The sequence below is a fragment of the Azospirillum aestuarii genome (assembly GCF_016632405.1).
Lineage (GTDB): Bacteria > Pseudomonadota > Alphaproteobacteria > Azospirillales > Azospirillaceae > Azospirillum > Azospirillum aestuarii.
Genome location: NZ_JAEPIV010000002.1, coordinates 279850 through 336258 on the forward strand (window position 1 = coordinate 279850; position 56409 = coordinate 336258).

Below are 56409 nucleotides of genomic sequence, written 5' to 3' on the forward strand. Positions count from 1 at the left end.
GCCGACAGCAGATCCTCGACCGAGGCCAGGGCGACGTCGATGTTGTCGACCAGCCCGCGGTTCGGCTCCGGCTGCTCCAGGTCGCCCAACGCCGAGACGAACAGCCGCGCCGCGTTCAGCGGCTGCAGCAGGTCGTGGCTGGCCGCCGCCAGAAACCGCGTCTTGGACAGGTTGGCCTGCTCCGCCTCCGCCTTGGCCAGCCGCAGGGCCTCCTCCGCCGCGATGCGCTCGGCGATCTCCTGCTGGAGCTGGCCGTTGAGCCGGGTCAGCTCGGCGGTGCGCTCGACGACGCGGCGCTCCAGGCTGTCCTTGGCGTCGGCCAGGGCCTCCGCCGCCATGCGCCGCTCGGTGATGTCGTGGATCAGGCCGAAATAGCCCAGAACCTCCGGCTTTCCGCCGCCCCGCCGCTCGCCGAAATGCGGGATGTAGGTGGCGACGGCGTAGCGCGGCGACCCGTTCTCGCCGGGCAGTTCCAGGTCGAAGGTGACCTCCTCTCCGGCCAGCGCGCGCAGCACGTAGGAACGCCGCACCTCGTAATAGAGGTCGCCCAGCGCCGCCCACATCGGCTGGCCCTCGATCTCCTCGCGCTTGCGGTTGAACCAGCCCTCGTAGGCCTTGTTGACGAAGCGGAAGCGCTGCTCGGCGTCGACGTAGGCGATCAGCGCCGGTACCGCGTCGGTGACCAGCCGGATGCGCTCCTCGCTATCGCGCAGCGCCTGCTCGGCCCGCTTGCGCTCGGTGATGTCGGTGAAGGTCAGGACGAAGCCGCCGCCCGGCATGGGATTGCGGCTGATCTCCAGAACCGTGTCGTCCAGCCAGGGCTGCTCGACGAGGCAGCTCGGCATCATCAGCGCCTTCAGCGACAGGCCACGGTCGCCGAGTGCGGCGTGGTGCAGCACGAAGTCGGCGAAGCCCGCGCCGCGCTCCGCCACGTTGGCGGGCAGGCGCAGCAGGCCGGTGAAGCGCTCGTTCCAGGCGACCAGCCGCTGGTCGCGGTCATACACCCCGACCCCCTGGGCGATGTTGTCCAGCGTCGCCTGCAGGAGCGCCGACTTCTCGGCCAGCTCGCGCTCGCGGCGGCGGGTCTCATGCTCCTTGATGTCGGTGATGTCGGTGTAGACGCCGACCACCCCGCCGTCGCGGGTCCGCCGCTCGTTGACCTGGACCCAGCGCCCGTCCGCCAGCCGGTAGACGTAGGGCCCCTTCAGCGCGCGGTGCTGGGCCAGCCGCTCCGACAGCCAGCGGTCGGGCCGCGGGTAGGCGTCGGCGATGGTGCGCGAGGAGGCCGCCAGCTCGGCGATCTCCTGGAAGCGGATGCCCGGCAGGATGCGGTCGCGGATTTCCGGCCACAGGGCGAGATACTTGCTGTTGCACAGGACCAGCCGGTCGTCGCTGTCGAAGATGGCGAAGCCCTCGTTGACCGACTCGATGGCCTCCGACAGGCGGCTGCGCATGGTGTCGGCCAGCTCCTTGGCGCGGGCCAGCGCGCGGTGGCTGTCCTCCAGCTCGCGCAGGGCGCGCTCCAGTTCCAGCGTGCGTTCACGCACCTTCTGCTCCAGGACGATGGCGGTCTGGAACAGGGAGAAGGCGCCCCCCTGCACGTCCATCGACCGTTCCACCCGGTCCATCAGCACTTGGTTGATGCGGCGGAGCTTGGCGTTCTCGCGCTCCAGCGCCTCCAGCCGGCCGCGCTCGTCCGGTGAGGACGGAAGTGGGAGTGGCGATGGGTCGGCGGGTGGGCGGGACGGTTCCCGCCAGTCGAAGATGAGCGTCATCGCGCACCTATCGCGACACCGGTGAAGGTCTGGTTGACGTGCATGGCGTTGTACTGCTCGCCGTAGGCGCAGAAGCCGATGACGTTGTGCCGCGCCAGCGCCGCCGACATGACGTGCTTGAGCTGCCGCTGCTCCAGCTCCAGCCGGCGCAGGATGCAGTCGCAGCCGAGCACGAGGTCCGGCGGCCCGCCGACCTCCGCGGCCAGCTTGCGCATCATCTCCTCCAGGTTCTCCACCGGATCGACGCCACGGGCGACGGTCAGCACGATGCCCTCGTCGATGGCGCAGTAGAAGGTCAGGCTCTCGTCGTCGTTGACCTTCTGGATGGAGCGGACATGGTACTCGCCCCCCACCCGCACGACGACGGGATAGGCGGCGAAGATCAGAGGGGTCAGCGGTTCCCCCTCCAGCCCGACCATGCGGGCGTATTCGCGGCCCGCCGGCTCGGCGTTGATCTCGGTGACGATGCGGCGCTGCGGGTCGGCGCCGGTCACCACCATCTTGGCGTCGGAGGCCACGAAATGCTCGGTCCGGAAGACGACGAAGCGCCGCGCGGTGGTGACCAGCATCAGCACGGCGGCGTTGGTGTGGAACCGCCCCTCGTGCAGGACGAAGGTGCGCTCGAAGCGCAACTCGTCCCCGGCGGAACCGCCGAACAGCGGGATGTCCATCAGCACGCTGTGCAGCGCGCTGACCACCATCTCCTCCGCCCGCGACATGCCGTCGATCATCAGGAAGGCAAAGCTGCCATGGTCGGGAAAGGCGTCGGCACGGGCGGCCAGGGCGACGTCGCGCTGCTCCATCAGGCTGCGCAGGACACGCGGCGCCTCGGCGATGGAAAAGCGGTCGAGGTCGTCGATGCGCTGGGTGGCGATGGTGAAGTCGGCGCGCGGAAAGCCGATCCCGACCAGCGACCCGGCGGCGTAGCCGAAGGGCGTGATCTCCCCCGCCGTGGTGCAGCCGACCACCGGCACCGGCCCGAACAGCTCGGCCAGCGCCGCCGCCAGCTCCGCCTGGTCATAGTGGGCGGAGCAGAAGACCAACACCATCTCCAACTCCGCCGCGGCGGCGGGGTCCGGTCCGCACAACCCGTCAAAGAGTTCCCGCGCGGCGGCTCGGGCGTCCTCCGCCATGGAGACGGCCCGCGGCAGGGACGGGCTGGACGCGGGAGGGCCGGGCAAAGAGGCGCTGGGCGAAGCATCGGAGAGGAGAGCGTCCGAGGCCGGTTGGCTGGTCACAATGCGGGTCCCGAAAAGCAACGGCATGGCATCCATCACCCCAAGCCGCCCCCCTATGCGCGGAACGCGGGTCGGGGACCGTGGGCGGATGACCTATAGGTTACTTCAGCGCCGCCCGCCGGGCAAAGCCGGCGCGGGGGTGCGGGCATGCGACCATGGTCTAAGGTCCGGGGTCTATGGTCCGGCGCGGGACTGTTTCCCACGCCACGAAAAAGGCGCCTTCCGCCGTCGCGGAAGGCGCCTGAGTTCGGTTCCATATGCACCGCCACGCGGGGGAGCCGGTCTGAACACGGATCAGACCGCCCGGCGGCCGTGCCGACTGGGAAAGTCCCAAAGTCGAATCCTGCATACCGCATTCCACAGAACGTCGCTATGTCTTTTTCGTCATATCGCGTGGATCGGAACGCAGCGCCTCCACCTCGCCATCGGAGAACAGGCGGGAGCGGGTGAGGAAGCGCACGCCCTCCGGCGCCTCCAGCGAGAAGCTGGCGCCGCGGCCCGGCACCACGTCGATGATGAGTTGGGTGTGCGACCAGTATTCGAACTGCGCCGCCCCCATGTAGAAGGGACAGCCGCCGATCTCCCCCAGCCGGACGTCCTGCCCGCCGGGGCGGAACTCCCCGTCCATGAAGCACATCGGCGCGCTGCCGTCGCAGCAACCGCCGGACTGGTGGAAGAACAGCGGCCCGTAGAGCCCGCGCAGCTTTTCGATCAGTTCCAGGGCCGCCGGTGTGGCGACGACTCGTTCGACCATGGGCGGATGCTCCCAGAAGGAATTCAGCCGGACAAGAAAAGGGCCGGAGGCCGAATGGCCGCCGGCCCAAGGTCGTCAGGGAGGAGACAGGGAGGTTAGAAGAAGCCCAGGGCCTTCGGGCTGTAGCTGACCAGCAGGTTCTTGGTCTGCTGGTAATGGTCGAGCATCATCTTGTGGTTTTCGCGGCCGATGCCCGACTGCTTGTAGCCGCCGAAAGCCGCGTGGGCCGGATAGAGGTGGTAGCAGTTGGTCCACACGCGGCCCGCCTGGATGGCGCGGCCCATGCGGAAGGCGCGGTTGCCGTCGCGGCTCCACACGCCGGCGCCAAGGCCGTAGAGCGAGTCGTTGGCGATGGCGAGGGCCTCTTCCTCGGTCTTGAAGGGGGTCACGGACACCACCGGCCCGAAGATCTCCTCCTGGAAGATGCGCATCTTGTTGTGGCCTTCGAAGACCGTCGGCTGGACGTAGTAGCCGCTCTCCAGTTCGCCGCCCAGATGGGCGCGCTCGCCGCCGATCAGCACCTTGGCGCCCTCGGCCTTGCCGATGTCGATGTAGGAGAGGATCTTCTCAAGCTGGTCGATGGAGGCCTGGGCGCCGATCATCGTGGCGGGGTCGAGCGGGCTGCCCTGCTTGACCGCCGCGACGCGGGCCAGGGCCTTCTCCATGAACTTGTCGTAGATGCTCTCCTGCACCAGGACGCGCGAGGGGCAGGTGCAGACCTCGCCCTGGTTCAGCGCGAACATGGCGAAGCCTTCCAGCGCCTTGTCCAGGAAGTCGTCGTCCTCGGCCATCACGTCCTTGAAGAAGATGTTCGGCGACTTGCCGCCCAGCTCCAGCGTGACCGGGATGATGTTCTCCGTGGCGTACTGCATGATCAGGCGGCCGGTCGTCGTCTCGCCGGTGAAGGCGATCTTGGCGATGCGCGGGCTCTGGGCCAGCGGCTTGCCGGCCTCGACGCCGAAGCCGTTGACGACGTTGATGACGCCGTCCGGCAGCAGGTCGGCGATGATCTCCATCATCACCATGATGGCCATCGGGGTCTGCTCGGCGGGCTTCAGCACGACGCAGTTGCCGGCGGCCAGCGCCGGGGCCAGCTTCCACACCGCCATCAGCAGCGGGAAGTTCCACGGGATGATCTGGCCGACGACGCCCAGCGGCTCATGGAAATGATAGGCGTAGGTGGTGTTGTCGATCTCCGCGATGGAGCCTTCCTGGGCGCGGATGCAGCCCGCGAAGTAGCGGAAATGGTCGATGGCGAGCGGCAGGTCGGCGTGGGTCGTCTCGCGGATCGGCTTGCCGTTGTCCAGCGTCTCGGCCAGCGCCAGCACGTCCAGACGCTCTTCCAGCCGGTCGGCGATCTTGTTGAGGACGCGCGCGCGCTCCGCCGGGGAGGTGCGGCCCCAGGCGTCCTTGGCCTTGTGGGCGGCATCCAGCGCCTTCTCGATGTCTTCCGCGGTGGAGCGGGCGACCTCGCACAGCGGCTTGCCGGTGATCGGGGTCAGGTTGGTGAAATACTGGCCCTTCGTCGGCGCCACCCACTGGCCGCCAATGAAGTTGTCGTAGCGCGGCCGGATGGCGACCTGCTTGCTGAGCGTTTCCAGGGCCTGATGGATCACGGCGGTTTCCTCCCGAAGCGGATTGCCCGAACTGAATGTCATGGAATGACGTTTGGCGGGTTGTGCGCCCTGTGTCCGTTCGTCCGATGATCGGTATCCGTCACAGCGCCCCGCCGTTATCGCGGTTTCGGGGAAGGCCGGTAAATTCGACTTTGGTTGCAGACGCGCAGGCCCCCAGATTCGGGACCGGCCATTGGACGGCAGATGATACCTTGGGCGGAGACCCTTCCGTTTCCCGGCGAGACCCCAGGACATGACGACCGACATCCGGCTGCGCTTCCTCCACCCCTCCGGCGCCATCGGCCCCGGAAAGGTGTCCCTGCTGGAGGAGATCGACCGCACCGGCTCGATCTCCGCGGCGGCGCGGGCGCTCGGCATGTCCTTCCGCCGCGCGTGGTTCCTGGTGGAAACCATGAATTCCGCCTTCCGCGAGCCGGTGGTGCGGACCAACGTCGGCGGGCGGGAGGGCGGCGGGACCGGCCTGACCGCCTTCGGCCAGGAGGTGATCGCCCGCTACCGCCGCATGGAGGAGGAGGCCCGCCGCGCCGCCGCGCCACACCTCGCCTGGCTGGACGAGGCGCTGAAGCCGGAGGAGCCGTCTGAAAAAGGCGCGGAATCCAATGGTCCAAAGTCCAATGGCCCGGACTCCGACGATCCGTAAAGTCTCCCTCGACGCCGCGACCTTCCGCCGCGGCGAAACGAAGGAGGCTTCCGACCCATGCGCACCGCCGCCCGCACAGCCGCCCCTGTAGCCCTGGCTACCCTGATCCTTCTCGCCGCGGCGCCGCTTCCGGCCCTGGCCGACGGCGATCCGGCGAACGGCGAGAAGCTGTTCCGCCAGTGCAAGGCCTGCCACACGGTGGAGGCGGGCAAGAACCGCGTCGGCCCCACGCTGCACGCGCTGTTCGGACGCAAGGCCGGCACGGTGGAGAGCTTCGCCAACTACTCCGAGGGGCTGAAGGCGTCGGGCATCCAGTGGGACGCGGCGACGCTCGACCCCTATCTCGCCAACCCCAAGGCGGTCATTGCCGACAGCCGCATGGCCTTCGCCGGGGTGGCGAAGCCGGAGGACCGGGCCGACCTGATCGCCTATCTGGAAGCCGCGTCGAAGTGAGCGTCAGCGGGACGGGAACCGGGACGGCGCTGGCCTGTTGCCCGGTTTCCATTCCCGCAGCCGGAGAACGGCCATGACCGACGACCACACCGGGCAGAAGAACGCCGAGCCCAAGGACATCCGCAAGACCGACATCGAACCTCTCTGCGACGAGCAGAGCGGCGGCGGCGGGTCCAACCCGGACACCCGCTACCGCGGCATGCCCGGCGGCCATCCCGGCGGTTCCCGCGACGGCGACTGCGATCCGGTGTCGCGCGCCGACCCCGAGAAGGCGGAGCCGGACACCGCCGAATCCGGAAACAAGACCGCGGCCCGCTAGGCCGATGGCTTAGCCTTTCCGGGGCCGCCCCGAATTGGTCGTAGCCGCTGGCCCGGTCCCCCGCTAAAACAGGGGCTCCCTCACCGGCACAACACGGGCTGCGACCGGCATGCTGAAGCGCCTTTACGACTGGACGATGGCCAAGGCGGCCTCGAAGAACGCCACCACCTGGCTGGCGGGGGTTTCCTTCGCGGAAAGCTCCTTCTTCCCGATCCCGCCGGACATCCTGATGGTGCCGATGGTGCTCGCCAACCGGCAGGCGGCGTGGCGGATCGCGACGATCTGCACGCTGGCCTCGGTGGTGGGCGGCATCGCCGGCTACATGATCGGCTACTTCCTGTACGAGGCCATCGGCAAGGCGGTCATCGATTTCTACCACCTGGAAGCCCAGTTCGAGACGCTGCGCCATACCTTCGTCGAATACGGCGCGGAGATTCTCATCATCAAGGGCATGACGCCCATCCCCTACAAGCTGCTGACCATCACCGCGGGTGTCGCGAAGCTGAACATCTGGGTGTTCATCGGCGCCTCGATCCTGTCGCGGGCCATCCGCTTCTATATGGTCGCCGCCCTGCTCTACTGGTTCGGGGAGCCGGTGCGCGCCTTCATCGAGAAGCGGCTGACGCTGGTCACCACCGCCTTCGCCGTCGCGCTGATCGGCGGCTTCCTGGCGATCAAGCTGATCTGATCCACCCCAACTCCACCCCAACTCCACCATGGCACCGCGACGCCGGACCGTCCTTTCCTGTTGATGCCGCAGTGAGGCATTGACGGGAGAGAACGGATGGACAGCGTGCGCGGGGCCGTGGTGGTCATCACCGGCGCGTCGAGCGGGATCGGGCGGGCCACCGCCCTGACCTTCGCGCGGGAGGGCGCCCGGCTGGTGCTGGCCGCCCGGCGGGAGGCCCTGCTCGGCGAGGTCGCCGAGGAATGCCGGGAATTGGGCGGCGAGGCCGAGGTGGTGCCCACCGACGTCACCGACGCGGAGGCGGTTCGGCGGCTGGCCAACCGGGCGGTGCAGATGTTCGGCGGCATCGACGTCTGGGTGAGCAACGCCGGGGTCGGGGCCGTCGGACGGTTCGAGGACACGCCGCTGGAAGCGCACCGCCGCGTCGTCGAGACCAACCTCTTCGGTCCGCTGCACGGCGCCCACGCCGTCCTTCCGCTGTTCCGCCGGCAGGGGCATGGGGTGCTCATCAACACGGTGTCGGTCGGGGCCTGGGCGCCCGCCCCCTACGCCGCCGCCTATGCCGCCAGCAAGTTCGGGCTGGAAGGGCTATTGGAGAGCCTGCGGGCGGAGCTGGTCGACGCGCCGGGCATCCATGTCTGCGGCGTCTATCCCTTCTTCACCGACACGCCGGGCATGTCCCACGGCGCCAACTACACCGGCCATCAGCTGGACGCGGAGAGCCCCTTCTACGACGACCCGCAGGACGTGGCGGACACCGTGCTGGCCGTGGCCCTGCGCCCCCGCGCCCAGGCGATGGTCGGGGCGATGACCCCGCTGACCCGGCTGGGGCACGCGGTGGCGCCGCGCCTGATGGAGAAGATCGCCGGCCACGGCGCCCACCGCCATTTCAGCCGGACCCCGCCCGCCCCGACCAGCGACGGCAACCTGTTCCGCCCGGTGGAGCGCGGCCGCGGCGTCACCGGCGGCTTCCGCACCCCGCCGCCCGGCTGGGTGTCGCCGCTGCTCGTCGCCGGGGTCGCGGCCGCTGCGGCGGCGGCCTATGCCGGCTACGCGCGGAGCAAGAACGGAAACCACTGAGGGCTTTGAGTTCGGGAACGGGTTGGTCCAGAATGCCGGCCCGTTCCCCGAAGCCCCCGAGTCCATCATGCCGAAGCCGACGACCCCGCGCGGCCGTCCGCCCGTCCCGTCCGCTGCCCGCCCGTCCCCTGCCCGCCCCTCCCGTCCGGGTCCGGCCCGCGCCGGAAAGGACATCCGCCGGGAGGAGGTGCGGGAGGAGCCGGGCAAGCTGTTCCGCGTCGCCGGCCTCTCCGCCGTCTCCGCCCTGTTCGCCCATGACGCGGCGCGGGTGGAGCGGCTGTTCTTCGAGGAGCGGCTGAAGGCGAAGACCGGCGACTTCTGCAAGGCGATGGCGGCGGCGCGCAAGCCCTACCGCATGGTGGAGGCCGACGAGCTGGCCAAGGTCGCCGGGACGGTTCTGCACGGCGGGGTGGTCGCGCTGATCGCGCCGCGCCCGGTGCCCGCCTTCGACATCGAGGCGGCAAAGCGCTGGGCGGTGGACGGGCAGCCGCTGCTGATCCTCGACGGGGTCGGCAACCCGCACAATCTGGGCGCCATCCTGCGCACCGCCGCCTTCTTCGGCCTGCGGCGCGTCGTGGTGTCCGACCATCCCGGACAGGCCCTGCCGTCGGAATCCGCCTACCGCGTCGCCGAGGGCGGGTTCGAATGGGTGGAGCTGTACCGGGCGTCCAACCTGCCGACGGTCCTGAAGCGGTTGCGCGACTCCCACCGGGTGGCCGGAACCGCGCTGGGCCGGGGCCGTACGGTGGTCACCGACCCGGCGGCCCTCGCCACGGGGGAGCGGCCCGCCGCCGTCGTGCTGGGCAACGAGGAGGACGGGCTTCCCCCCGCCACCCTCGCCGCCTGCGAGGACATCCTGACCCTGCCCGGCACCGGCCGCATCCAGTCGCTGAACGTCGCGGCGACCGCAGCCATCCTCATCCACGCCCTGGCGAAGCCGGGTTGAGAGCCGGACCGAAAGCCGGACCTCAGCCGCCCAGGGCGATGATCAGCACCAGCGCCACCACGATGACCGAGACGACGGGCAGCATGTCCACCCCGCCGCGATCCCAGGTCGGCGCCCGGCGGGAGCCGTGATGCGTGCCATGGGCGTGGCCCAGCCCCTCGTCGGCCCAACCATGTTCGGACGGGCGGGCGCCGGGGGCGGAGACGGCGGGAGCCGCCGGGGTGGCGATGCCGACCACCCCGGCCCCGCGCCGGTAATCGCCGCCGCCACGCGGGCGCTTCAGCCGTTCGTCGGTCAGCTCCACGTCGATGCCCGCGGCCTCCAGCCGCTCCACCACCACGGCGACTTCCTCCGGGGTCATCGTCTCCACCGGCATGTCCTGGCCGAGCTGCTCGATGCCGAGCCGGTTGCCGTGCTGGCGCCCCTTGTCGATCAGGCGCTGGAGGGTGGCGTCGTCGATCGTCATGATTCTCTCCCGCGGTTCCACCTTGGACTGAACATTCCGAAGGGTAAACACGCGGGGCCGCCGAAGGCTCCCGCGCAAAGGCGCCGACTTGCCTCCGGGGCGGGGCGACCCGACATAATCCCCAAATCCTACGCCATCGGAGAGGCCGAGATGCTCGGAATGTTCATGCGCAAGCCCCTGGCGCTGCCCAGCGCGGAGGAGGCCCTGCCCGGACGCGACACGCCGGTTCCCGTGCCGCCGCGCCACCATGTCAACGGCAACCCGCTGACCCCGCCCTATCCGGAGGGGCTGGAGGTCGCCGACTTCGGGCTCGGCTGCTTCTGGGGGGCGGAGCGCAAATTCTGGAAGGTGCCGGGCGTCTGGACGACCATGGTCGGCTATCAGGGCGGCCACACGCCCAACCCGACCTATGAGGAGGTCTGCTCCGGCCGCACCGGCCACACCGAGGCGGTGCGCGTCGTCTACGACCCGGCCAAGGTCGGGTTCGAGGAGTTGCTGCGCGTCTTCTGGGAGGCGCACGACCCGACGCAGGGCATGCGCCAGGGCAACGACGTCGGCACCCAGTACCGCTCGGCCATCTACACCCATACGGAGGCCCAGCGCGCCGCCGCCGAGGCCAGCCGCGAGTCCTATCAGGCCCGTCTGCAGCAGGCCGGTTTCGGCCCGGTGACGACGGAGCTACGCGAGGCCCCGCCCTTCTACTACGCCGAGGACTATCACCAGCAGTATCTGTCCAAGAATCCCGCGGGCTATTGCGGGCTGGGCGGAACCGGGGTGACCTGCGCGGCGTGACGCGCTCTTGCGGCGTGGGGACCGAACGACAGAGACAGGTTCCCGCGCCGCCACTGCGGCATCCGGGCGACAGGGTTAAGCCGGCTTGAACGGGGCGGTCCCTTGCGGTTGCGCCTGCCCGTCCCTTCCGGGTATGGTTCCGGCGGTCCATGAAAGCTCCAGGGGGTAGCCCCGCGGGGCGCCGCCCGAGAATTCCGCGCCCAATCCATGATCAAGGAAAGAACCGAGCTGGCGACGCCGCACCTGAGCGGCCTGCTTGACTTCTGGCTCACCAAGTGCATCGGCGGGAAGCCGCCGGTGTCCAGCAGCATCGCCCCGGCCGACCTGCGGCCGTGGAAGGATAATATTGTGATTTTCGAGGTCATCGGCGACGACGACTTCGTTTATTCCTATTACGGCCAGTCGCTCGCCGCGGCCTTCGGGCATTCGCGCCTGGGCGCCACGCTGGACGATCTGCCGGAGGAGCAGCGGGCGATCCTGCGCCCCGAATACGCCTCGCTGCTGCGCGAGCGGCTGCCGGTCGCCCGCGTCTACACCGCCGATTTCAGCGGCGTCATGCGGACCTGGGAGCGGCTGGCCCTGCCGATGTCCAGCGATGGCGAGACCATCGACAAGATCCTCGTCGCCGCCTACGAACTGCCGCCGGACGAACCGCCCTGCGCCGTGCTCACCCCCGACACGGCGGAGGATGATGCGGAGTTCGAGATCGACATTCCGGACGTTCTTGTCAACGACGGGCCTGCCGATGATGGGCCGGAGGCGGACGACACGGTGGACAGCGAATCCGAGTCGCTTGCGGACGAGGGCGCCGACATCGACGACGATCCCGACGGGACCGCGGACACCGAGACCGACGACGCCCCCGACGACGCCGAAAACGGCGAGTCCCTCTCCACCGAACAGAAACCGGGAGCCCCGGCATGACGCCGCGCACGCCCCACCTGACCGCGCCCGTGACCCAGTCGGGAGTCGTCACCGCCGACGAGTTCAATCTGTGGTGCGCGCTGAACGGCCGCCCCTTCAACCTGATCCCCAACGCGCGCCCGGACGGGCGGCTGCTGTGGGACGTGGAGGTGCTTCCCGGAACCCCGCGCGCCGGCACGGTCTATTCGACCAACCTCGGCGACGAGGCGCTGGCGGTGGTCGCCGGCTTCGCCTTCCTGTCCGGCGTCGAGTGGGCCTATGAGGCGCGCCCCGCGGAATCCGCCGTCCCGCCCCCGGCGTCGGATGCGGCCGTGGACGCGCCTGCTGACGTGGAAGACGTCCTCATTCCCGACGCCGAGGACCTGCCCGAGGAAGCGGAGTCGGAAGAAGCCGAGGACGACACCTTGGCCTATGAGGACGATGCGGAGGACATCGACGACACCGACACCCTCGACGATGGCGGCGACGATGACGGCAACGACGGCGACGAATCCGACGAGGATGCGCTGCCCATCGGCGAGGGCGATCACTACGCCCTGCCCGGCACCGCGCTTCTCCAGAATCCGCCGCCGCGCCCGCCGCAGCAGCATGACGAGACCGTCCTGGCCCGCAACGCGCGGATGCTGGAGACGGTGCTGCGGAACTTCCGCGTCCGCGGCGAGATCATGGACGTGCGCCCCGGCCCCGTCGTGACGCTCTACGAGTTCGAGCCGGCGCCGGGCACCAAGTCGGCCACGGTCATCAACCTGACCGACGACATCGCCCGCTCGATGAGCGTGGTCACCGCCCGCATCGCCATCGTGCCGGGCCGCAGCGTGATCGGCGTGGAGCTGCCGAACCCGGTGCGCGAGATGGTCTATCTGCGCGAGATGTTCGACCATGCGGCCTTCGCCGAGTCCCAGGCCCATCTCGCCATCGCGCTCGGCAAGGACATCAGCGGGGAGCCGGTGGTCGCCGACCTCGCCCGCATGCCGCACCTGCTGGTCGCCGGCACCACCGGCTCGGGCAAGTCGGTCGCCATCAACACGATGATCCTGTCGCTGCTCTATCGGCTGCCGCCCGACCGCTGCCGCTTCATCATGGTGGACCCGAAGATGCTGGAGCTGTCGGTTTATGACGGCATCCCGCATCTGCTGACCCCGGTGGTGACCGACCCGAAGAAGGCTGTAATCGCGCTCCGCTGGGCCGTGCGCGAGATGGAGAGCCGCTACGAGGCGATGTCCAAGCTCGGCGTGCGCAACATCGAGGGCTACAACGCCCGCATCGCCGAGATGATCGCCAACGGCGAGCCGATGCCCCGCCGCACCGTCCCCGGCGAGGCCGAGGCCGTCTTCGACCTGACCCCGCAGGAGCCGACGCCGCTCCCCTACATCGTCGTCATCGTGGACGAGATGGCCGACCTGATGCTGGTGGCGGGCAAGGAGATCGAGGCGGCGATCCAGCGCCTCGCCCAGATGGCCCGCGCCGCCGGCATCCACCTGATCATGGCGACGCAGCGCCCGTCGGTGGACGTCATCACCGGCACCATCAAGGCCAACTTCCCGACCCGCATCAGCTTCCAGGTCACCAGCAAGATCGACAGCCGCACCATCCTGGGCGAGGCCGGGGCGGAGCAGTTGCTCGGCCAGGGCGACATGCTCTACATGGCCGGCGGCGGTCGCATCACCCGTGTCCACGGCCCCTTCGTCTCCGATTCGGAGGTCGAGGAGATCGTGCAGTGCATCAAGTCGCAGGGCGCGCCCAACTACGTCACCGCCATCACCGAGGAAGAGGAGGATGCGGTCGCCGACGAGGACGACGAGGGCGGCGGCACCAACTCCGGCGACGATCTCTACATGCAGGCCGTCAACCTCGTGGTGCGCGAGGGCAAGGTGTCGGTCAGCTTCATCCAGCGCCAGCTCCAGATCGGCTACAACCGCGCCGCCCGTCTGGTCGAGCGGATGGAGACGGAGCGCGTGGTCGGCCAGGCCAACCACCAGGGCAAGCGCGAGGTGCTGCTGTCCCCCGCCGGCCTGTCGGCCAAGCGCGCCGGGGTCTGAACGCAGGAGATGGGGCGATGAAAGCGCATTTCGAACGGTTCGCGCGTTACAACCGCTGGGCCAACCGCCGCCTCTACGCGGCGGCGGCCGAGTTGTCCGACGCCCAGTACCGCGAGGACCGCAGCGCCTTCTTCCGCTCAGTAAGGGGAACGTTGAACCACATCCTGGTGGCCGACCGGGTGTGGCTGCGCCGCATCGAGGGGGACGGGCCGACGCCCTTCGCCCTGGACGAGATCCTGTATGACGGCTTCGACGAGCTGCGCGCCGCCCGCGAGGCGGAGGACGAGCGCCTCATCCGCGTCGTGGCGGAGCAGGAGGAGGCGCGCTTCGCTACGGACCTCCACTACCGCTCGCTGGCCGGGCAGGCCTTCACCATGCCCTTTTCCGCGGTGCTGGCCCATGTCTTCAACCACCAGACCCACCACCGCGGGCAGGCGCACACGCTGCTGACCCAGTTCGGGCTGGCCGCGCCCAGCATCGACTTCGCCTATTTCCTGTTGGACAAGTAGGCGCGCCGGCCTCTCACATCCGCCCCTCACATGCGCGACGGCGACAGGCGGAACTCCACCACGCGGCTGGTGTGGGCGAGCTTGTCGATCAGTTCCATCGGGTCCGGCGTGCCATTGGCCTGGAGCGTGAGTTGATATTCCAGGTGGCCGCTGCCGTTGCGCAGGTGGAAGGCCCAGGACACGATCTCGTAGCCGTGCTCCAGCGCCTTGGCGCGGATCGTCTCCGCCGGGGGCGCGTGGTCCCGCTCGAACACCAGCATCACCTGGACCACCGTGTGGTGGGGCAGCGCCGTCTCCAGCCGGCGGAAGACGCTCATCACCAGGATGACCAGGAAGGCCGCGCCGATGGCCGCGGCGTAGAAGCCGAGCCCGATGGTCACCCCCACCGCCGCCGCCGTCCAGATCGACGCCGCGGTGGACAGGCCGCGGATGGAAAAGCCTTCCCGCATGATGACCCCGGCGCCGAGAAAGCCGATGCCGGTCACGATGCCCTGGATGACCCGCGTCGGGTCGCCGCCCGTGCCGCTGCCGATTCCGCCGTACCACTGGCCCGGATAGGCGTTGACCACGGTCAGCGCCGTCGAGGCGAGGCAGACCAGCGCATAGGTGCGCATCCCCGCCGCCCGCCCGTGAAAGGAGCGCTCGTATCCCATCAGGATGCCGAGCCCCAGCGCCCCGACCAGATGCAGCAGGATGACGCCGTTGACGGCCAGTTCGGCCGGCGACCAGTAGGCGGACAGGTTCAGCATGATGCCCCCTCCCCGGGACGACCGGTCCCGGGATGCCCAGTGTAGCGCCGATTTGTTGGCGAAGGGTCACCCTACCCCAGTCCGCCCAGCGTCCAGCGGGCGAGCAGGGCCACCAGCATGCCCTCCGCGGTCGCCAGCATCAGCCGCAGCATCAGGCTCACAAGGTCGGTGAAACGGTCGCGGCGGGGAAACACCTCGGCCAGCATGCCGGCGACGGCGCGGCGCAGGTTCAGGCTGACGAGCCCGATCACCAGCGCCACGACGGCGGTGCCGACCACATAATAGAGCGCGCCCTTCCAGCCGGCGAAGCTCTGCGGGTGTTCCAGATAGAAGAGCGTGCCGACGGCGATCCAGACGGCGGACGGCCAGACCCCCACCATGTCGGCCCCACCGGCCGGCTTGGCGCCGCCGGGCGCTGGCTTCGGCGCTTCGGGAGGCGGACCTCCCGGCGGGGGTTGCGCGCTCCAGGGCACCGCCGCCTCCGTCAGCCCCCCGGCACGTGCCGGAAGGCCAGCACGCGGGCCGGGCGGCCGTCCTCGTCGGCCAGCGGCAGCAGCAGTTCGACGAAGCGCGCGCCCGGCAGCATCGGGTCGTCGCGCACCAGAAGGCCGCGCGGCTCCCCCGTCTCCAGGCAGGCGCGCAGGTCGGCGTTGAAGCGCTCCGCCGCCTCTGCGGGATGGCAATCACTGACCGGACGCGGCACCGCGCGCTGCCCGATCCGCCGCTGCACCGCCCGCCCGCAGGCGCGGTAGAGGAAATCCTCGCCGCCGCGCAGCGGCTCCATCAGGCACAGGCGCGGCACGCATTCACGGATCTGGGCTGTGTCGATGTCGCGCGCCTCCGGCATCGGACGCCCTTGGCGGACCCGCCGCCAATGGACGTAGAGCAGGCTGGCGATCTGCGGGATCTGGTCGAGGTCCAGCGGCTCCGACCGGCAGACCGGCGGCGCGGGGGGCGGCGGCGGAACGGCGGGTGCCGCGGCCGGGACCGCGCGCACCGGTGCGGCCGCCACAGCCTCCGGCACCGGCTTCGCGGCGGCGGGCGCGGGACGGCCGGCGAAGACCGGCTGGCGCTCCGGGCGCCCGCCATGCTTCTTCAGCATCGGCAGCGGCGCCCAGGTCTGGCAGGTGTGGTAGGAGCGCGTGACCTTCCGGTAATCCTGGCTGGTCGCCGTCCGGCACTCCCCCTCCGCGCTGTAGCGGTCGACATGGACGAGCGTGTTGTCGTCCGACAGGGCGCGGTCGCCCCCCCACGAAACGCAGGCGGCGCAGGCGCGGCTGTCCTTGGCGAAAGCGTGGGTCATCGTTGGGCGCGAACTCCAAGGCGGTCAGGGGCGGCAATCAGGATCAGGTGTGCGGGCTTCTCCCGCTGGCAAGGATCGGATAGCGCCAGGCTCCGGCGCACCCCGATTGATGACGCCCTTTCGGCGCGGGTTCAAGCCTTGCCTCGCCGCCCGCTGGCGATGTTTCAGACATGTGGCCCGCGCATCATCCCACCCCTTCCCCTGCTGCGCCTTGTTCCCTATAAAGGGGCCTCGCAACGACATATTGATCCGTGCCCTCTCACACCCGCGCCCCTGCCAAGGGGCCAATGGCGCGAGGGGGCTTTTGCTGCACGAACGTCGAGAAGCGGACCCATGCCCAAGCGCACTGATATCAAATCCATCTGCATCATCGGCGCGGGGCCGATCGTCATCGGCCAGGCTTGCGAGTTCGATTACTCCGGCGTCCAGGCGTGCAAGGCGCTGCGCGAGGAAGGCTTCCGCGTCATCCTGGTCAACTCCAACCCGGCCACCATCATGACCGATCCCGGTCTGGCCGACGCCACCTACATCGAGCCGATCACCCCGGCCGTGGTGGCGAAGATCCTGGAGAAGGAGCGCCCCGACGCCCTGCTGCCGACCATGGGCGGCCAGACCGCGCTGAACACCGCCATGGCCCTGTCCGACGACGGCACGCTGGAGCGGCTGGGCGTGGAGATGATCGGCGCCAAGCGCGACGTCATCGCCAAGGCCGAGGACCGCATCCTGTTCCGCGACGCCATGGACAAGCTGGGCCTGGAATCGCCGCGTTCGCGCCTCGTGCGCAACATGCAGGAGGCGACCGAGGCGCTGGAGTTCGTCGGCCTGCCGGCGATCATCCGCCCCAGCTTCACGTTGGCCGGCACCGGCGGCGGCATCGCCTACAACCGCGCCGAGTTCGAGGACATCGTGCGCGGCGGCCTGCGCGCCAGCCCGGTCGGCGAGGTGCTGATCGAGGAATCGGTGCTGGGCTGGAAGGAGTATGAGATGGAGGTCGTCCGCGACAAGGCGGACAACTGCATCATCGTCTGCGCCATCGAGAACATCGACCCGATGGGCGTGCACACCGGCGATTCGATCACCGTCGCCCCGTCGCTGACGCTGACGGACAAGGAATACCAGATCATGCGCAACGCCTCGATCGCGGTGCTGCGCGAGATCGGGGTGGAGACCGGCGGGTCCAACGTCCAGTTCGCGGTGAACCCGGCGAACGGCCGCCTGATCGTCATCGAGATGAACCCGCGCGTGTCGCGCTCCTCGGCGCTGGCGTCGAAGGCCACCGGCTTCCCGATCGCCAAGATCGCCGCGAAGCTGGCCATCGGCTACACGCTGGACGAGCTGACCAACGACATCACCGGCACCACCCCGGCCAGCTTCGAGCCGACGATCGACTACGTCGTCACCAAGATGCCGCGCTTCACCTTCGAGAAGTTCGCCGGCACCGAGCCGCTGCTGACCACCTCGATGAAGTCGGTGGGCGAGGCCATGTCGATCGGCCGCACCTTCCAGGAATCGGTGCAGAAGGCGCTGCGCTCCATGGAGACCGGCCTGACCGGCTTCAACGAGGTGCGCATCGGCGACAGCGACACGCCGGACGCCTCGGCCATCCGCGGCGCGCTGGCCCGCCCGACGCCGGACCGCCTGCTGGTCATCGCCCAGGCCTTCCGCCACGGCTTCACCGTCGCCGAGGTCCAGCAGGTCTCCAAGTACGACCCGTGGTTCCTGGAGCAGATCAAGGCCATCGTGGACCGCGAGCAGGCGATCCGCAGCGGCGGCCTGCCCACCGACAAGGCCGGCTGGCAGTCGCTGAAGCAGATGGGCTTCTCCGACGCCCGTCTGGCCGAGCTGGCCGGCACGAGCGAGGGCGAGGTCGCCGAGGCCCGCCGCGCCGCCGGGGTCACTCCGGTCTTCAAGCGCATCGACACCTGCGCCGCCGAGTTCGCCTCGCGCACGCCTTACATGTATTCCACCTACGAGGCGGACGGCACGGGTGCTGCCGAGTGCGAATCCGACCCGACCGCTCAGCGGAAGGTCGTCATCCTGGGTGGTGGGCCGAACCGCATCGGCCAGGGCATCGAGTTCGACTATTGCTGCGTCCACGCCGTCTACGCGCTGCGCGAGGCCGGCATCGAGACCATCATGGTCAACTGCAACCCGGAGACGGTCTCCACCGACTACGACACCGCCGACCGCCTGTATTTCGAGCCGCTGACCGCCGAGGACGTGATCGAGCTGGTCCGCGTCGAGCAGCGCAACGGCACGGTGCTCGGCTGCATCGTGCAGTTCGGCGGCCAGACCCCGCTGAAGCTGGCCGACGCGCTGGAGAAGGCCGGCATCCCGATCCTCGGCACCTCGCCGGACGCCATCGACCTCGCCGAGGACCGTGAGCGCTTCCAGAAACTGCTGCACCAGCTCGACCTGCTCCAGCCGGCCAACGGCCTCGCCCGGTCGCTGGAGGAGGCGGAGACGGTCGCCGCGCGGATCGGCTTCCCGGTGGTCATCCGCCCGTCCTACGTGCTGGGCGGCCGGGCGATGGAGATCGTCCACGACATGGCCGGGCTCAAGCGCTACATGGGCAACGCCGTGAAGGTGTCGGGCAAGAACCCGGTGCTGATCGACAGCTACCTGCAGGACGCCATCGAGGTGGACGTGGACGTGGTGGCCGACGCCACCGGCCAGGTCTACATCGCCGGCATCATGGAACACATCGAGGAAGCCGGCATCCATTCCGGCGACTCGGCCTGCGCCCTGCCGCCCTACTCGCTGCCCGCCGAGACCATCGCCGAGATCGGCCGCCAGGGCGAGGCGCTGGCCCGCGCCCTGCACGTCGTCGGTCTGATGAACGTCCAGTTCGCGGTGAAGGACGGCACGGTCTACATCCTGGAGGTCAACCCGCGCGCCAGCCGCACGGTGCCCTTCGTCGCCAAGGCCACCGGCACCGCCATCGCCAAGGTCGCCGCCCGCGTCATGGCCGGGGAAAAGCTGGCCGACTTCACGCTGAACGGCCCGACCCCGCCGCACACCGCCGTGAAGGAGGCCGTGTTCCCCTTCGCCCGCTTCCCCGGCGTGGACATCGTGCTCGGCCCGGAGATGAAGTCGACGGGCGAGGTGATGGGCCTCGACCACAACTTCGCGCTGGCCTTCGCCAAGTCGCAGCTCGGCGCCGGCGTCACCCTGCCGGTCCAGGGCACCGTCTTCATCTCGGTGAAGGAGCGGGACAAGGCGTCGGCGGTGCAGATCGGGCAGAAGCTGCACGCCATGGGCTTCCGCGTCCTGGCGACCACCGGCACCGCGGCGGCGCTGCGCCAGGCCGGCGTCCCGGCGGAGTCGATCAACAAGGTGGTGGAAGGCCAGCCGCACATCGTCGACGCGATGATCAACGGCGAGGTGCATCTGGTCATCAACACCACGGAAGGCGCGCAGGCCCTGTCCGACAGCTTCAGCCTGCGGCGCACGGCGCTGACCTACAACCTGCCTTACTACACCACCATGGCCGGTGCACGCGCGGCGGTGGAAGCGATTGCCGCACTCCGGAACGGCAGCCTTGAAGTCGCGCCGTTGCAGTCGTACCTTAGCGGTTCCTATTAGGACGGTTTACGGCGCGGCGGACCTCCTCCGCCGCGCCGTAGCTTTCCCAGGGCGCTGCGTCGGCATGGTGATGGATTGAACGATGGAAAAAGTTCCAATGACTGCGGCGGGATACAACCGCCTGCAAGAGGAGTTGAAGCACCTCAAGACTGTCGAACGGCCCAACGTCATCAAGGCGATCGCCGAGGCGCGTGAGCATGGGGATCTGTCGGAAAACGCCGAATACACCGCCGCGCGTGAACGCCAGAGCTTCATCGAGGGCCGCGTCGCGGAGTTGGAGGACAAGATCAGCCGCGCCGAGGTCATCGACCCGACAAAGCTGTCCGGCAGTTCGGTGAAGTTCGGCGCCACCGTCACGCTCGCGGACGAGGACACCGACGAGGAGATCACCTACCAGATCGTCGGCCAGGACGAGAGCGACATCAAGAACGGCATGCTGTCCATCCAGGCGCCGCTGGCCCGCGCGCTGATCAACAAGTCGGTCGGCGACAGCGTGGAGGTTTCCACCCCCGGCGGCTCCAAGGTCTACGAGATCGTCACCGTCGCCTTCAAGTAAGCGCGGGTTCAAGCTCTAGGGGTTGGTTCGCAAGACACGGCCCCGCCACCGACCGCGAAACGAAACGCCCCGCACCGACATCCGGTGCGGGGCGTTTCCTTTTCACCCGTGATCTCGCACTTTACCCCCGGCGCCCTTACCCCCGCAGCCGCTCCGCCAGGAAGGCGCTGACCCGCTCGATGGCGTCCTTGCGGGCGGACTCGTCGGTGCCGACCGTCGCCTCGCCCGCCGGGGCGGTCGCCAGATTGCGGCGCTTGCGCAGCGGAGAATGGGGGGAGTCGAAGCCGTGATGGGCGTCGGGATAGACCACCACCTCGGTGCGTTCCTTCACCGGCTCGCGGTTCGCCAGTTCCAGGCAGCGCTCCGCCGGGGTCCACTCGTCCTTGCCGCCCAGCAGCATCAGCAGCGGGCCTTCCGGCTGCCATTCGGCATCGTTCAGCGGCGTCCGGCAACCGGGATAGAAGGCGATGGCGGCGCGGAAGCCGTTCCCCTGCCCGCCCGGCCCATAGGCGGCCAGCACCGTGCCCGCCCCCTGCGACCAGCCCATCAGGGCGATCCGGTCGCTGTCCACGTCGCTGCGCGCGCGCAAATAGGCCAGCGCCGCCCAGGCGTCGCGCTTGCGCTCCTCGGTCGCCCGGACGGGACGGTCCTTGGCCGTGCAGACCTCCGCCACGCCACGCGGGCCGAAGCTGTCCACCATCAGCACCGCGTAGCCCTGCTCGCGCAACGTCAGCGCCCAGTCGATGTGCCGGGCCGACACCCGCCCGGTCTTGGCGTAGAGACCGCTGCAGCCATGAAGCAGGACGACTGTGGGATAGGGGGCCTTGGGATAGGGGCCATCCGCCTTGGGGCGCAGGAAGCGCCCGGTCAGGGGCGTCGGGGCGCCGCTGGTCAGGTCGGCGTCGAGCGAGGGGAAGCGGACGATCTCCTCCGCATGGACGCCCGGCGTGGCCGCCAGCGCCGGCGGGGAGCCGAGCAGAGGCGGCAGGGCCAGCGCGGCGGCGAGCGCCAGCGCGGGCAACCCGGCGAAAGACCGTGCGGCGCGCGGCGGAAGGGTACGGCGGCGGGATGAGGCCATCATCGTCTCCCGGTCACGGACAGGATCGGCGGAATCGGTTTCGCGCGAGTTTAGCACCTCCACCGCGGAAAACATCGCACGCGCGAAGACGGGCAGGAATCCATTTTCGGAAACGCTCGGCGTATTAAAATTTCGCGAGGACCGCATTCCCGAAACGCGAACAGCCGGCACCGCGCCCCATGGGATGGGCGCGGTGCCGGCTGTTCGGAAAGGGCTTTCGTCGATGCGGCGCCGCGTCAGCGGCGCGCCACACGGGTCGAGGACTCGCCCTCGTCCTCCTCGTCGTCATCCTCCAGCGAGTCGGGGATGTCCGGCGAATCGACGTCGATCGGCACACCGGGCGTGTGCTTCGACGTGCGGATCGACAGGGCTGACTTCACATGCGACACGTTGGGCGCCGCCGTCAGCTTCGTGGTCAGGAAGCGCTGGTAGTCGTCCCAATCCTCCGCCACGATCTTCAGCAGGAAATCATACTCGCCGGCCAGCATGTTGCACTCGCGCACCATGGGCCAGGAGTTGACGAGTTCCTCGAATTTCTTTAGGTCCACTTCAGCTTGGCTGGACAGGCCGACCTGGGCGAACACGGTGACACCGAACCCGAGCGCGTCGGGATTGATGTCGGCGTGATAGCCGCGGATGAAGCCCGCCTCTTCCAAGGCGCGGACACGCCGCAAACACGGAGGGGCAGAGATGCCGGCACGCCTCGCGAGTTCTACGTTGGTCATCCGGCCGTCATTTTGCAGGTCGCGCAAAATCCGCCGGTCAATTCGGTCGAGTTTGACCCGCCGCATGGTTTGCTCGGTCGCTCCGGGGGTGATTTGAAGAAAGGATATTACACGGCGCGGCCATCCACGCCAAGCAAGAAACCCGTATCGGCGCTGGTGGAAAAACTTTCCATCGATGCATCCAGCGCCGACACCCACCCAGGCGCGACAACCAGCCACACCCCCAAACCATTCGTGTGACGATGCACTCCTCCCTTTCCGGTTCCCTCAGCTGTTGGGTCGTGTCGGACGGCAAGCCCGGCATGGAAAACCAGTGCATCGGCCTTGCCGAAGCGCTGGGCCTCACCCCCGTCGTGAAGCGCGTGCGGCTGCGCAGCCCGTGGCGCCAGCTCAGCCCGTTCCTGCGTCTGGGCAACCGCTTCGCCGCCGGGCCGGAGGGCGATCCCATCCGCGCGCCCTGGCCCGACCTGATGATCGGGTCGGGGCGCCAAGCCATCGCGCCGTTGCTCGCCGCCAGCAAGCAGTCGCGCGGACGGACCTTCACCGTCTACATCCAGGACCCGCAGATCAACCCGCGCCATTTCGGCCTCGTCGTGGTGCCCCGCCACGACCGGCTGCGCGGCCCCAACGTCATGGCCACCCGCGGCGCCCTGCACCGCGTGACGCCCAAGCTGCTGGCCGAGGCCGCGCAGCGCCACGCCCCCCGGCTCGCCGACCTGCCGCACCCGCGCGTCGCCGTGCTGATCGGCGGCACCAACGGCGTCTACGCCCTGACCCCGACCATCATGGGCGACGTCGCGGAGAAGCTGTCGGAATTGGCCCGTGGCAAGGGAGCCGGGCTGATGGTCACCCCGTCGCGCCGCACCGGCGCCGACAACGAGGCGATCCTGCGCGCGCGCCTGAACGGCCTGCCGGCGGAGGTGTGGGACGGCACCGGCGAGAACCCCTATTTCGCCTATCTCGGTCTGGCCGATGCGGTGGTGGTGACCTGCGACAGCGTGTCCATGACCTCGGAAGCCTGCTCCACCGGCAAGCCGGTCTACGTGATCGAGCTGGAGGGCGGTTCACCGAAATTCCGCAGCTTCCATGAAGAACTTTACAAGGAAGGCATCACCCGGCCCTTCACCGGAGCCCTGGAACACTGGACTTACCCAACATTGGACGATACCCGGCAAGTCGCCGAAGAGTTGCGCCACCGCCTTCTGGCCCACCGCGCCAAGCATGGCGCCTGAATCCCGTGGCGCGCCGCGCTATGCGATGCCGCGACGCATCGTTGTTTGCTTGCGCTGTTCAGGGGGATAATCCTGTCAAACGGTTCATGAACGCAAATTCATTCAACGCGTGTCCCGGCGCGTGGTACTTCGCTTTTACCGCTGGGACGCATTGGATCTTTTCGCATGGTTTCGCCTGACGCGGTCCAGGACGCCTTCATCCGCTGCCTGGACGACGCCCCGACCAAGGATGACCCCTATCGCCATTGGCTGTTGTCGCGCGCGCTCACCGACGAAGCAGCGGACGGCATCGCCGCCCTGCCCTGGGCGCCGCCGCCGGTCGGCGACACCATGGGCAAGCGCGACACCAACAACGCCACCCGCAGCTATTTCTGCGCCCGCAGCCGGGCCGAGCATCCCGTCTGCAACGCGGTCGCCACGGCCTTCCAGGGACGGGCGGTGACGGAGGCGATCCAGCGCACCTGCGGCGTCGGTCTGGCCGGCACCTCGCTGCGCATCGAATACTGCCAGGACACCGACGGCTTCTGGCTGGAGCCGCACACGGACATCGGCGTCAAGAAATTCACGATGCTGATCTATCTCTCCAAGGGGCAGGACTGCGCCGACTGGGGCACCGACGTGCTGGACGCCACCCGCACCGTCGTCACCCGCGCGCCCTACGCCTTCAACGGGGGACTGGCCTTCGTCCCCGGCACCAACACGTGGCACGGCTTCGCCCCGCGCCCGATCCGCGGCGTGCGCAGGTCGATCATCGTGAACTATGTCGGCCCGGAATGGCGCGCCCGCCACGAGCTGGCCTTCCCCGACACGCCCGTGGCCTGAGTTGCCGTCTGGAGACCGCCCCATGTCCATGCCCACCTCCATGCTGGATCTGGACCGCTTCCGGGCCACCCCGCTGCAGCGCGAGCCGTTCGACTTCCTCTGCGTCCCCGGCTTCGTGAAGCGGGAGCATCTGGCGGCGCTGCACCGCGACTACCCCGAGGTGGACAAGCCCGGCTCCATTCCCCTGGGCGTCTTCCCGCAGGGGCCGGCCTTCGACGCCCTGATCGAGGAGCTGCGCGGCGAGGCGGTCTGCCAGGCCTTTTCGGAGAAGTTCGGGCTGGACCTGTCGCGCTACCCGACCATGTTCACCGCCCGCGGCATGTGCCGGGCGACCGACGGCAAGATCCACCCCGATTCGGCCAGCAAGATCGTCACCGTCCTGATCTACATGAACCCGCCCTGGGAGGCGTCGGGCGGGCGCCTGCGCGTGCTGCGCAGCCCGAACCTGGAGGATTACGCCGCCGAGGTGCCGCCGGACGAGGCCACGCTGCTGTGCTTCCGCCGCTCCGACACCTCCTGGCACGGGCATCATTCCTTCGAGGGCCGGCGCCGCGCCGTGCAGATGAACTGGGTCCGGAACAGCGTCTACATCTGGCACGAACAGTGGCGCCACCGCGTCGGCGCCTGGCTGAAGAACCGGACGGGCACGGCGCCGGCGCGTACCTGAGGGGGATTCTCAGGCGGTCGGGGTGAAGCATCGTCACCATGATGGGCCGGCATGGCAGGCTTTCCGATGACAGCGCGTCGGAACTGGACCATATGTTCGGCGCGGCCCTATGGTCCGCGTCAGATCAGATCGTGACGGACAGAGCGATGCCCAGCACCCACCACACCAAGGTTCTCATCATCGGCGCCGGTCCTGCCGGCTACACCGCGGCCATCTACGCGGCGCGCGCCAACCTGCAGCCGCTGATGGTGCAGGGGATGCAGCCGGGCGGCCAGCTCATGATCACCACCGACGTCGAGAACTATCCCGGCTTCGCCGACCCCATCCAGGGGCCGTGGCTGATGGAGCAGATGCAGAAGCAGGCGGAGCATGTCGGGACCAAGATGGTCTTCGACCTGATCACAGACGTCGATTTCAGCCAGCGCCCCTTCGTCTGCAAGGGCGACTCGGGCGACACTTACACCGCCGACAGCGTCATCATCGCGACCGGCGCGCAGGCCCGCTGGCTGGGCATCTCCAGCGAGGAGATCTACCGCGGCTTCGGCGTGTCGGCCTGCGCCACCTGCGACGGCTTCTTCTTCCGCGGCAAGGAGATCGCGGTGATCGGCGGCGGCAACTCCGCGGTGGAGGAGGCGCTGTACCTCACCAACCACGCCTCCAAGGTGACGGTCATTCACCGCCGCGACAGCTTCCGCGCCGAGCGGATCATGCAGGACCGGCTGTTCCGAAACCCCAAGATCGAGGTGGTCTGGGACAGCGTCGTCGAGGAGATCGTCGGCGAGGGCGACGGCTCGCTGGGCAACCCGCGCGGCGTCACCGGCGTGCGCGTGAAGAACGTGAAGTCGGGCGAGGAGCGGGTCATCCCGGTGGCCGGCGTCTTCGTCGCCATCGGCCATGTGCCGGCCACCGCCGTCTTCCAGGGCAAGGTGGAGACCGACTCCGAGGGCTACGTCGTCACCGCCCCCGACTCGACGGCCACCAACGTGCCGGGCGTCTTCGCGGCGGGCGACGTGAAGGACAAGATCTACCGGCAGGCCGTCACCGCGGCCGGCATGGGCTGCATGGCCGCCCTGGAGGCCGAGCGCTGGCTGGCCCACCACGAGGGCGAGCCGAGCCCGGCGGGCAACTGGTAAGGCGCAACCGGGAAAGCGCCACGGGACCAAGGGGGGCCGGGTGACCGGTCCCCCATCCCGCCCAGATTGGTCAGCGTCGGTTCATCATCCCATCGACGCTGAACCGCCCGGCCCCGGCGGCGATCAGCGCGAGGAAGCCGCCGATGATGGCGAGGTTCTTCATGAACTGGATGCGCTGCATCCCCTGGGCCTCCGGCGGATAGGTCCAGTAGCGGTGGGCGATCAGCGTCGCCATGATGGTGAAGAGGACCAACGCCGCAGCGGCCAGCCGCGTCCAGGCTCCCAGCACCACGGCCAGCCCGCCGAAGCACTCCACCGCACCGCCCAGCGCGGCCAGCAGCATCGGCATCGGCAGCCCCTGCCCCCCAGACTTTCAGCGAAGCCGCCGAGATTCATCAGCTTGCCGAAGCCGCTTTCCACGAAGATCGCTCCGATCAGAAGCCTTGCGGCCAGCAGCAGCGCGTCCTGCGCGCCCGTCGCCGCCCGGTCCGCTCCCCGCGTCCGGTCGAAATTGTAGGAGGCCATGGCCCCTCTCCCGCGTCCATCGGACATCCCAGGAGAACGCGCGCCGCCACCCTGTTGTTTCGCCCTCTGTTGTTTTGTCCCCTGTTGTTTTGTCTGGCCCCAAAAGGACGGGGCGCCGCCCCGAAGGACGGCGCCCCGTCGAAACGCAGGCCGCTGGGCGGTGCCGACTACTCCAGCATGGAGCGCAGCATCCAGGCGGTCTTCTCGTGGATCTGCAGGCGCTGGGTCAGCAGGTCGGCGGTCGGCTGGTCGTTGGCCTCCTCGGCGGTCGGGAAGACCTTCCGGGCGGTGCGGGCGACGGCCTCGTGCCCCTCGACGAGCTGGCGCAGCATCTCCTGCGCGTTCGGAACGCCCTGCTCCTCCTTGATCGAGGCGAGCTTGGTGAACTGCGAGAAGCTGCCCGGCGCCGGATAGCCCAGCGCGCGGATGCGCTCCGCCACCTCGTCCAGGGCGGTCCACAGCTCCGTATACTGGGTCATGAACATGGTGTGGAGCGTGTTGAACATCGGCCCCGTGACGTTCCAGTGGAAGGAATGCGTCTTCAGGTACAGGGCGAAGGTGTCGGCGAGCACGTTGTTCAGGCCTTCGGCGATGGCCTTGCGGTCGGCTTCCGCGATCCCGATGTCGATCTGCATGGTTTTGTCAATCCTCCGAGGGGTTGTCTTCCATTCTTGGCTGCAATCGAGGCTACGCCCCGCCGCAGCCCAGGTAAAGACCCTACTTTAGAAAGTTTCTAAAAAGCAGCCCTGCGCAACCCGCATGCCCCGGCATGCCGTGAAGGCCACCCCGACAAGCTTGGCCGCGCCCGGTGTGGGTCAAGATGTGCGCCGCAACAGCATCCGTATCAAGCGTCCCGAAGGCCCGGCCCCGCGGTGTCAATGGTACAGGCCGACATAGGCGACCAGATCCTGGCCCGGCACGCGCTTCACGAAGGTGGTTTTCGGCTCGATCCGGTTGCTGGCCGGGTTCAGCCAGCGATACTCCACCCAGCCCTCGCCCGCGTCCCGCGCCACCGACAGGATGTCGCGGACGATGTCGCGCCCGTCCGGGTCCTTCACGTTGATCACGCTGATCCCGACCCCGGCGGGCCGGGGCGGATAGACCTTCCACACCCCGGCGAAGTCGATGACCGTGACGTAGAGCGCGCCGTGCCGGAACTCCCCGTCGCGGTTGAACAGCGCCGCCGCCGTATCCAATCCCTTGGCGGCGATCAGGTCCACCGCCTTCAGCGCAATGGCGCGGACCTGCTCCTGCTCCGGATTGCCTGGCTGGGCGTGGGCACCCGCGGGGAGAACCATCGCGACCAGAAGGGCGGTCAGCGCAATCCATAAGACGCGGAGCGGCGACGTTCGGACGAAGATGCTCATGGCAAATCTCACGGCAAATCCCCGGACCGGCCAATGCGGAAGCGAGACGCGGAAAGGGGCGCCGATCGGTTCGCCCACTGTCGAAAGAAAGTCGGCCTCCGGCAATCCGCAATCCTGCGGCCTATTGCCGCAAAGTTCCGCACACGCCACACTGTTCCCAGCGTCCGGAACCATGAAGGCCCGCCCAGCCTCCGCCGACCCCTCGGCCCCATCCAACGGAGCGCGCCGGCCCGGACCGCATTTGGGAGGAGCATCGCATGCGCATCGCAATCATGGGGGCGGGCGCGGTCGGCGGCTATTTCGGCGCGCGCCTCGCGGCGACCCGCGGAGCTGAGGTGCATTTCATCGCGCGCGGCGCGCATCTGGAGGCCATCCGCCGCGACGGCCTGCGCATCGAGAGCCAAGCCGCCCCCCTGCACCTGACCGACGTCCGCGCGACCGACGACCCGGCTGAGATCGGGCCGGTCGATCTCGTGCTGTTCGCCGTCAAGCTGTGGGACACCGACCGCGCGGCGGAGGCCTGCCGTCCCCTGGTGAAACCCGGCACCGTGGTGGTCACCGTGCAGAACGGCGTCACCGGCCTGGACACGCTGTGCCAGATCCTCGGGCGGGAGCATGTGGCGGGCGGCGTCGCCCACATCGGCGCCACCATCGCCGCCCCCGGCGTGATCCGCCACACCGGGACGCTGGCCCGCCTGACCTATGGCGAGCTGGACGGGCGTCCCTCCCCCCGGCTGACCGCCTTCCACGCGCTGGCCGAGGCGGCCGGGTTCGAGGCGGTGCTGTCCGCGGCGATCCTGCGCGCGCAGTGGGAGAAGTTCGCCTTCCTGGCCCCCTTCAGCGGGGTCACCGCCCTGACCCGCCAGCCCGCCGGTGTGATCCGCCGCGTTCCGGAAAGCCGCGCCCTGTTCCTCGACGCGGTGGCCGAGGTCGCCCGGCTGGCCCGCGCCCGCGAGGTGGATCTGGGCACCGGCATCGTCGCCCGCGTCGAAACCCTGCTCGACGGCCTGCCCCCCGCCATGACCTCGTCCATGCTGAACGACCTGACGCGGGGCGGGCGGCTGGAACTGCCCTGGCTGTCCGGGGCGGTGGTGCAACTGGGGTCGGAGCTGGGGGTGCCGACGCCCGTCCACCGGGTGGTCGCGGCGGCCCTGGCGCCCTACGCCGACGGACCGCCTTGAGGAAGGACACCCCGACCGGGGGCGGCGTGACGTCATGCCGCCCCTTTTTTCCATCGACAGGTCCCCCGCCGCGGGTGGACCATAACGTTGAAAAGGCACTGTTTTTAAAGCACCGGACCAGTCCGGCACCCTGTCAGGGCCACGCGCGCCGCCGGTGATTCCGGCCACGGCGTCCCACCCGGCCCACCCAGGCCACCCGGCGTTCCGGCCAATGCCCACACGGGAAGACGCCATACGGGAGGTGTGCATGCCCCATACTCAGATCCAGACGGCCCGCTGCGCTGCGCTGGTCGGCCCCTATCTCAGCGGCAAGACATCGCTTCTGGAAAGCCTGTTGTCCGCCACGGGGGCGACCACCCGCAAGGGCAGCGTCCGCGACGGCAACGCGGTCGGCGACAGCTCCCCCGAGGCCAAGGCCCGGCAGATGAGCGTCGAGGTCAACGTCGCCTCCTTCGAGTTCCTGGGCGAACGCTGGAGCGTGCTCGACTGCCCCGGCTCGGTGGAGCTGGCCTGCGAGACGCAGAGCGCCCTGATGGTGGCCGACGTCGCGGTGATCGTGGCCGAGGCCGCGCCGGAGAAGGCCGTGCTGCTCGCCCCCCTGTTCAAGTTCCTCGACGACAACCGCATCCCCCACCTGCTGTTCATCAACAAGGTGGACAGCCTGGGCGACCTGCGGGTGCGCGACGTGGTGCAGGCCTATCAGGCGGTGTCGGCGCGCAAGCTGGTGCTGCGCGAGGTGCCGATCCGCGAGGGCGGGAAGATCACCGGCTTCGTCGATCTGGTCAGCGAGCGCGCCTGGCACTTCAACCCGCACAAGCCGTCCAACCTCGTCCAGATCCCCGACAGCCTGAAGGACCGCGAGCACGAGGCCCGGCAGGAGATGCTGGAGGCGGTGGCCGACTATGATGACGCCCTGCTGGAAAAGCTGTTGGAGGACGTCGCCCCCGACACGCAGGAGGTCTATGACCGGCTGGCCAGCGAGCTGGCCGACGACCTGATCGTCCCGGTCTTCTTCGGCTCGGCGGAGAACGACAACGGCATCCGCCGCCTGCTGAAGGCGCTGCGCCACGAGGGGCCGGACGTCGCCACCTCGGCGGAGCGCGCCGACATCCCCGCCGATGCGACGGTGGCCGCCCAGGTCTTCAAGACGCTGAACGGCTCCCACGCCGGCAAGATCAGCCTCGCGCGGGTCTGGCGGGGCACGGTCAACGACGGCATGACGCTGGGCGGGGAGCGGGTGTCTGGCGTCTTCCGCATGATGGGCCACAACCAGGAAAAGCTGTCCCAGGCGGCGGCCGGCGAGGTGGTGGCGCTCGGCCGGCTGGACAAGGCGGCGACCGGCGACCTGCTGACCGACAAGGGCAACGCCGGCCGCTCGGCGCTGTGGCCGGAGCTGCCGCCGCCCGTCTTCGGCCTCGCCCTGCACGCCCAGAACCGCAACGACGAGGTGAAGCTGACCGCCGCCATCCAGAAGCTGGTCGAGGAGGACCCGTCCCTGCGTCTGGACCAGTCCACCGACACCGGCGAGCTGGTGCTGTGGGGCCAGGGCGACATCCATCTCCAGATTGCCATGGACCGGCTGCGCAACAAGTTCAACGTCTCGGTCAAGGGCGCGCCGCCGCAGGTGCCCTACCGCGAGTCGATCCGCAAGGGCACGTCCCACCACGCCCGCTACAAGCGGCAGACCGGCGGCCACGGCCAGTTCGCCGACATCCATGTCGAGGTCAAGCCGCTGCCCCGTGGCGCCGGTTTCCAGTTCGAGGACGGCATCGTCGGCGGCGTCGTGCCGCGCCAGTTCATCCCGGCGGTGGAGAACGGCGTGCGCGACTATGCGGTGCGCGGGCCGCTGGGATTCCCCGTGGTGGATTTCGCGGTGAAGCTGACCGGCGGGCAGTTCCACGCCGTGGACAGTTCCGAGATGGCCTTCAAGACGGTGGCGCGGCAGGCGATGACCGAGGCGCTTCCGGCCTGCGAGCCGGTGCTGCTGGAGCCGATCCTGACCGTCTCCATCGCCGTGCCCAGCGACTTCACCTCGAAGGTGCAGCGGCTGGTCAGCGGCCGGCGCGGGCAGATCCTGGGCTACGACGCGCGCCCCGGCTGGCAGGGCTGGGACGAGGTGAAGGCCTATCTGCCACAGGCCGAAATACACGACCTGATCGTCGAGCTGCGCTCCCTCTCGCTCGGCGTCGGCACCTTCACCTGGAGCTTCGAGCGCCTGCAGGAGTTGACCGGCAAGGCCGCCGACAAGGCGGTGGAGATCCGCAAGGAGACGCTGGCGGCGCAATAGCCTCCCGCAAGACGGTGGGCGGGGCCGGGGCGCATCCCCGGCCCCTTTTTATGGCCGGACGGCGGCCGGCGGTCGGTCGGCCGCAAGAGGGAAAAAGTAAATCAGCCCAGCAATAAATCAGTGAGCCAAACAATAGGTAAGTTTCTCATAACCCGTCATGTGACGAGGGCAAGCGAGCGATGCATCGATTGCGCTTCTGGTATTAGGTATACCAGGTTATATTGTCTTCATCGAACGACGGAGATGATCATGACCTACGCGACCGTAACCCATCTTCACGCCAACCAGAACGGCACGAAGGGTTCGACTTTCCTTCAGGCGTTCAAGTCCTTCATGGAAGCCTGGTGCGAGAAGTCCCGTCTGTACGGCGTCCTGTGAGCATGACTTGCGGACAGCCGGACAACACCGGACGACGAAGGGGCCGCGATCCAGTCGCGGCCCTTTCCGATTCAGGCGTCGTCTAAATCAGAGCGTTTTTTGACTTTCGGCACCGCCACGCCGGTTGACGGGATCAGTCCGACGTTTCCGCCGCGATCCACAGGTGACGGCGGGTCCCGCGCGGGGGCCGGTTCATGTTCGCCGGACGCCCCCAGGGTCGCACGGGAACGAGAAGGGCGCTTGGGTCCCGGTGGCTTTCCCACACCGCGGTCAGCAGGGATGCGACACCGGTCGCGGCGAAGGTGGCGAGGCACAGCGCCACGGCGAGTGTGATCGGTTCCAGAACCATGGAAACTCCCGCACATACGGTTCGGCGCGCCGGCTTCGGGCCGCGCAATCCTTTGAGGCAACACCTCAACAACAGGCTTGCCGGTGCGCGTTGCACGGCTTCCCGCTCGCCTTGCCCTTCAGCATAGCTGTGTTCAGCTCCCCAGGACCCCCGCATTTTTCACAGGGCGGCAAACCACAGGAATCGGCGCGGTTTTGTCCCGCTGAGCAGCGCTGTTTTAAAATTCGTACATTTCAGGGATTAAAAGCCTAGCTGATGCGTCTCCGGCACCTCTGCTGGCGTTGCTTTCGGCAAATTTCCCCGTCAATTTTCATCCCTCATAATATGAATATTTTTAAATGCTCCATAATACCGGAACGCGAAAAGGCTGCCCCTGAATCAACAGGGACAGCCTTTGGGGAGGCGACGCAGCGTGCGGCCCAAGCTTGCTGAGTCTACCGGCATATGGATGCATCACTTATCCTGCGCAACCGGTCGATTCGATCATGAATTTATTGTCATGATTCACGCATTGATCATAGCCGATATGGGTAATGGCGGTTTTAGTCCCGAGTTTCGGTTTTTTTTCTGAGTCTGAAAAACGCTCATCCCAACCAGATTTTTTTTCCTACGCTCCGCTGATATTTGGCATACCAAACTATGGCATGCGGGAAACCAGCCCCTGCAAGAGAGCACGGATCAGGAAAGGAGCCGGACGGAACCGGGCCGATCAATCCTCGAACGGCCCGATGCCAATCGACAGGCCAATCCTAGGGAGGAACGGGAATGAGCGTCAGTTCGACGAACAGCGCGGCCATCGACGCCGATGGCCTCTATGGCGGCACCGCCGCGGACGGAAGCACCAAGAAGGTCATCCGGCTGGATGCCCCCGGCACCGGTTTCATGGACACCTGGAAGGCCATGGGTCCCGGCATCGCCGCGGCGATGACCGGCATCGGCGCCAGCCACATCATGCACGCGCCGACCGCCGGGGCGCTGTACGGCTACGATCTGCTGTGGGTGATCCTGGCCGCCTACATCATCAAATACTGCGCCTTCGAATTCGCCCACCGCTACACGATGGTGAAGGGCGAATCCATCATCAACGCGTACCACCGCGTCGGCGCTTGGCCGCTGTGGTTCATGATCTTCCAGGGCTTCGCCAACACCGTGGGCATCGCCGGCCGCGCGCTCGGCTGCGCGGCGCTGATGTGGGCCGCCTTCCCCTTCATGTCGCTCCAGCTCTGGGCGGTCGCCATCCTGCTGCTGACCGTCGGCATCCTGTGGATGGGCAGCTACAAGGCGGTCGAGGGCATCTGCAAGGTCCTCATCATCGTCTTCGCCGTGTCCTGCTTCGTGGCCTTCGCGCTCCAGGCCCCGCCGCCGGGCGAGTATCTGTCGCGCCTGCTGCCGACCCTGCCGCCGATCGGCTCGATGATGCTGTTCGGCGCCATGTTCGGCTACTTCCCGACCACGCTGGAAGTCGCGCCCATGCAGTCGAACTGGGCCGTCGACAAGAAGGCCGGCATGGTCAAGGTCAACGAAATGCGGGCCCAGGGGCACACCGTGCACATGGACCCGAACTACATGAAGAACAGCCTGATCCTGTTCAAGCGCGACATGAACATCAGCTACATCATCTCGATGTTGTCGGGCATGATCTTCCTGATCGTCGGCGCCGTGGTCCTGCACCCGCAAGGGCTGGTGCCCAAGGGCTCGGAGATGGGCGCGACCATCGCCAGCATCTACACCGACACCTTCGGCGCGTGGATCTTCCCGGTCATCATCGCCGGCGGCGTGGCCGCCCTGTTCTCCACCGTCTTCACCTACTTCGACGGTCAGGCCCGCCTGTTCGAGGAATGCGTGGTCCGTCTGAAGCGCGACTGGGACACCGCGGCGATCCGCAAACTGCTCTACCGCGGCATGCAGGTGACGTGGCTGATCGCCGGCATCGCGGTGGTCTACGGCCTGCCGGAGCCGATCTTCGTGGTCCAGCTCGCCTCAGTCATGGCCCTGGTCTTCTCGCCGGTCCTGTTCTGGCTGACCATCAAGGCGGTCAAGGACAACTTCACCAGCGATTTCGAGCGCGATCTGCTGCCGAGCAAGCTCCAGTTCGCCTGGGCTTGGGGCGGAACGATCAGCTTGGTCGGCTTGACGCTCTACGTCCTCATCACGAAATTCTTCATGTGATGACGCACGGCTGAAAATAATGCGCAGCTGATAAGAAACCTGCGATGGCGTCATGGCGAAGCCCCCATGACGCCACATTCTTTTCACAAATTGCTTCCTCACGGACTCCGCAACAACTCCGTTCTTCCGGCCGATCAGGACCGACGAACCAGGAAAGGAAACAAGCGCCATGGATGCTCACAGGCAACCCGCCGGCCGGCGCCCGGCAGCCTTCATCAGGGAGTTCATGAGCAACGAGGCCTCGGGCGGCATCCTGCTGATGGTCGCCGCGGCGCTCGCTCTGGTGGTGGCGAACTCTCCCCTGTCCGCCGCCTATTTCGACACGCTCCACACCTACGTCCTCGGGCTCAGCATCGGGCATTGGATCAACGACGGCCTGATGGCGGTCTTCTTCCTGCTGGTCGGGCTGGAGATCAAGCGGGAGATGCTGGACGGCCAGCTGTCCACTTGGTCGTGCCGCATCCTGCCGGGGGTCGCGGCGGCGGGCGGCATGCTGGTGCCGGCGCTGGTCTATCTCGCCTTCAACGCCGGCAACCCGGCCACGGTCAACGGCTGGGCCATTCCGGCGGCGACCGACATCGCCTTCGCGCTCGGCGTGCTGTCGCTGCTCGGGCCGCGCGTTCCGGTCTCGCTCAAGATCTTCCTGACGGCCCTGGCGATCATCGACGATCTGGGCGCCGTCATCATCATCGCCCTGTTCTACACCGCCGACCTGTCCCTGCCCGCGCTCGGCGTGGCAGCGCTGATCCTGGCGGCGCTGATTGGCCTCAACCGGTTCGGCGTGCGCACCCTCCTGCCCTATCTGGTCCTGGGCGCGGGCTTGTGGGGCGCGGTTCTGCTGTCCGGCGTGCACGCGACGCTGGCCGGCGTGACGCTGGCCCTGACCATCCCGTTGCGCCCCTCCTCCGGCGAGGCGGCGGACCCGCAAGCGCCGCTGCTCCGCCTGGAGCACGGCATCCACCCCTGGGTCGCCTTCCTGATCGTCCCGGTCTTCGGCTTCGCCAACGCGGGCGTGTCCTTCGCCGGCATGAGTCCCTCGATCCTCACCGGTTCGCTGCCGCTGGGCATCGCGCTGGGCCTGTTCATCGGCAAGATGGTGGGCGTGTTCGGAACCGCCTGGCTGACCATCCGGCTCGGATTCGCCGGCATGCCGACCGGCGCCACCACAGCGCAGCTCTACGGCGTCTCGCTGCTGTGCGGCATCGGCTTCACCATGAGCCTGTTCATCGGCGCGCTGGCCTTCCCGACCTCGCCGGAGCTGGGCGACGCGGTGAAGGTGGGCGTCTTCGCCGGCTCGCTCCTGTCCGCGACGGCGGGCGCCCTGGTCCTGCGGCTGGTGTCGGCCAAGGACGCCGCGCCGGCCCTGCAGGCCGCGGGCGTCGACCGCGGCGCATAAGAGGCGCATAAGATCACCAGCGCACAAACGAAAAGAGGGGACCTTGCGGCCCCCTCTTCCTTTTCCGTCGGTCGCAACCGCCGGAGATCAGTCCTTCAGGCGGATCAGTCCTTCAGGCATCAGTCCTTCAGATTGCCGCAGGCGCGCTGGATGCGCTTGCAGGCCTCTTCCAGGGCCTCGGTGCTGGTCGCGTAGGAGATGCGGAAGTGCGGGGCGAGGCCGAAGGCCGAACCCTGGACGACCGCCACACCTTCCGACTCCAGCAGGTAGGTGACGAAATCCTCGTCGGTCTCGATCACCTTGCCGTCCGGCGTCGTCTTGCCGATGGTGCCGGCGCAGGACGGGTAGACGTAGAAGGCGCCTTCCGGCTTCGGGCAGGAGATGCCCTTGGCCTGGTTCAGCATCGACACCACCAGATCGCGGCGCTGGGCGAACACCGCCGCGCGCTCCGCGATGAAGTCCTGCGGACCGTTCAGCGCCTCGACGGCGGCAGCCTGGGCGATGGAGGTCGGGTTGGAGGTCGACTGGCTCTGGATCACGCCCATCGCCTTGATCAGCGCCTTCGGGCCGCCGGCATAGCCGATGCGCCAGCCGGTCATGGCGTAGGACTTCGACACGCCGTTGACGGTCAGCGTGCGGTCGTACAGCGCCGGCTCGACCTGGGCCGGGGTCACGAACTCGATGCCGTCGTAGAGCAGGTGCTCATACATGTCGTCGGTCATCACCCAGACCTGCGGGTGCTTCACCAGCACGTCGGTCAGGGCCTTCATCTCGTCGCGCGTGTAGGCCGCACCCGACGGGTTGGACGGGGAGTTCAGGATCAGCCACTTGGTCTTCGGCGTGATCGCCTTCTCCAGGTCGGCGGGCTGCAGCTTGAAGCCCTGCTCGGCCGGGCAGGAGACGAAGACCGGCGTGCCTTCCGCCAGTTCCACCATGTCCGGGTAGGACACCCAGTAGGGGGCCGGGATGATGACCTCGTCGCCGGGGTTCAGCGTCGCCATCAGGGCGTTGTACAGCACCTGCTTGCCGCCGACGCCGACCGTGATCTGGTCGGGCGCGTAGGTCAGACCGTTCTCGCGCTCGAACTTGGCGCAGATGGCCTTCTTCAGCGCGGGCGTGCCGTCCACGGCGGTGTACTTGGTGTCGCCGGCCTGGATGGCCTTGATGGCGGCATCCTTGATGTTGTCGGGGGTGTCGAAGTCCGGCTCGCCGGCGCCGAGGCCGATGACGTCGCGACCGGCCGCCGCAAGCTCGCGGGCTTTCTGGGTGACGGCGATGGTCGGCGAGGGCTTGATGCGCGACAGACGGGACGCGATGATCGACATGGCGTACTGGCCCCTAATGACAAAGGTGGCGGAAGGTTGGGGTGAGGAAACTGGTATGTCCGCGCGAACGCGACGCGGGACCTTACTTCCGCCTTATTGCTCTTGCAAGCCGATCACTCCCCGAGCAGCGCGGTTTCCCGGCCGGCGGACGCGTTCTTCGTCCCCAAAGCCGCTTGCTGCACCGCACAGGCCCGGCTTGACAGCCCGCGCCGCGGACGGGGTATCTTACCTCTTTCTAATCAATCCCATCATCCGGAGGATCTTCATGCTCACCCGCGTCACGCTGGCCGCCACGGCCGCCCTGCTCCTCGTCGGCGGCACGGCGATGGCCCAGGATTCGATCAAGGCGCGCAAGGATGGTTTCCAGACCAGCAAGAACGCGATGGCCGAGATCAAGGACCTGCTGGGGAGCGACAAGGTCGCCCAGGTCGGCCCGGCCGCCCAGCGCATGAGCGCCTTCGCCGCCCAGATCCCCACCCTGTTCCCGGCGGGCAGCGACAAGGGCGACACCAAGGCCAAGGGCGACATCTGGGCGAACAACGCCGACTTCGCCGCCAAGGCCCAGGCCTACGAGGCGGCCGCCAAGGGGCTGGAAGCCGCCGCGGCCTCCGGCGACAAGGCCGCCACCGCCAAGCAGTTCGCCGCCGTGGGCGGCGCCTGCAAGGCCTGCCACGAGCGCTACCGCGCCGACTGATCCGTCTGGTTCGCAAGCAAGTCCTTCCCCCGCCGGTTGCGGGGAAGGGCCCTTGCGGCGAGCCTCAGCCCGCCTGCACCACCGCCGCCACCAGCCCCGCCGCCGCGGCCAGCACCGCCAGGGCCAGAGTGGCCGGACGGCGCTTCGGCGATTCGACCGGCGCATCCGCCGGGATCGCCTTCCGCCCCGTGACCATCGGGCGGATCAGATTGTCCCGCTTGACCAGCAGATAGGCCAGCACGGCCAGCACATGCACGCCGATCAGGATCAGGATTCCGTCGGCCAGGATGCGGTGCAGCGTGCTGAAACCCGCCACCACGGCCCCCGACGCCAGCGCCACCAGCGGCCCGTCCACCAGAATGTCGTCGGAGGTGAAGAGGCCGGCCACCGCCTGGAGCGTCAGCGCCCCCAGGAGCGCCAGCACCATCAGCCCGCCCATCGGGTTGTGCCCGACGACCGGCGCCGGCTCCTTCTCCCCGCGCCCGGCGCGGAGCATCCCGCAGGCGTAGGCGAGGACGGCGCGCGGACCCTTCACGAAGTGGCTGAAGCGCGCCGTCTGGCTGCCGATCAGTCCCCAGACGAGCCGGAACAGCAGGAGCGCGAGGATCGCCTCCCCCGCCAGCATATGGATGGTCATGCGGTCGGTCTTGGCGGAGACCACCGCGACCGTCACCAGAAGGACCAGGCTCCAATGAAACAGGCGTGTCGGCAAGTCCCAGACCGCCACGTCGCGCCGGGCCTTCGTCCGATTTGTGGTATTACCAACAACCATGAATCACCCCTCGCTTCTTCTGTTCTTCCCTGGACTATGCCCCAAGGCGGCGCCTTTTGCCCAGCTTTCGGAAAAAAAGCGACGATTGGGGGTGAAGGTGACGGCGCAGCACTGTCATTGCACTTGAAGAAGCGGGCGGACGACGGATATGACGTACTCAAAAATCCGGCCAACTCCGTCCCAACCCCATCCAAGCAAGGATGCCCGCGTCATGCCCGACAAACAGCTTCTCCACCTCGTCTTCGGCGGTGAACTCGTCCGTCCCGATTCCGATCAGTTCGTCGATCCGACGAAGGTCCACATCGTCGGCATCTTCCCCAACTACGACGAGGCGTACAAGGCGTGGCGCGGCGCCACCGGGATGACCATCGACGACGCCCACACCCGCTATTTCATCGTGCATCTGCACCGGCTGCTCGATCCGTCGGCGGACGGGCACAAGCACGATTGACGCACGGCGGATACCGGCGGCGCGGGGAACCCTCCGCGCCGCCGGTGCGTTGAGGACCACCGATGGCGGTCTTCTTCACCAGCGACACGCATTTCGGCCACGCCGGCGCGCTCAGCCGCTTCCGCCGCCCCTTCGCCTCGGTCGCGGAGATGGACGAGGCCATGGCGGCCAACTGGAACGCCACGGTCGGCCCGGACGACGCGGTCTGGCACCTCGGCGACTTCGCCCTGCACCGCAAGCCGGACGCCATGGCGGCGCTTCTGGAGCGTCTGCACGGCACCAAACACCTGATCACCGGCAACAACGACGGTCCCGCCACCCTGGCCCTGCCCGGCTGGGCGAGCGTCCAGCCCTACGCGGAGCTTCTGCTGGGCGAGCGGCGGCTGGTCCTGTGCCATTACGCCTTCCGCACCTGGAACGGCATGTACAAGGGCGCCCTGAACCTGCACGGCCACAGCCACGGCCAGCTGAAGGGCATGCCCCGGCAGTTCGACACGGGCGTGGATGTGTGGGATTTCCGCCCGGTCACCGTCGAAGAGATTCTCGCCTCACGGCGTCGGACGAAGACGCGGAAATAGGCCGCGCGCCGCGGTTTCCGGTCATGGGCAGGCGCGCGAATCCACCGATGGCGTGGCGCCGTGCCGCTTCAGGAAGGCGAGCAGATCGTCGGTCGGCTGCGCGAAGCTGATCCGACCGGACTGCTGCTTGTCCACCGCGATGAAGGTGTTCATCCCGATCACCCGACCGCAGGCGTCCACCAGCGGCCCCCCCGAATTGCCTTGAAGGATGGAGGCGGTGTGCACGATGGCCGTGCCGCCGCTGGGAAGCTGCTGGATCGCCTGGACGGCGCCCTGCGTGACGTTCAGATCGGGAGCGGCCCGCGGGTCGCCGCCGATCAGCCGGCGGAACCCCTCGTCGTTCAGCACGGTCAGGCCGGGATAGCCGGCGGCGGTGACCCCGGCCAGCTTCCCGAAGCTGGAGGTCAACGGCAGCACCCCGGCCGCCGCCCCGTCGTCCAGACGGACCAGAGCGAAGTCGGTGGCCCCCACCGGCCCTTGGGAGGAGGCGCCGATCACCGTGCCCTGCCGAACCTGCCCCAGGCTGCGGCTGGCGACGAAGACCCGTCCGTCCTTGGCGCTCTCCACCGCGTGACGGTTGGTGACCAGCCGCGTCTCGTCGATGAAGAAGCCGGTGGCGATGCTGTCCTCCGCCACCACCAGAACGGTCGCACGCTCCAGCAGGCCAAGCAGCTCCGGCGCCGCCAGCTTCGCCGCCTCGCCGCCGGACGGCGGGGTTGGAGGCGAGGTTGGAGGTGGGGGCGGAACCTCGGCCCCGGCGATGGCCGGCGCCTGCGGAGCCGGCGTTCCGGCGCGCCGAACGGTTCCCGGAGGGCAGGCCAACGGCGAAGGCTCGCGGCCCAGCCGGGCGATCTCGGCCTCCAGGGAGCGGTTGAGTTCCTCCAACTGGCGCGCGCGCGCCGCGAACGCCGGGTCCGGCGTGGGTGCCGCGACGACGGGGGCGGGCACCGCCACCTCCGCCGGCTTGCGGAGCAGCAGGTAAGCCGCGAGCAACAGAACGAGGACGAGCAAAATCAAGGTGGTTGCGAGCCACAAGCGCCTGGCGGGTATTCCGGAGCCGGCCTCCCGACCCGCGACACTCTCCGACATGACCTCGTCCCTCCGCACACCCCCCACGATTCTTATCAAACGCTTTGATTGATTAGCAAGGCAAAGGTTCGTTTGTAACGCGCGAAATGCAGACCTATACTTCGCGCTCCAGAACAACAGCCTCACCCAGAATGCGCGGTTGACGGCCATGGCCGATACACGGATCACCACCACGGACTCTTCCGGCACCCGCCGGTTGGGCCTGCATGGACAACTCGCGGTGTCCATGCATCGGCAGCTGGCAACCATCCTCGGCAACCGGCTGGGACCGCGGCACGCCCGCTATTTTGCCCGCCCGGCGCTCAACCCCAGCGGCGGCCGGATCGACTGGTACGCGCCGCTGGCCGGGACCGCCCGTCCGCTGACCGCCCTGCCGGCCGAGGATGCGGAGCGGCTGGCCGCGCAGGCCCGGCAGATCGAATCGGACATCACCCAGCTCGCCGCCAAGCTGAAGGGCGAGGGCCAGTCCGCCGAGCTGGTGGGCCGCATGCTGGAACTGGCGCTGGTCACCCCCGGCCAGCCGCTTCCCCATCTCTACGAGGTCGGCGGCCAGCCGGTGCTGACCCTGTGGGGGCACGAGGCCGAAGGAGCGGCGGGGCTGCGCGACGCGACCGCGCCGTCCGGCCCCACCCCCGCCACCCCGTCCGCTGCGGAGTTTACGGGAGCACCGTCCGGGCGGCCGGACTCCCCCACGGCCCCGGCGCCCGACTCCGCCGGGACACGGATCACCAGCACGGGCTCATCCGGCACCCGCCGGCTGGGGCTTCCGGGGGAACCGGCGGTGTCCATGCACCGGCAGCTGGCGACCATCCTCGGCAACCGGCTGGGGCCGCGGCACGCCCGCTACTTCGCCCGCCCGCTGCTCAGCCCGGACGGCGGCCGGATCGACTGGCACGCGCCGCTGGCCGGGACCGTCCGTCCGCTGACCGCCCTGCCGGCCGAGGACGCGGAGCGGCTGGCCGCGCAGGCCCGGCAGATCGAATCGGACATCGCCCAGCTCGCCGCCAAGCTGAAGGCCGAGGGCCAGCCCGACGAGCGGATGGGCCGGGTTCTGGAACAGGCTCTGGCCACCCCCGGCCCGTCGCGCGCCCATCTCTACGAGGTCGGCGGTCAGCCCGTGCTGACCCAATGGGGGCACGAGGCCGAGGGAGCGCCGAGGCCGGGCGGCGCAGGCGCGCCATCCTCCATCCCGGAATCCGGCACGGAGTCCGCAAGGCCACGGTCCGTCGACGCGGCGGCTTCAACGGTCTTGCCGGCCGCCGAAGTCGGGGCGCTTGGCGCCACCGCGGGCGCCCCGGCCCGGCGGACGCTCCGGGGCTGGCTGACATGGCTGCTGCCGCTGCTGCTGGCGCTGTTGCTGCTGTTCCTGCTGCTGCGGGCGTGCGAGCCGCTGCCTCCGGTGGCGGTCGAGATCCCCGGAGCCGTGCCGGCCGCACCCGTTGGCAACAGCGACGCCCTCGCCACCCTGGAGAGCGAGGAGCAGGCCCTGCGCGCCAGACTGGCCGAACTGAACCGCTCCCGTGCGGAGGAACTGGCGCAGTGCGGACCGATCCCGCCATTGGTCCCGCCGGCGGTCCAGCCGCCTGAACCGGTCCCGCCGGCCCTGCCGCCACGGGCGGAGCTGTCGCCTCCTCCCGCCGCACCCGCGCCCGGACCGACGTCGCCCGACGTCGCACCATCCGCGCCGCCCCCGCCGAAGCCGAAGGCGCAGTCCGTGCAGGCGCCGCCCGCCGAGACGAAGCCGCAGCCGAAGCCGAAGAGCTGCAATCCCACCTTCGCCCCCGGCGACGAGCCGGAGGTCGTGTTGATCGTCGACGGTTCGAAAAGCATGGACGAGCGCCATCTCGGCCCGCAGACCCGGATGGATATGGCGCGGCGCTCCATCGAGCACATGGTGCGGGGCCTGCCGAAGCCGGTCGAGGTCGCCCTCGTCGAGTTCACCACCTGCACCGACGTGCGGCGCGACAAGTTCTACTCCGCCCCGGAGCGCGACGCCCTGGTGCGTGAGGTGCAGCGGCTGACCCCGACCGGCGGCACGCCGCTCGCCCGCAGCCTGGAGCGCGCCGGCAACATCGTGTCCAGCGACGCCGAAGCGACCATCATCGTGGTCAGCGACGGCGACGACACGTGCCATGGCGATCCCTGCGCGGCCGCCCGCGCCATCAAGGCGCGCAAGCCGCGCGTGACCATCAACGTGATCGACCTCTCCGACCAAAGCGGACGCGCGACCGTCCAGTGCATCGCCAAAGCCACCGGCGGCAAGGTGCTGTCGCCCAATTCGGGCGCCGACATGCTGCAGAAGATGCAGCAGGCCACACGCCAGCCCGACATCCGTCAATGCGGTCCCTGAACCAATGCAGACCTCCATGCGCACCGGTCCCCTCCTCGTCGCCGACTCGGTCGACCGCTTCCAGCCGCTGGGCGCCTTCGGGCAACCGGTCTATCTGAGCCACACCCAGCTCAAGGCGGCGGTGCGCCAGAAGCTGGGTGCGCGCTACGCCAACTATTTCGCGCGGCCGGACCGCGACCCGCAGGGGCGCGCCATCCGCTGGCTGTCCGACGTGCCGGGAACCGCGCGGCGCTGGCGCGATTTGCCGCAAGGCGAGCAGGTGGCCGCCGCCATGGAACTGCACGAGATGCGCGGGGCGTTCCAGGGCTACCTGACGGACCTGCGCGGCCAGCCCGGTTCGTCGCGCGAAGCCGCGGCCTTCGCCAGCCTGCTGGAAAACGCCCTGCTGGTGCCGGACGACGAGCATCTGTACTTCGTGGATGGCCAGCCGATGGTCAGTTTCTGGGGCTTCCGCCACGGCGAGGGCGCCGGGTTCGACGCGCTGACCGTCGCTCCGGCCATGCCGGCCGCGGCTCCGGTGTCGGTTCCCCCGCCGGCCTCGGTGGTGACGCCGCCGGTGGCGGGCGCTCGCTGGCCGTGGTGGGCGTGGTGGGTGCTCGGCCTGCTCGCGCTCCTGTTGCTGCTTGGTCTGCTGCTGTCGCTGTGGCGCGGCTGGTGGCCCTTCGGCCTGTCGCTGCCCGGTCTCCAGGTTCCGGGGATCGAGCGCCCCGCCACCCCGGCGGTGACGCCGCCGGACGTCGGGGTGCCCGACACCAAGGCCGAGCCGGCCCGCCCCGAGGCGGGCGTGCCGGCGGTCCCGCTGGTGCCGGTGCCGGCGCCGACGCTCACCCCGGCCGTGCCCATCCCGTCGGGTCCAGCGGCCGGAACGCCCGCGACACCGGCTCCGGTGGCACCGGTTCCGGCGGTGCCGAATCCCGGAGCGCCCGAGCCGTCGGCGGCGCCTCCACCGACAATGACGCCCCCGACGCCGCCGGTACCGGAAGCCCCCGCTCCCATGCCGGTCCCGGTTCCGGAAGTCCCGCCGCGGCCGCCGGCCGCCGGCGCCGAGCCGCCCGCCCTCGCCATCCCGCCCGAGTCGGAGCGAACCGGCAGCGTCGCCTTCCTGGAAGGCTGGTGGCGCAGCGGCACCGGGCTGGTGGACCAGAAGGACAAGACGCCGCTCCAGCAGTTCTACCGCTTCGATCAACAGGGCAAGGGCGAGGTCGTGGTCCGCCGCGCCGACGGCGCCGAATGCCGGGCCAAGGCTCAGGCGGTGATCGGCGCCACGGGACTCGAAGTGACGGAACTGGGTGACCCCACCTGCCCGGACGGCAGCACCATCGACCGTTCGCGCACCACCTGCCGCCGTGACGATGCCGGGCGCACCCAATGCTTCGGCGTCAACAGGGACGACAGCCGCTACAGCGTTCCGGTCGAGCGTCTGCGCTAGGTTTCCGCTCCGCGTGTCCGATACGGCGATCACTCGCGTTGTGCGCGCCCGCGTCTTCCGTCTAATCTACCGGCAAAAGGCTCACGCCGGGTTTTCGAGGTCTGCGCATGCCGTTGAACGAGTTGACCAAGTTTCCGAACCTCGTCTCCGTGATTCCGGGAAGCGGAATCCAATTCCTGGACTTTGGCTTCTCGCTGCCGAAGGACGCTCCGGTGCCGCGCGACTGGGGTTTCTTCGAGGAGCGGACGGCGGCACTGAATGACGACACGATGCCGGTCCTGGTCCGCCGCGGCGACGAGGAGACCAATCGGCAGGAGCGCTACTCGATCAACGTGCAGCAGGTGGTCCAGATGATGGACCGCAACTGGATGCCGATCCCGCTGTTCCGCGAGGAGATGGGCGGCGGCTATTTCCGCGGCCCCACCAACTGGGCGCGCGGCTGCCTGGTGGCGCTGGACGAGCCGGACGCCGACGGCAACGCCTACCGCCTCGTGCTGGCGCTGGACACCAACCTGGCCGACTTCTTCGAGGAGGAGGCCTACCTCGCCCCGTCCCCCGAGGACGCCCGCAACGGCCGCAGCTTCTCGCTGCCGTCGCGCCGCGACCCGCTGGACTGGTTCCTGCGGGAGCCGTGGTTCAAGGACTGGTGCCTGGAAGCCTTCAAGGAGATGGTCGAGCGCGACGAGCGCCGCCGCGCCGGATCGCGCCACGTCCAGCCGCTGTCCTCGGAAGAGCTGCTGGAGCGCATGGAAGGCCCGCACGAGCACATCGCGCGCTACAAGGCCTTCATCGACCTTCTGCACGCGCTGGACATCCTGCCGAAGCTGAAGGTGGTGGACCGCTCGACCGAGCCGCGCCCGGCTCCGGTGGACGTGGACATGGTCATCGACCTCGGCAATTCGCGCACCTGCGGCCTGCTGATCGAGACGGAGCCGGACCAGCTCGGCGCCGACATCACCAAGGCGGTGAAGCTGCAGCTGCGCGACCTTAGCTGCCCCGAATACGTCTACAGCGACCCGTTCGAGAGCCGGCTGGAGTTCAGCCGCGCCTCCTTCGGACGCGAGCATCTGTCGCTGCGCAGCGGCCGGCCGGACGCCTTCTCCTGGCCGACGGTGGTCCGCGTCGGACCGGAGGCGACCCGCCTCGCCAGCCTGCGGCGCGGCAGCGAGGGCTCGACCGGCCTGTCCGGGCCGAAACGCTATCTGTGGGACGAGGACGCGCGCGAGGACAGCTGGCGCTTCAACGCCGCCGACGTGCACGGGGAGCAGGCGCCCGTGGCGACCGGCGTGGCCTTCACCACGCTGATCAACGACTACGGCGAGGCGATCCACGGCATCGACATGGCGATGGAGGGGGCGGACATGCGCCTTCTCCCGTCCATCCGCGCGCTTTATTCACGGCGCAACCTGATGTCCTTCGTGCTGGCCGAGGTGTTCCTCCAGGCGCTGTGCATGATGAATTCGCCGTCCCACCGGCTGCGGCGGCGCAACGCCGACCTGCCGCGCCGGCTGCGCCGCATCATCATGACCATGCCGACCGCCATGACCCTGGCCGAGCGGCAGATCCTCCAGCAGCAAGCCGAGGCCGCGCGCGACCTCGCCTACCTGTCGCTGGGCCTCGCCGACATCGACTTCGACGAGAACGGCGCGCAGAAGCCGGTGCCGAAGCCCGACATGCGCCTGCCCGAGGTCATCCTGAAATGGGACGAGGCCAGCGCCACCCAGGCGGTCTATCTGTACGGTCAGGTGGCTCTGCAATACTCCGGCGACGCGCGCGCCTTCTTCGACGTGATGCGCCACCCCGGCAACGCCACCGATCCGCAGACGCGGGACTCGCTGCGCGTGGCGACGCTGGACGTCGGCGGCGGCACCACGGATCTGGTCATCACCAGCTTCCGCGCCGAGGGCCAGGGCGCCAACGTCACGCTGTTCCCCAAGCAGGAATTCCGCGAGGGCTTCAACCTCGCCGGCGACGATGCGCTGTTCCAGGTGGTGCGCGAGCTGGTGCTGAAGCCGATCCGGCAGGCGCTCGCCGACGCCGGCCTGGGCGACGAGCGCGCCGAGTCCGTTCTGGACCGCCTGCTCGGCGCCGATCACGGCGAGATGCACGTTTCCGACCAGCTGCGCCGCCAGCAGTTCGCGGCGCAGGTCGCGGCGCCCATCGCGCTGGGGATGCTGGCGCATTACGAGACGTACGACCTCACCGCGCCCAGGGACGCGGAGCTGCGGCCCTTCGCCAGCTTCTTCACCGCCGACAGCAAGCCCAACGACGCCGTGGTCGCCTACATCAACCAGGAGGCGGCGCGCCAAGGCGCGCGCGGCTTCGACCTCCAGCAGGTGATTTTCCTGGTGGACGACGCGGAGACCGACCGGGTCGTCCGCTCGGTCTTCCAGGAAATGCTGCGGGCCTTGAGCGAGGTGGTGTGGCGCTACCGCGCCGACGTCCTGCTGCTGGCCGGGCGGCCGTCGCGGTTGCCGGCGGTGCGCGACATACTGGTCGAGGCCGGCGCCCTGCCGCCGCACCGCGTCGTGCCGCTGCATCGCTTCCGCGTCGGCCAGTGGTACCCGTTCCGCGGCCAGAACGCGACCATCGGCGACCCGAAGACCACGGCGTCGGTCGGCGCCATGATCTGCCTGCTGGGCGAAGGGCAGCTCCAGAACTTCAACTTCCGGTCCGACGCGCTGCGGCTGGGCTCGACCGCGCAGTTCTTCGGCAAGCTGGACCGCAACAACCGCCTGCTGGAGGCCGACGTCTATTACCGCGACATGCGGCTGGACGCCGAGGACTACGACCTGCCCGACGCGCCGTTCCAGTTCCGCGGGCCGATGCCGCTGGGCTTCCGGCAGTTCCCGGTGGACTGGTGGCCGGCGACGCGGATGTACAGCCTGGACTACGCCAACAACGAGGTCGCGGCCGAGCTGAACGCCCGCACCCCGCTGAACGTCACGCTGCGCCGCCGGGCGCGGGACGTGAAGAAGCAGGTGGTGGACAGCTTCGAGCCGGCCTCGATCATCGACGCGCTGGGCCGCACCGTGCCGAAGAACAAGCTGCGGCTGCGGCTGCAATCCATCGACGACCAGCAGGGCTATTGGCTGGACACCGGCATCCTCCTCGACAAGTGACGTGAGGCGACGACGTGAGTGAGTTTGCGAAGGATCTGGTCGGCGCCGCGCGCCGCGTCGCCGAGGGCAGCGGGCAGGCCCGCCGCTGGGTCGAGGAGGTGCGCGCCTCCGCGGTCAGCGTCGCCAACGAGGCGCACGGGCTGCGCACGGCGACGCGCCGGTCGGAGAATCTGGCGCGCAAGCTGATCGGCGCGGCCGGACGGCGCAACTGCGTGGGCGTCTTCGGCCCCAGCCAGGCCGGCAAGTCCTATCTGGTGTCGGCGCTGGCGCGCAGCCGGTCCTCCTCGCTGACCGCGGACTTCGGCCGCGAGAGGAAGGATTTCCTGACCGAGATCAACCCGCCCGGCGACCGTGAATCGACCGGCCTCGTCACCCGCTTCACGGTCCACCGCGACGGCCCGGTGGACCCGGAGCACCCGGTGGAACTGCGGCTGCTCAGCGAGACGGATCTGGTGAAGATCCTCGCCAACAGCTTCCTGTCCGACTTCGACCCCAACAACATGACGGTGAAGCTGCCGGACGAGGCGGAGATCCGGCAGGTGCTGGCGACCGCCGAGGCGGAGGCGACGGGAACCCCGGCGGCGCATCTCGACGAGATCGCGCTGTACGACCTCGGCGAATATTTCCAGCGCAACTTCGCGGCGCGCATCCGCGCGTTGGACAACACCGATTACTGGGAAGGGGTGATCCGCCACGCCGCCCGCCTGACCCTGGCCGGGCGGGCGCGGCTGTTCGCCATGCTCTGGGGCAATCTCGGCGCCTTCACCGACCTGTTCCTGACGTTGGCCGGCGCGCTCGAACGGCTCTCCCACGCGCCGGACGCGCGCGCCGCCCTGACCGCCCTGGTGCCGCGCGAGACCAGCATCATCGACGTCGAAGTGCTGAAGCGCGCGCTCGGCACGCCGGAGGACGCGCGCGACCTCGTCAGCGTCCGGCCGCTGACCGGCAGCGCGGCGGGCGCCCCGGTGCCGCTGCCCCGCGCCACGCTGACGGCGCTGGTGGCCGAACTGAAGATCGTCATGGCCGACACGCCCTGGCCCTTCTTCCAGCACACTGACCTTCTGGACTTTCCCGGCGCGCGTTCGCGCCTCAAGCTTCCCTGCCTGCCCTCGGAGGACGGGGAGCGGACCGCGCAGGTCCGCGAACTGCTGCTGCGCGGCAAGATCGCCTACCTGTTCCAGCGCTTCACCGAGGAGCGCGAGCTGACCGCCATGCTGCTGTGCATGCCGCCCAGCACGGCGGAGGTGAAGGACCTCGCCCCGATGGTGCGCGGCTGGATCGAGGTGACCCACGGCGCCACGCCGGAAGCGCGCGCCCGGGCGCGCACCGCGCTGTTCCTGATGCTCACCAAGTTCGATCTGGAGTTCGTGGAGAAGGGCGGCGAAACCGCCGAGTCCCGCCGCGGCAAGTGGGACCGCCGCCTCGGCGCCTCCTTCCTGGAGCTGTATGGCAAGGACGGCTGGCCGGAGAACTGGGACGGCAAGCCCTTCGCCAACACGCTGTTCCTGCGCAATCCCGGCATGAAGCAGCTCCATCTCATGGACTACACCGACCAGCAGCGGCTGGTCGAAGCCGGGCCGTCCGCCGCCCAGGCCGACATGATCGCGGAATACCGCGCCGCCTTCGAGAACTCCCCGCTGTGCGCCCGTCACGTCGCGGACCGCGGCACCGTGTGGGACGCCGCCTTCATGCCCAACGACGGCGGCGTCACCTTCCTCGTGGAGCGGCTGAACGCGGTGCTCGACCCGGCGCTGAAGGAGGCGCAGATCCGCCAGCGGCTGCAGGAGGAGGCGGCGCACCTCGAGGCGAGCCTCAAGCGCTTCCACCACGCCGACGACGACGCCTCGCGCCGGGAGCGCGAGCAGGCGCTGAACGCCACCCGCGTCCGCCTCAACCAGGCGATGAAGCCGACGGACTACACGCTGTTCGGCCATTTGCTGGAGCGCCTGCAGGTCCGCGAGGCCACGGCGCGCGAGATCTTCCTGAACGCGGCGGCGCTGAAGCTCGACCGCTTCGCCCCGGCTCCGGCCGAGGCCCCGCCGCCGGTGCCCGACGACGATCCCTGGGGCGCGCCGGCCGTCGCCCCGGCGGAAGCGCCGCCGCCAGCCCGCCGGCCGGCCGCCGACCGTCCCGCGGTCTTCGCCGAGCAGGTGATGAACCATTGGACCGAGCATCTGCGCGCCCTGTCGCAGGATGCCGGCCTGCTGGCGCGGCTCGGCCTGCCGGCCGCCGCACTGGACGATCTCGTGCAGGAGGTGATCGTCGGCGCCCACCGCCGCGGGCTGGGCGACGCCATCGCTGAGGGTGTGCGCGCCCAGGTGCAGGCCGCCCACACCCGCTGGGACGACGTGGTGGACCGCGCCGTCGGCATCGCCATGATGCGGCTCAACGACTACGTCGCCGGCCTGGGATTCGCCGGGCTGGACGAGGCCGCCCGCCCGGGCTTTCCCGAGGCGCCGCAGCCCCGCGCGCGCGCCATCTTCACCCCGCCGCCGGTGCCCGCCGGCCTGCCGCCGCTGGACGGCCGGCGCCTGCCGATGGAGCGCGACCGCTTCATCGACTGGGGCGTCGCCTTCCGCCAGCTCGGTCTCGACAATGTGAGCTTCGCCGGAGGCCGTGAGATCGGCGAAGCCCACAACCGCGCGCTCGGCGAGATCCTCGCGACCATCGCGATCGCGCAGCCCACCCCCATCACCGCCTGACGGACCGTCCAGCCATGCCCGCGCGCGCGACCCAACCCTCCACCTACCCCGGCGGCCGAGCCCTGATCGAGGTGATCGGCCCGCCCGACCGCTTCCCCGACCCGGTCGAGATCGCACTGCTGCACCAGATGGGCGGGGTGGACAAGGCCAAGCACCTCGATCCGCGCACGCCGGACGATCCGTGGAAGAGCGCCGTCTTCTGGTTTCCGCCGGAAACCGTCACGCGCGCCGAGGGCAGGCTGTCCTTCGACCTCGACCACGGCGTCACCGCCCATCTGCGCCCGAACATCCCCTATGTGATGCGGGTGCGCGGCGCCGGAGGGGCGGTGGTGGAGGAACGGCTGGTGTGGAAGGCCATCCGCGGCAAGTCCACCCCGCCCGTGTGGACGCCGCCGCAGGGGCCGGAATGGCCGAAGGAGACGGGCGGCGAAGCGCCGGCCGGCCCGGCGGAACCGCAGGAGCCCCAGGCTCCCCAGATTCCGATCGACATCGAGACGGGGCCGCGCCCCACCGAGTCCGCCGGCACCGGCAAGGCACCCCCCTGGGGCGCCATCGCCGCGGGCGTGCTGCTGTTGGCCGCGCTCGCCGGCGGCGGCTGGTTCCTCATGCAGAACGGGGAGTCCGAACCGGCGCCGGTCGCCGAGGCGGCCAAGCCCACCCTGCCGCCCGCCTTGCCTCCGACGACTGTCGAGGAGGCGCGCAAGCTGGTGCAGCAGGGCACGCCGGCCGGCGACGCCTACGCGGCCGGGGAGCGGTTCCGGCAGGCCAAGGCGCTGGACGGCGCCTTCCTGCTGTTCCGCCACGCCGCCGAGCGCGGCAGCGCCGAGGCGGCGATCGCGCTGGGCACGATGTACGACCCCGCCACCCACTCCGCCGACACCAGCCCGCTGCCTGCGGCCAACCCGACCCAGGCCGCCGAGTGGTACCGCCGCGCCGCCGAGGCCGGCAATGCCGAGGCGCAGTTCCGCTACGGCCGGCTGCTGATGAGCGGCAAGACCGACGACCCGCAGGGGCCGGACGCCGGCCTCGCATGGCTGCGCAAGGCGGCCGACCAAGGGCACGCACAGGCCAAGGAGGCACTGCCGAAATGACCGCCGCACCCATCCGTGCCGCATCCATCCGTGCCTTCACGGCCGCCGCCCTCGGCGTCGCCCTGCTGGCCGGCACGGCCGCGCCCGCGCTGGCGCAGGCCACCGGCAAGCGCACGCCGCTGCTGATCGAGGGCAAGACCGCGCTGCACCAGCGGGTGCTGACCCGGCCGGGCGCGGTGCTGGCCGCCTCCCCCGGCGGCACCGGCAAGACCGTGCCGCCGATGTCCGTCTTCTTCGTCTACGACCGCAAGGAGCAGGGCGGGAAGAGTTTCCTGGAGGTGGGCGCGGACAGCGAGGGCAAGACCGCCGGCTGGGTGGAGGCCGCCGACACCATCCCCTGGCGCCACACGCTGGTGATGGCCTTCACCAACCCGGCCAACCGCGAGCGGGTCCTGTTCTTCAAGGACCGCAAGGGCCTCGTCGACCTGCTGAACTCCGACCGGCTGCTGGTCGATGCCGAGGCCGCGCGCCAGCAAGTGGCGTCCGGCGCGGTGCCGGCCGACAGCCCGATCATTTCGGCCGAGCCGGAGACCTTCATCGATCTTCAGAAGCAGTTCTACCTGCTGCCGATCCTCGAGGCGAATTCGACGGTGCTGAAATCCGGCTTCCGGGTGCGCACGGTGCGCGTCGCCTCCGTGACCAAGGAGAAGGCGGAGCCGCTGGCCCCCACCCCCTCCCGCCGCGGCAATCCCGAAGCGGAGCTGGCCGACTTCCGTTCCGGCGTGGTGTTCCTGGTCGACGCCACCTCCTCCATGCAGCCCTACATCGATCGGGCGCGCACGGCCATCGAGCAGGTTTTCCAGCAGGTCGAGGCCGCCAAGCTGAACGACCGCGTCCGCTTCGGCATGATCGGCTATCGCGACGACCCGCAGAAGTCCAAGGGGGTCGAGTATCTGACCCGCACCTTCGCCGACCCCAACGGCACGGCGACCAAGTCCGCCTTCTTCGACTCGATCAAGGGCGTGTCGGCCTCCGCCGCATCCACCCGCGCCTTCGCCGAGGACGGCTACGCCGGGCTGGAGCAGGCGATCCGCAAGATCGACTGGAAGCCGTTCGGCGGCCGCTACGTCATCTGGTTCACCGACGCCAGCTCGCGCGAAGGCACGTCGCCGCTGGCCAGCACCGGTCTGTCCACGGCGCAGATCCGCCAGCTCGCGCTGGAGAACCGCATCGCCATCTACGTGCTGCACCTTCAGACCGCCGAGGGGCGCAACGACCATCAGACCGCCCGTTCCCAATATGAGCGGCTGAGCAACTTCCCCAACGTCGGCTCCCTCTATTTCCCGGTGGAGGCCGGCGACGCCGAGGCCTTCCGCAGCCAGGTGCAGCGCCTGTCCGAGCTGCTGGTCAATCAGGTGAAGACCGCCCAGGCGGCAGCCAAGCCCGACGCGCAGCCCGCCACCCCGGCGGACGACCGCATGGCGAAGGCGGCGGAGGACGTGGGCAAGGCGATGCGTCTGGCCTACCTCGGCGAGGTGCAGGGAACCAAGGCGCCGGCCATGTTCGAGGCGTGGGCGTCCGACCGTGACTTCCGCAAGCCGGACATCGCGTCCTTCAGCGTTCGCGTCCTGCTGACCAAGAACCAGATCAGCGACCTCCAGGCCACGCTGCGCAAGGTGGTGGAGGCCGGCGAGCGCGGGCAGATCGACCCCGGCGACTTCTTCAACCAGCTGCGCAGCGCCGCCGCCGCCATGGGCCGCGACCCCAACCGCATCGCCCAGGGGAAGGCGCGCAACCTGGAGGAGACCGGCCTGATGGGCGAGTATCTGGAGGGCCTGCCCTATCAGAGCCGCATCATGTCGATCGACCCGGATGGCTGGGCCCGCATGGGGGTGGGGGAGCAGCAGGCGATCATCGACGACGTGAAGTCGAAGGTGGCGCTGTACCAGCGCTTCCACGACGACGTGGACCGCTGGGTGACGCTGCACGACAAGGCGTCGGCCGGCGACGCGGTCTATCCCGTGCCGCTCGACAGCCTGCCCTGACGACATGACCAGACCGCTCGTCGATCTCCAGGACTGCGTTCACGAACGCGCCGCCGGAAGCGACCGGTTCCGGCTGGCGGTGGAGCGCTTCACCCTGTGCCCCGGTGACCAGATCGCTCTGGTCGGCCCGAGCGGCTGCGGCAAGAGCACGACCCTCGACCTGCTGTCACTGATCGTCGCCCCCATGCGGGCCGGGCGCTTCACGCTGCGCATGCCCCAGGCCGGGACGCTGGCCGGGACGCTGGCCGAACCGGTCGACGTGATGGCGTTGTGGCGTCGCGGGGCGCGCGACCGGCTGACCGCGCTGCGCGCCGCCCACATGGGGTATGTTCTGCAGACGGGCGGGCTGGTGCCGTTCCTTTCCGTGCGCGAGAACGTGCTGCTGACGCGCCGGGCGCTCGGCCTGCCCTGCCCCGGCCCGGCGGTGACGCTGATGGAGACGCTGGGGGTGGCCGAGCTGGGGCGCCGGCTCCCCCGGCAGATCTCCATTGGGCAGCGGCAGCGCGTCGCCATCGCCCGCGCCCTGGCGCACCAGCCGGCGGTCATCCTGGCCGACGAGCCGACCGCGTCGCTCGACCCGTCGCTGGCCGAGGGAACCATGAAGCTGCTGAGCGCCGTCGCCCGCTTCCAGAAGGCGGCGCTGGTGGTGGTCACCCACGACCACCGCCTCGCCGAGCGGACGGGCCTCACCGTGGTGGAATGCCGGACCGGCGCCGGAGCGAGCGTGGTTCGCCACGACTCCGCACTGGCCGAGGCGGCGGCATGATGGCGCGCGTCACCCAGCTCTTCCGCCTCGCGCTGGCCGACCTGCGGGTCGAATGGCCCATCGCGCTGTGCCAGGTGATCGCCATCGCCGCCGTGCTGACGCCGTTGCTGGTGCTGGCGGGCTTGCAGCAGGGGGCCATCGGCACGCTGATCGACCGGCTGAACCGCGACCCGGCCATGCGCCTCGTCGTGCCGGAAGTGACCGGCGGCCACCGCTTCGACCACGCGTGGTTCGCCGCCATGGCGGCGCGTCCCGAAGTGGATTTCGTCATGCCCGCCACCCGGCAGATCGCCGGCCAGATCGACCTGCTGCGCGACGAGGCAGCGGGGAACCAGTCCGACGGCCAATCCGATGGACGGGGCGAGGCGCGCGTCACGCTGCTGCCCACCGCCCCCGGCGACCCGGTGACCGGGCCGCACGCCGCGGCGGCGGCCATGGACGGCGTGATCCTCAGCTCCCGCGCCGCCGGCCGGCTGGGCGTGACGCCGGGCGCCATGGTGACCGCCTACGCCGAGCGCACGCGCGGCGGCAAGGCCGAACCGCTGGCCTTCCCCCTGCGCGTCGTGGCCGTGCTGCCCGCGCAGCGCGACGGCGGGATGAGCGCCTTCGCCGCCCTGCCGCTGGTGCAGGCGGTGCAGGATTTCCGCGACGGGAAGGCGGTGCCGGCGCTCGGCGCCACGGCGGGCGACCCGGCCGGACCGGCCGCCGACTACCCGCTGTTCCGGCTCTACGCCCGCTCGATCCGCGACGTGCAGGCGCTTGCGGCCGACTTCCAGGCCAACGGCATCGCCGTTGCCACCCGCCACGCCGAGATCGCCTCCACCCTGACGCTGGACCGCAACCTGCGCGCCATCCTGCTGATCATCGCGACCTTGTCGGTGGCCGGCTACGTGGTGGCGGTGACCGCCAGCCAGTGGGGCAACCTGCGCCGCAAGCGGCGCGATCTGGCGATCCTCAACCTCACCGGCTACGGCAGCGGCTGGCTGGTCGCCTTCCCCGTGGCGCAGGCCGCCATCCTGGCGCTGATCGGCAGCCTTGCCGCCGCGGCGGCCTTCGCCGGGGCGGCGGCGACCATCAACGGGCATTTCCAGGAGAGCATCGCGTCGGGCGAGGCGGCCTGCCGGCTCGGCGCGCCGGACCTGCTGGCGGCAGCGGCGCTGACGCTCGCCTTGTCGCTCCTGCCGGCGGCGGCCATCGGGCTCGCCTGCCGCCGCATCGAAACCAGCGAGGAACTGCGCAGTGTCTGACCGCACATCGATCCTGCCCGTGCTGGCGGCGCTGCTTGCCGCCGCTTCCGCTCCTGCCCTCGCCGCCGAGCCGGCCAAGCCGGACTGGGCGGAAGCCCTCTACAACCCGCAGCCGGACAAGGAGGATCTGGTCCTTCCCATGCCCTGCGGCGGCGCCATGACCTTCCGCAAGGTGGCTGTGCCGGCCGAGGGCGTTCTGGACGACCGGCGCGTCGAGCTGGGCGGCGGCGAGGCGAAGTTCGCCTATTCCGAAAACAGCCGGCGCGACTATGTGGCCGGCGGCTTCACCGACTCCAAGGCGCGGAACCTGCGCTTCTTCTATCTCGGCAAGTACGAGGTGACGCGCCAGCAGTTCGACGCTCTGTCGGGCGCCTGCGCCGAGCCGGGCGAGGAAGCCCGCCTGCCCAAGGTGCAGGTGACCTGGGCGGAGGCCGTGGCCTTCGCGGGCGCCTACGCCACGTGGCTGGTCAAGAACGCGACCGACCGCCTGCCGGCCGAGGAGGGCGCGTCCGGCTTCGTCCGCCTGCCCACCGAGGCGGAGTGGGAGTTCGCCGCGCGTGGCGGCATCGCGGTGTCGGACGGCGTCTTCGTGCAGCCCGCCTTCCCGATGCCGGAAGGGCCGGCGCGCTACGTCTGGTTCCAGGGCAGCGAGTCCGCCAACAACGAGCTGAACGCCGTCGGCCTGCTGAAGCCGAATCCGCTCGGCCTGTACGACATGCTGGGCAACGCCGGTGAGTTCGTGCTCGACCCCTTCCGCCTGAACAAGTTGTCGCGGCTGCACGGGCAGGCCGGCGGCCAGACGGTGAAGGGCGGCGACTTCCGCACCCCGCTGGCCGACATCCGCAGCGCCGCGCGGGAGGAATTCGTCCCGGTCGACAAGCGCGGCGAACGCCGCTCCCCCTCGACCGGGTTCCGCCTCGCCCTCGCCGCCCCGAGCCTGCCCACCACCCAGCGCATCGGCACGGTGCGCAAGGCGTGGGAGGATCTGCCGAAGGCCGCGGCGGCGGCCATCGCCGGGCCGCAGGACGACCCGGTCAAGGAGGTCG

51 protein-coding genes (2 of these 51 cut by a window edge) are annotated in these 56409 nt (G+C 69.4%); 34 read left to right on the forward strand and 17 right to left on the reverse strand.

Annotated elements, in window-relative coordinates; genetic code table 11:
• From JJL56_RS32930 to adh, 4 genes are all read right to left on the reverse strand, one after another.
• Window positions 1-1775 carry the 5' portion of a NahK/ErcS family hybrid sensor histidine kinase/response regulator gene (locus JJL56_RS32930; protein WP_247890961.1) on the reverse strand. Its footprint begins 955 nt before the window's first position, so the window shows 1775 of its 2730 coding nt (coding positions 1-1775); it begins with the start codon at window positions 1773-1775; the stop codon falls past the left edge of the window.
• Complete coding sequence (nosP, locus tag JJL56_RS05985; protein WP_145622739.1) at window positions 1772-3040, reverse strand: nitric oxide-sensing protein NosP; 1269 nt, start codon at window positions 3038-3040, stop codon at window positions 1772-1774. Before nosP ends, JJL56_RS32930 begins: the two co-directional genes overlap by 4 nt.
• A 343-nt stretch (window positions 3041-3383) precedes the next feature.
• Window positions 3384-3767, reverse strand: a complete 384-nt coding sequence (locus JJL56_RS05990; protein ID WP_145622740.1) for a DUF779 domain-containing protein — start codon at window positions 3765-3767, stop codon at window positions 3384-3386.
• A 95-nt stretch (window positions 3768-3862) separates the two neighbouring features.
• The gene (adh, locus tag JJL56_RS05995) at window positions 3863-5383 is read right to left on the reverse strand and encodes an aldehyde dehydrogenase (protein ID WP_145622741.1); all 1521 of its coding nucleotides are present in this window, start codon (window positions 5381-5383) and stop codon (window positions 3863-3865) included.
• Window positions 5384-5636: 253 nt separating this feature from the next.
• On the opposite strand from adh, the gene JJL56_RS06000 reads away from it, so the two are divergent.
• The 6 genes from JJL56_RS06000 to JJL56_RS06025 all read left to right on the forward strand — a co-directional run bounded on the left by JJL56_RS06000 (window position 5637) and on the right by JJL56_RS06025 (window position 9530).
• A complete protein-coding gene (locus JJL56_RS06000) occupies window positions 5637-6044 on the forward strand; it encodes a winged helix-turn-helix domain-containing protein (RefSeq protein WP_145622742.1) in 408 nt (135 codons plus the stop codon).
• Between the two features lie 57 nt (window positions 6045-6101).
• Window positions 6102-6497: a c-type cytochrome gene (locus JJL56_RS06005; RefSeq protein WP_145622743.1), complete on the forward strand. Its 396-nt coding sequence runs from the start codon at window positions 6102-6104 to the stop codon at window positions 6495-6497.
• A 73-nt stretch (window positions 6498-6570) separates the two neighbouring features.
• Window positions 6571-6816: a hypothetical protein gene (locus JJL56_RS06010; RefSeq protein ID WP_145622744.1), complete on the forward strand. Its 246-nt coding sequence runs from the start codon at window positions 6571-6573 to the stop codon at window positions 6814-6816.
• Between the two features lie 109 nt (window positions 6817-6925).
• Window positions 6926-7504 carry a YqaA family protein gene (locus JJL56_RS06015; protein WP_200484544.1) on the forward strand — a complete coding sequence of 193 codons (579 nt, stop codon included), beginning with the start codon at window positions 6926-6928 and terminating at the stop codon, window positions 7502-7504.
• Between the two features lie 96 nt (window positions 7505-7600).
• A complete protein-coding gene (locus tag JJL56_RS06020; protein WP_200484546.1) occupies window positions 7601-8584 on the forward strand; it encodes an SDR family oxidoreductase in 984 nt (327 codons plus the stop codon).
• 67 nt (window positions 8585-8651) lie between these two features.
• A complete protein-coding gene (locus JJL56_RS06025; RefSeq protein ID WP_247890962.1) occupies window positions 8652-9530 on the forward strand; it encodes a TrmH family RNA methyltransferase in 879 nt (292 codons plus the stop codon).
• A 22-nt stretch (window positions 9531-9552) separates the two neighbouring features.
• Here the strand turns inward: JJL56_RS06025 and JJL56_RS06030 are convergent, their stop codons facing one another.
• Entirely contained in the window at window positions 9553-9996 is a 444-nt protein-coding gene (locus JJL56_RS06030) for an RNA polymerase sigma factor region1.1 domain-containing protein (RefSeq protein ID WP_145622748.1), read from the reverse strand.
• A 150-nt stretch (window positions 9997-10146) separates the two neighbouring features.
• Here JJL56_RS06030 and msrA point away from each other — a divergent pair, with 150 nt between their 5' ends.
• The 4 genes from msrA (at window position 10147) to JJL56_RS06050 (ending at window position 14260) form a co-directional block, all read left to right on the forward strand.
• Window positions 10147-10788 carry a peptide-methionine (S)-S-oxide reductase MsrA gene (gene msrA, locus JJL56_RS06035; RefSeq protein WP_200484551.1) on the forward strand — a complete coding sequence of 214 codons (642 nt, stop codon included), beginning with the start codon at window positions 10147-10149 and terminating at the stop codon, window positions 10786-10788.
• A gap of 207 nt (window positions 10789-10995) precedes the next feature.
• A complete protein-coding gene (locus JJL56_RS06040; protein ID WP_200484553.1) occupies window positions 10996-11712 on the forward strand; it encodes a PAS domain-containing protein in 717 nt (238 codons plus the stop codon).
• Window positions 11709-13751 (forward strand): DNA translocase FtsK, encoded by a 2043-nt coding sequence (locus tag JJL56_RS06045; protein WP_200484555.1) that lies wholly within the window; start codon window positions 11709-11711, stop codon window positions 13749-13751. Before JJL56_RS06040 ends, JJL56_RS06045 begins: the two co-directional genes overlap by 4 nt.
• 17 nt (window positions 13752-13768) lie before the next feature.
• Window positions 13769-14260, forward strand: coding sequence for a DinB family protein (locus tag JJL56_RS06050; protein WP_200484556.1), 492 nt, complete (start codon window positions 13769-13771; stop codon window positions 14258-14260).
• Between the two features lie 26 nt (window positions 14261-14286).
• Here JJL56_RS06050 and JJL56_RS06055 read toward each other — a convergent pair whose 3' ends face one another.
• From JJL56_RS06055 to JJL56_RS06065, 3 genes are all read right to left on the reverse strand, one after another.
• Window positions 14287-15009, reverse strand: coding sequence for an MgtC/SapB family protein (locus JJL56_RS06055; protein ID WP_145622751.1), 723 nt, complete (start codon window positions 15007-15009; stop codon window positions 14287-14289).
• A gap of 71 nt (window positions 15010-15080) precedes the next feature.
• A complete protein-coding gene (locus JJL56_RS06060; protein ID WP_145622752.1) occupies window positions 15081-15389 on the reverse strand; it encodes a hypothetical protein in 309 nt (102 codons plus the stop codon).
• Between the two features lie 104 nt (window positions 15390-15493).
• Window positions 15494-16312 carry a PAS domain-containing protein gene (locus tag JJL56_RS06065; protein ID WP_145622753.1) on the reverse strand — a complete coding sequence of 273 codons (819 nt, stop codon included), beginning with the start codon at window positions 16310-16312 and terminating at the stop codon, window positions 15494-15496.
• Between the two features lie 333 nt (window positions 16313-16645).
• Between JJL56_RS06065 and carB the strand changes: the two genes are divergently transcribed.
• On the forward strand, window positions 16646-19897 hold the full coding sequence (carB, locus tag JJL56_RS06070) for a carbamoyl-phosphate synthase large subunit (RefSeq protein WP_145622754.1): 3252 nt from the start codon (window positions 16646-16648) through the stop codon (window positions 19895-19897).
• Between the two features lie 82 nt (window positions 19898-19979).
• Window positions 19980-20453 carry a transcription elongation factor GreA gene (gene greA, locus JJL56_RS06075; RefSeq protein ID WP_079285121.1) on the forward strand — a complete coding sequence of 158 codons (474 nt, stop codon included), beginning with the start codon at window positions 19980-19982 and terminating at the stop codon, window positions 20451-20453.
• Window positions 20454-20589: 136 nt separating this feature from the next.
• Here the strand turns inward: greA and JJL56_RS06080 are convergent, their stop codons facing one another.
• Window positions 20590-21534, reverse strand: a complete 945-nt coding sequence (locus tag JJL56_RS06080; RefSeq protein ID WP_247890963.1) for a dienelactone hydrolase family protein — start codon at window positions 21532-21534, stop codon at window positions 20590-20592.
• A gap of 233 nt (window positions 21535-21767) precedes the next feature.
• A complete protein-coding gene (locus tag JJL56_RS06085; protein WP_345772393.1) occupies window positions 21768-22274 on the reverse strand; it encodes an Lrp/AsnC family transcriptional regulator in 507 nt (168 codons plus the stop codon).
• Between JJL56_RS06085 and JJL56_RS33890 the strand changes: the two genes are divergently transcribed.
• The 5 genes from JJL56_RS33890 to trxB all read left to right on the forward strand — a co-directional run bounded on the left by JJL56_RS33890 (window position 22155) and on the right by trxB (window position 26110).
• The gene (locus tag JJL56_RS33890; protein WP_345772559.1) at window positions 22155-22496 is read left to right on the forward strand and encodes a hypothetical protein; all 342 of its coding nucleotides are present in this window, start codon (window positions 22155-22157) and stop codon (window positions 22494-22496) included. The two genes, JJL56_RS06085 and JJL56_RS33890, sit on opposite strands and share 120 nt — an antisense overlap.
• A 62-nt stretch (window positions 22497-22558) precedes the next feature.
• The gene (locus JJL56_RS06090; protein WP_247890964.1) at window positions 22559-23488 is read left to right on the forward strand and encodes a mitochondrial fission ELM1 family protein; all 930 of its coding nucleotides are present in this window, start codon (window positions 22559-22561) and stop codon (window positions 23486-23488) included.
• Between the two features lie 165 nt (window positions 23489-23653).
• Window positions 23654-24310, forward strand: a complete 657-nt coding sequence (locus JJL56_RS06095) for a 2OG-Fe(II) oxygenase (RefSeq protein ID WP_200484560.1) — start codon at window positions 23654-23656, stop codon at window positions 24308-24310.
• Between the two features lie 22 nt (window positions 24311-24332).
• Window positions 24333-24977 carry a 2OG-Fe(II) oxygenase gene (locus JJL56_RS06100; protein WP_200484562.1) on the forward strand — a complete coding sequence of 215 codons (645 nt, stop codon included), beginning with the start codon at window positions 24333-24335 and terminating at the stop codon, window positions 24975-24977.
• A 146-nt stretch (window positions 24978-25123) separates the two neighbouring features.
• Window positions 25124-26110 carry a thioredoxin-disulfide reductase gene (gene trxB / locus JJL56_RS06105; protein ID WP_200484563.1) on the forward strand — a complete coding sequence of 329 codons (987 nt, stop codon included), beginning with the start codon at window positions 25124-25126 and terminating at the stop codon, window positions 26108-26110.
• 70 nt (window positions 26111-26180) lie between these two features.
• Here trxB and JJL56_RS32935 read toward each other — a convergent pair whose 3' ends face one another.
• From JJL56_RS32935 to JJL56_RS06120, 3 genes are all read right to left on the reverse strand, one after another.
• Window positions 26181-26459 carry a DoxX family protein gene (locus JJL56_RS32935; protein ID WP_247890965.1) on the reverse strand — a complete coding sequence of 93 codons (279 nt, stop codon included), beginning with the start codon at window positions 26457-26459 and terminating at the stop codon, window positions 26181-26183.
• A 343-nt stretch (window positions 26460-26802) separates the two neighbouring features.
• Window positions 26803-27270, reverse strand: a complete 468-nt coding sequence (locus JJL56_RS06115; protein WP_035675596.1) for a Dps family protein — start codon at window positions 27268-27270, stop codon at window positions 26803-26805.
• 240 nt (window positions 27271-27510) lie between these two features.
• The gene (locus tag JJL56_RS06120; protein WP_211110928.1) at window positions 27511-28002 is read right to left on the reverse strand and encodes a cache domain-containing protein; all 492 of its coding nucleotides are present in this window, start codon (window positions 28000-28002) and stop codon (window positions 27511-27513) included.
• Between the two features lie 257 nt (window positions 28003-28259).
• Here JJL56_RS06120 and JJL56_RS06125 point away from each other — a divergent pair, with 257 nt between their 5' ends.
• The 3 genes from JJL56_RS06125 (at window position 28260) to JJL56_RS33620 (ending at window position 31848) form a co-directional block, all read left to right on the forward strand.
• A complete protein-coding gene (locus JJL56_RS06125; RefSeq protein ID WP_145622761.1) occupies window positions 28260-29183 on the forward strand; it encodes a ketopantoate reductase family protein in 924 nt (307 codons plus the stop codon).
• 247 nt (window positions 29184-29430) lie between these two features.
• Complete coding sequence (locus tag JJL56_RS06130) at window positions 29431-31470, forward strand: elongation factor G (RefSeq protein ID WP_145622762.1); 2040 nt, start codon at window positions 29431-29433, stop codon at window positions 31468-31470.
• Between the two features lie 249 nt (window positions 31471-31719).
• Window positions 31720-31848, forward strand: a complete 129-nt coding sequence (locus JJL56_RS33620; RefSeq protein ID WP_257722158.1) for a hypothetical protein — start codon at window positions 31720-31722, stop codon at window positions 31846-31848.
• Window positions 31849-31981: 133 nt separating this feature from the next.
• Here JJL56_RS33620 and JJL56_RS06135 read toward each other — a convergent pair whose 3' ends face one another.
• Window positions 31982-32197 (reverse strand): hypothetical protein, encoded by a 216-nt coding sequence (locus JJL56_RS06135; protein ID WP_145622763.1) that lies wholly within the window; start codon window positions 32195-32197, stop codon window positions 31982-31984.
• A gap of 765 nt (window positions 32198-32962) precedes the next feature.
• Between JJL56_RS06135 and JJL56_RS06140 the strand changes: the two genes are divergently transcribed.
• Both JJL56_RS06140 and nhaA read left to right on the forward strand, forming a co-directional pair.
• Window positions 32963-34366: an Nramp family divalent metal transporter gene (locus tag JJL56_RS06140; RefSeq protein ID WP_200484565.1), complete on the forward strand. Its 1404-nt coding sequence runs from the start codon at window positions 32963-32965 to the stop codon at window positions 34364-34366.
• 169 nt (window positions 34367-34535) lie between these two features.
• Window positions 34536-35762, forward strand: a complete 1227-nt coding sequence (nhaA, locus tag JJL56_RS06145) for a Na+/H+ antiporter NhaA (RefSeq protein ID WP_145622765.1) — start codon at window positions 34536-34538, stop codon at window positions 35760-35762.
• A 119-nt stretch (window positions 35763-35881) separates the two neighbouring features.
• Here nhaA and JJL56_RS06150 read toward each other — a convergent pair whose 3' ends face one another.
• The gene (locus JJL56_RS06150; RefSeq protein ID WP_145622766.1) at window positions 35882-37087 is read right to left on the reverse strand and encodes a pyridoxal phosphate-dependent aminotransferase; all 1206 of its coding nucleotides are present in this window, start codon (window positions 37085-37087) and stop codon (window positions 35882-35884) included.
• A gap of 265 nt (window positions 37088-37352) precedes the next feature.
• On the opposite strand from JJL56_RS06150, the gene JJL56_RS06155 reads away from it, so the two are divergent.
• Window positions 37353-37781 carry a c-type cytochrome gene (locus JJL56_RS06155; protein ID WP_200484567.1) on the forward strand — a complete coding sequence of 143 codons (429 nt, stop codon included), beginning with the start codon at window positions 37353-37355 and terminating at the stop codon, window positions 37779-37781.
• A gap of 64 nt (window positions 37782-37845) precedes the next feature.
• Here JJL56_RS06155 and JJL56_RS06160 read toward each other — a convergent pair whose 3' ends face one another.
• Window positions 37846-38553 (reverse strand): cytochrome b/b6 domain-containing protein, encoded by a 708-nt coding sequence (locus JJL56_RS06160; protein ID WP_200484569.1) that lies wholly within the window; start codon window positions 38551-38553, stop codon window positions 37846-37848.
• 211 nt (window positions 38554-38764) lie between these two features.
• Between JJL56_RS06160 and JJL56_RS06165 the strand changes: the two genes are divergently transcribed.
• Together JJL56_RS06165 and JJL56_RS06170 are read left to right on the forward strand one after the other, a co-directional pair.
• The gene (locus JJL56_RS06165; RefSeq protein WP_035675610.1) at window positions 38765-39004 is read left to right on the forward strand and encodes a DUF4170 domain-containing protein; all 240 of its coding nucleotides are present in this window, start codon (window positions 38765-38767) and stop codon (window positions 39002-39004) included.
• Window positions 39005-39066: 62 nt separating this feature from the next.
• Window positions 39067-39582, forward strand: coding sequence for a metallophosphoesterase family protein (locus JJL56_RS06170; protein WP_200484571.1), 516 nt, complete (start codon window positions 39067-39069; stop codon window positions 39580-39582).
• Window positions 39583-39603: 21 nt separating this feature from the next.
• Here JJL56_RS06170 and JJL56_RS06175 read toward each other — a convergent pair whose 3' ends face one another.
• Window positions 39604-40599 (reverse strand): S1 family peptidase, encoded by a 996-nt coding sequence (locus JJL56_RS06175; RefSeq protein ID WP_145622770.1) that lies wholly within the window; start codon window positions 40597-40599, stop codon window positions 39604-39606.
• Between the two features lie 220 nt (window positions 40600-40819).
• Here JJL56_RS06175 and JJL56_RS06180 point away from each other — a divergent pair, with 220 nt between their 5' ends.
• The 9 genes from JJL56_RS06180 to JJL56_RS06220 all read left to right on the forward strand — a co-directional run.
• Complete coding sequence (locus JJL56_RS06180) at window positions 40820-43021, forward strand: VWA domain-containing protein (protein ID WP_200484573.1); 2202 nt, start codon at window positions 40820-40822, stop codon at window positions 43019-43021.
• Window positions 43022-43037: 16 nt separating this feature from the next.
• Complete coding sequence (locus JJL56_RS06185; RefSeq protein ID WP_200484574.1) at window positions 43038-44450, forward strand: SrfA family protein; 1413 nt, start codon at window positions 43038-43040, stop codon at window positions 44448-44450.
• Window positions 44451-44557: 107 nt separating this feature from the next.
• Entirely contained in the window at window positions 44558-47572 is a 3015-nt protein-coding gene (locus JJL56_RS06190) for a virulence factor SrfB (RefSeq protein ID WP_200484576.1), read from the forward strand.
• Window positions 47573-47586: 14 nt separating this feature from the next.
• Window positions 47587-50274, forward strand: coding sequence for a virulence factor SrfC family protein (locus tag JJL56_RS06195; RefSeq protein ID WP_200484578.1), 2688 nt, complete (start codon window positions 47587-47589; stop codon window positions 50272-50274).
• A gap of 14 nt (window positions 50275-50288) precedes the next feature.
• Window positions 50289-51365 carry a tetratricopeptide repeat protein gene (locus JJL56_RS06200; protein WP_200484580.1) on the forward strand — a complete coding sequence of 359 codons (1077 nt, stop codon included), beginning with the start codon at window positions 50289-50291 and terminating at the stop codon, window positions 51363-51365.
• Complete coding sequence (locus JJL56_RS06205) at window positions 51362-53350, forward strand: vWA domain-containing protein (RefSeq protein ID WP_200484581.1); 1989 nt, start codon at window positions 51362-51364, stop codon at window positions 53348-53350. Before JJL56_RS06200 ends, JJL56_RS06205 begins: the two co-directional genes overlap by 4 nt.
• 4 nt (window positions 53351-53354) lie before the next feature.
• Complete coding sequence (locus tag JJL56_RS06210; protein WP_200484583.1) at window positions 53355-54116, forward strand: ABC transporter ATP-binding protein; 762 nt, start codon at window positions 53355-53357, stop codon at window positions 54114-54116.
• Window positions 54113-55363: an FtsX-like permease family protein gene (locus JJL56_RS06215; RefSeq protein WP_200484585.1), complete on the forward strand. Its 1251-nt coding sequence runs from the start codon at window positions 54113-54115 to the stop codon at window positions 55361-55363. Before JJL56_RS06210 ends, JJL56_RS06215 begins: the two co-directional genes overlap by 4 nt.
• On the forward strand, window positions 55356-56409 hold the 5' portion of the coding sequence (locus tag JJL56_RS06220) for an SUMF1/EgtB/PvdO family nonheme iron enzyme (protein ID WP_200484588.1). 497 nt of this gene lie beyond the right edge of the window; 1054 of the gene's 1551 nt are visible here — the first part of the coding sequence; the start codon lies at window positions 55356-55358; the stop codon falls past the right edge of the window. The genes JJL56_RS06215 and JJL56_RS06220 overlap by 8 nt, the downstream gene beginning before the upstream one ends.

What these genes read in the sequence shown, in the direction of transcription:
- nhaA (WP_145622765.1), top strand. Translation starts at nt 34,536, where the DNA reads ATGGATGCTCACAGGCAACCCGCCGGCCGGCGCCCGGCAGCCTTCATC.
- JJL56_RS06190 (WP_200484576.1), top strand. Translation starts at nt 44,558, where the DNA reads ATGCCGTTGAACGAGTTGACCAAGTTTCCGAACCTCGTCTCCGTGATT.
- JJL56_RS06015 (WP_200484544.1), top strand. Translation starts at nt 6,926, where the DNA reads ATGCTGAAGCGCCTTTACGACTGGACGATGGCCAAGGCGGCCTCGAAG.
- JJL56_RS06160 (WP_200484569.1), bottom strand. Translation starts at nt 38,553, where the DNA reads ATGGTTGTTGGTAATACCACAAATCGGACGAAGGCCCGGCGCGACGTG.
- JJL56_RS06040 (WP_200484553.1), top strand. Translation starts at nt 10,996, where the DNA reads ATGATCAAGGAAAGAACCGAGCTGGCGACGCCGCACCTGAGCGGCCTG.
- JJL56_RS06030 (WP_145622748.1), bottom strand. Translation starts at nt 9,996, where the DNA reads ATGACGATCGACGACGCCACCCTCCAGCGCCTGATCGACAAGGGGCGC.
- JJL56_RS06125 (WP_145622761.1), top strand. Translation starts at nt 28,260, where the DNA reads ATGCGCATCGCAATCATGGGGGCGGGCGCGGTCGGCGGCTATTTCGGC.
- JJL56_RS06165 (WP_035675610.1), top strand. Translation starts at nt 38,765, where the DNA reads ATGCCCGACAAACAGCTTCTCCACCTCGTCTTCGGCGGTGAACTCGTC.
- msrA (WP_200484551.1), top strand. Translation starts at nt 10,147, where the DNA reads ATGCTCGGAATGTTCATGCGCAAGCCCCTGGCGCTGCCCAGCGCGGAG.
- JJL56_RS06135 (WP_145622763.1), bottom strand. Translation starts at nt 32,197, where the DNA reads ATGGTTCTGGAACCGATCACACTCGCCGTGGCGCTGTGCCTCGCCACC.
- JJL56_RS06150 (WP_145622766.1), bottom strand. Translation starts at nt 37,087, where the DNA reads ATGTCGATCATCGCGTCCCGTCTGTCGCGCATCAAGCCCTCGCCGACC.
- JJL56_RS06140 (WP_200484565.1), top strand. Translation starts at nt 32,963, where the DNA reads ATGAGCGTCAGTTCGACGAACAGCGCGGCCATCGACGCCGATGGCCTC.
- JJL56_RS06180 (WP_200484573.1), top strand. Translation starts at nt 40,820, where the DNA reads ATGGCCGATACACGGATCACCACCACGGACTCTTCCGGCACCCGCCGG.
- JJL56_RS06060 (WP_145622752.1), bottom strand. Translation starts at nt 15,389, where the DNA reads ATGGTGGGGGTCTGGCCGTCCGCCGTCTGGATCGCCGTCGGCACGCTC.
- JJL56_RS06000 (WP_145622742.1), top strand. Translation starts at nt 5,637, where the DNA reads ATGACGACCGACATCCGGCTGCGCTTCCTCCACCCCTCCGGCGCCATC.
- JJL56_RS06170 (WP_200484571.1), top strand. Translation starts at nt 39,067, where the DNA reads ATGGCGGTCTTCTTCACCAGCGACACGCATTTCGGCCACGCCGGCGCG.
- JJL56_RS06010 (WP_145622744.1), top strand. Translation starts at nt 6,571, where the DNA reads ATGACCGACGACCACACCGGGCAGAAGAACGCCGAGCCCAAGGACATC.
- nosP (WP_145622739.1), bottom strand. Translation starts at nt 3,040, where the DNA reads ATGCCGTTGCTTTTCGGGACCCGCATTGTGACCAGCCAACCGGCCTCG.
- JJL56_RS06025 (WP_247890962.1), top strand. Translation starts at nt 8,652, where the DNA reads ATGCCGAAGCCGACGACCCCGCGCGGCCGTCCGCCCGTCCCGTCCGCT.
- JJL56_RS06115 (WP_035675596.1), bottom strand. Translation starts at nt 27,270, where the DNA reads ATGCAGATCGACATCGGGATCGCGGAAGCCGACCGCAAGGCCATCGCC.
- JJL56_RS06215 (WP_200484585.1), top strand. Translation starts at nt 54,113, where the DNA reads ATGATGGCGCGCGTCACCCAGCTCTTCCGCCTCGCGCTGGCCGACCTG.
- JJL56_RS32935 (WP_247890965.1), bottom strand. Translation starts at nt 26,459, where the DNA reads ATGCCGATGCTGCTGGCCGCGCTGGGCGGTGCGGTGGAGTGCTTCGGC.
- JJL56_RS06065 (WP_145622753.1), bottom strand. Translation starts at nt 16,312, where the DNA reads ATGACCCACGCTTTCGCCAAGGACAGCCGCGCCTGCGCCGCCTGCGTT.
- JJL56_RS06095 (WP_200484560.1), top strand. Translation starts at nt 23,654, where the DNA reads ATGGTTTCGCCTGACGCGGTCCAGGACGCCTTCATCCGCTGCCTGGAC.
- JJL56_RS06210 (WP_200484583.1), top strand. Translation starts at nt 53,355, where the DNA reads ATGACCAGACCGCTCGTCGATCTCCAGGACTGCGTTCACGAACGCGCC.
- JJL56_RS06100 (WP_200484562.1), top strand. Translation starts at nt 24,333, where the DNA reads ATGTCCATGCCCACCTCCATGCTGGATCTGGACCGCTTCCGGGCCACC.
- JJL56_RS06155 (WP_200484567.1), top strand. Translation starts at nt 37,353, where the DNA reads ATGCTCACCCGCGTCACGCTGGCCGCCACGGCCGCCCTGCTCCTCGTC.
- JJL56_RS06050 (WP_200484556.1), top strand. Translation starts at nt 13,769, where the DNA reads ATGAAAGCGCATTTCGAACGGTTCGCGCGTTACAACCGCTGGGCCAAC.
- JJL56_RS06020 (WP_200484546.1), top strand. Translation starts at nt 7,601, where the DNA reads ATGGACAGCGTGCGCGGGGCCGTGGTGGTCATCACCGGCGCGTCGAGC.
- JJL56_RS05990 (WP_145622740.1), bottom strand. Translation starts at nt 3,767, where the DNA reads ATGGTCGAACGAGTCGTCGCCACACCGGCGGCCCTGGAACTGATCGAA.
- JJL56_RS06090 (WP_247890964.1), top strand. Translation starts at nt 22,559, where the DNA reads ATGGAAAACCAGTGCATCGGCCTTGCCGAAGCGCTGGGCCTCACCCCC.
- JJL56_RS06200 (WP_200484580.1), top strand. Translation starts at nt 50,289, where the DNA reads ATGCCCGCGCGCGCGACCCAACCCTCCACCTACCCCGGCGGCCGAGCC.
- JJL56_RS06045 (WP_200484555.1), top strand. Translation starts at nt 11,709, where the DNA reads ATGACGCCGCGCACGCCCCACCTGACCGCGCCCGTGACCCAGTCGGGA.
- carB (WP_145622754.1), top strand. Translation starts at nt 16,646, where the DNA reads ATGCCCAAGCGCACTGATATCAAATCCATCTGCATCATCGGCGCGGGG.
- JJL56_RS06055 (WP_145622751.1), bottom strand. Translation starts at nt 15,009, where the DNA reads ATGCTGAACCTGTCCGCCTACTGGTCGCCGGCCGAACTGGCCGTCAAC.
- JJL56_RS06205 (WP_200484581.1), top strand. Translation starts at nt 51,362, where the DNA reads ATGACCGCCGCACCCATCCGTGCCGCATCCATCCGTGCCTTCACGGCC.
- JJL56_RS06080 (WP_247890963.1), bottom strand. Translation starts at nt 21,534, where the DNA reads ATGATGGCCTCATCCCGCCGCCGTACCCTTCCGCCGCGCGCCGCACGG.
- trxB (WP_200484563.1), top strand. Translation starts at nt 25,124, where the DNA reads ATGCCCAGCACCCACCACACCAAGGTTCTCATCATCGGCGCCGGTCCT.
- JJL56_RS06130 (WP_145622762.1), top strand. Translation starts at nt 29,431, where the DNA reads ATGCCCCATACTCAGATCCAGACGGCCCGCTGCGCTGCGCTGGTCGGC.
- greA (WP_079285121.1), top strand. Translation starts at nt 19,980, where the DNA reads ATGGAAAAAGTTCCAATGACTGCGGCGGGATACAACCGCCTGCAAGAG.
- JJL56_RS33620 (WP_257722158.1), top strand. Translation starts at nt 31,720, where the DNA reads ATGACCTACGCGACCGTAACCCATCTTCACGCCAACCAGAACGGCACG.
- JJL56_RS06120 (WP_211110928.1), bottom strand. Translation starts at nt 28,002, where the DNA reads ATGAGCATCTTCGTCCGAACGTCGCCGCTCCGCGTCTTATGGATTGCG.
- JJL56_RS06185 (WP_200484574.1), top strand. Translation starts at nt 43,038, where the DNA reads ATGCGCACCGGTCCCCTCCTCGTCGCCGACTCGGTCGACCGCTTCCAG.
- JJL56_RS06005 (WP_145622743.1), top strand. Translation starts at nt 6,102, where the DNA reads ATGCGCACCGCCGCCCGCACAGCCGCCCCTGTAGCCCTGGCTACCCTG.